58 protein-coding genes (1 of these 58 only partly in view) are annotated in these 56,274 nt (G+C 68.2%); 28 read left to right on the top strand and 30 right to left on the bottom strand.

The annotated features are described in order from the left end of the window. Positions 1 to 573, top strand: the 3' portion of a protein-coding gene (locus tag FEK34_RS16230; RefSeq protein WP_138448666.1) for a hypothetical protein. Its footprint begins 111 nt before the window's first position; 573 of the gene's 684 nt are visible here — the last part of the coding sequence; the start codon falls outside the window, past its left edge; the stop codon is at positions 571 to 573. Between the two features lie 66 nt (positions 574 to 639). Here FEK34_RS16230 and FEK34_RS16225 read toward each other — a convergent pair whose 3' ends face one another. The 8 genes from FEK34_RS16225 to FEK34_RS16190 all read right to left on the bottom strand — a co-directional run bounded on the left by FEK34_RS16225 (position 640) and on the right by FEK34_RS16190 (position 9,096). Then, entirely contained in the window at positions 640 to 1,890 is a 1,251-nt protein-coding gene (locus tag FEK34_RS16225) for a cytochrome P450 (RefSeq protein WP_138449063.1), read from the bottom strand. Between the two features lie 435 nt (positions 1,891 to 2,325). Continuing rightward, complete coding sequence (locus FEK34_RS16220) at positions 2,326 to 3,594, bottom strand: cytochrome P450 (protein ID WP_171048248.1); 1,269 nt, start codon at positions 3,592 to 3,594, stop codon at positions 2,326 to 2,328. Positions 3,595 to 3,605: 11 nt separating this feature from the next. Continuing rightward, the gene (locus FEK34_RS16215) at positions 3,606 to 4,838 is read right to left on the bottom strand and encodes a cytochrome P450 family protein (protein ID WP_138448665.1); all 1,233 of its coding nucleotides are present in this window, start codon (positions 4,836 to 4,838) and stop codon (positions 3,606 to 3,608) included. 12 nt (positions 4,839 to 4,850) lie between these two features. Then, positions 4,851 to 6,119 carry a cytochrome P450 gene (locus FEK34_RS16210; RefSeq protein WP_138448664.1) on the bottom strand — a complete coding sequence of 423 codons (1,269 nt, stop codon included), beginning with the start codon at positions 6,117 to 6,119 and terminating at the stop codon, positions 4,851 to 4,853. Continuing rightward, on the bottom strand, positions 6,116 to 6,721 hold the full coding sequence (locus FEK34_RS16205) for a GTP-binding protein (protein ID WP_036536192.1): 606 nt from the start codon (positions 6,719 to 6,721) through the stop codon (positions 6,116 to 6,118). The genes FEK34_RS16210 and FEK34_RS16205 overlap by 4 nt, the downstream gene beginning before the upstream one ends. Further along, the gene (locus FEK34_RS16200) at positions 6,696 to 7,043 is read right to left on the bottom strand and encodes a DUF742 domain-containing protein (RefSeq protein ID WP_138448663.1); all 348 of its coding nucleotides are present in this window, start codon (positions 7,041 to 7,043) and stop codon (positions 6,696 to 6,698) included. The genes FEK34_RS16205 and FEK34_RS16200 overlap by 26 nt, the downstream gene beginning before the upstream one ends. Further along, the gene (locus FEK34_RS16195; protein WP_014351637.1) at positions 7,040 to 7,474 is read right to left on the bottom strand and encodes a roadblock/LC7 domain-containing protein; all 435 of its coding nucleotides are present in this window, start codon (positions 7,472 to 7,474) and stop codon (positions 7,040 to 7,042) included. The genes FEK34_RS16200 and FEK34_RS16195 overlap by 4 nt, the downstream gene beginning before the upstream one ends. Further along, positions 7,474 to 9,096, bottom strand: a complete 1,623-nt coding sequence (locus tag FEK34_RS16190; RefSeq protein ID WP_138448662.1) for an ATP-binding protein — start codon at positions 9,094 to 9,096, stop codon at positions 7,474 to 7,476. The genes FEK34_RS16195 and FEK34_RS16190 overlap by 1 nt, the downstream gene beginning before the upstream one ends. Before the next feature lie 572 nt (positions 9,097 to 9,668). Between FEK34_RS16190 and FEK34_RS16185 the strand changes: the two genes are divergently transcribed. Further along, a complete protein-coding gene (locus tag FEK34_RS16185) occupies positions 9,669 to 9,932 on the top strand; it encodes a hypothetical protein (protein WP_138448661.1) in 264 nt (87 codons plus the stop codon). 106 nt (positions 9,933 to 10,038) lie between these two features. On the opposite strand, the gene FEK34_RS16180 is transcribed toward FEK34_RS16185, so the two are convergent. Continuing rightward, positions 10,039 to 11,187 (bottom strand): RNA-guided endonuclease InsQ/TnpB family protein, encoded by a 1,149-nt coding sequence (locus tag FEK34_RS16180; protein WP_138448660.1) that lies wholly within the window; start codon positions 11,185 to 11,187, stop codon positions 10,039 to 10,041. Positions 11,188 to 11,353: 166 nt separating this feature from the next. Between FEK34_RS16180 and FEK34_RS30020 the strand changes: the two genes are divergently transcribed. Beyond that, positions 11,354 to 11,527: a hypothetical protein gene (locus FEK34_RS30020; RefSeq protein WP_171048247.1), complete on the top strand. Its 174-nt coding sequence runs from the start codon at positions 11,354 to 11,356 to the stop codon at positions 11,525 to 11,527. 109 nt (positions 11,528 to 11,636) lie between these two features. Here FEK34_RS30020 and FEK34_RS16175 read toward each other — a convergent pair whose 3' ends face one another. Genes FEK34_RS16175 through FEK34_RS16145 form a run of 7 tightly spaced genes read right to left on the bottom strand, consistent with a single transcriptional unit; the run spans position 11,637 to position 18,040 of the window. Then, entirely contained in the window at positions 11,637 to 12,008 is a 372-nt protein-coding gene (locus FEK34_RS16175) for a metal-sulfur cluster assembly factor (RefSeq protein WP_014351642.1), read from the bottom strand. After that, complete coding sequence (gene sufU, locus FEK34_RS16170) at positions 12,001 to 12,498, bottom strand: Fe-S cluster assembly sulfur transfer protein SufU (protein WP_138448659.1); 498 nt, start codon at positions 12,496 to 12,498, stop codon at positions 12,001 to 12,003. Before sufU ends, FEK34_RS16175 begins: the two co-directional genes overlap by 8 nt. A 3-nt stretch (positions 12,499 to 12,501) precedes the next feature. Next, positions 12,502 to 13,755 (bottom strand): cysteine desulfurase, encoded by a 1,254-nt coding sequence (locus FEK34_RS16165; RefSeq protein WP_138448658.1) that lies wholly within the window; start codon positions 13,753 to 13,755, stop codon positions 12,502 to 12,504. A 1-nt stretch (position 13,756) separates the two neighbouring features. After that, positions 13,757 to 14,530 (bottom strand): Fe-S cluster assembly ATPase SufC, encoded by a 774-nt coding sequence (sufC, locus tag FEK34_RS16160; protein WP_138448657.1) that lies wholly within the window; start codon positions 14,528 to 14,530, stop codon positions 13,757 to 13,759. Positions 14,531 to 14,562: 32 nt separating this feature from the next. Next, on the bottom strand, positions 14,563 to 15,774 hold the full coding sequence (gene sufD, locus FEK34_RS16155; RefSeq protein ID WP_138448656.1) for a Fe-S cluster assembly protein SufD: 1,212 nt from the start codon (positions 15,772 to 15,774) through the stop codon (positions 14,563 to 14,565). Further along, positions 15,774 to 17,210, bottom strand: coding sequence for a Fe-S cluster assembly protein SufB (gene sufB, locus FEK34_RS16150; RefSeq protein ID WP_138448655.1), 1,437 nt, complete (start codon positions 17,208 to 17,210; stop codon positions 15,774 to 15,776). The genes sufD and sufB overlap by 1 nt, the downstream gene beginning before the upstream one ends. Continuing rightward, positions 17,207 to 18,040 (bottom strand): helix-turn-helix transcriptional regulator, encoded by an 834-nt coding sequence (locus tag FEK34_RS16145; RefSeq protein ID WP_138448654.1) that lies wholly within the window; start codon positions 18,038 to 18,040, stop codon positions 17,207 to 17,209. The genes sufB and FEK34_RS16145 overlap by 4 nt, the downstream gene beginning before the upstream one ends. A gap of 426 nt (positions 18,041 to 18,466) precedes the next feature. Between FEK34_RS16145 and mptB the strand changes: the two genes are divergently transcribed. The 4 genes from mptB to FEK34_RS16125 all read left to right on the top strand — a co-directional run bounded on the left by mptB (position 18,467) and on the right by FEK34_RS16125 (position 22,958). Further along, positions 18,467 to 20,149 (top strand): polyprenol phosphomannose-dependent alpha 1,6 mannosyltransferase MptB, encoded by a 1,683-nt coding sequence (gene mptB / locus FEK34_RS16140; protein WP_138448653.1) that lies wholly within the window; start codon positions 18,467 to 18,469, stop codon positions 20,147 to 20,149. Continuing rightward, positions 20,146 to 21,078 (top strand): ABC transporter ATP-binding protein, encoded by a 933-nt coding sequence (locus FEK34_RS16135; protein ID WP_138448652.1) that lies wholly within the window; start codon positions 20,146 to 20,148, stop codon positions 21,076 to 21,078. The genes mptB and FEK34_RS16135 overlap by 4 nt, the downstream gene beginning before the upstream one ends. Beyond that, a complete protein-coding gene (locus FEK34_RS16130; RefSeq protein WP_138448651.1) occupies positions 21,075 to 21,866 on the top strand; it encodes an ABC transporter permease in 792 nt (263 codons plus the stop codon). Before FEK34_RS16135 ends, FEK34_RS16130 begins: the two co-directional genes overlap by 4 nt. 117 nt (positions 21,867 to 21,983) lie before the next feature. Beyond that, positions 21,984 to 22,958, top strand: a complete 975-nt coding sequence (locus FEK34_RS16125; protein ID WP_138448650.1) for a COX15/CtaA family protein — start codon at positions 21,984 to 21,986, stop codon at positions 22,956 to 22,958. Between the two features lie 187 nt (positions 22,959 to 23,145). On the opposite strand, the gene FEK34_RS16120 is transcribed toward FEK34_RS16125, so the two are convergent. From FEK34_RS16120 to FEK34_RS16105, 4 genes are all read right to left on the bottom strand, one after another. Further along, entirely contained in the window at positions 23,146 to 23,562 is a 417-nt protein-coding gene (locus FEK34_RS16120) for an organic hydroperoxide resistance protein (protein WP_138448649.1), read from the bottom strand. Next, entirely contained in the window at positions 23,559 to 24,029 is a 471-nt protein-coding gene (locus FEK34_RS16115) for a MarR family winged helix-turn-helix transcriptional regulator (RefSeq protein ID WP_138448648.1), read from the bottom strand. Before FEK34_RS16115 ends, FEK34_RS16120 begins: the two co-directional genes overlap by 4 nt. Positions 24,030 to 24,166: 137 nt before the next feature. After that, on the bottom strand, positions 24,167 to 25,402 hold the full coding sequence (locus tag FEK34_RS16110; RefSeq protein WP_138448647.1) for a PucR family transcriptional regulator: 1,236 nt from the start codon (positions 25,400 to 25,402) through the stop codon (positions 24,167 to 24,169). Positions 25,403 to 25,549: 147 nt separating this feature from the next. Continuing rightward, on the bottom strand, positions 25,550 to 25,900 hold the full coding sequence (locus FEK34_RS16105; RefSeq protein WP_138448646.1) for a hypothetical protein: 351 nt from the start codon (positions 25,898 to 25,900) through the stop codon (positions 25,550 to 25,552). A gap of 82 nt (positions 25,901 to 25,982) precedes the next feature. On the opposite strand from FEK34_RS16105, the gene FEK34_RS16100 reads away from it, so the two are divergent. Then, positions 25,983 to 26,948 (top strand): quinone oxidoreductase family protein, encoded by a 966-nt coding sequence (locus FEK34_RS16100; protein ID WP_138448645.1) that lies wholly within the window; start codon positions 25,983 to 25,985, stop codon positions 26,946 to 26,948. A 341-nt stretch (positions 26,949 to 27,289) separates the two neighbouring features. Here FEK34_RS16100 and FEK34_RS16090 read toward each other — a convergent pair whose 3' ends face one another. Further along, entirely contained in the window at positions 27,290 to 28,279 is a 990-nt protein-coding gene (locus FEK34_RS16090; RefSeq protein ID WP_171048246.1) for a heme o synthase, read from the bottom strand. A gap of 425 nt (positions 28,280 to 28,704) precedes the next feature. Between FEK34_RS16090 and tkt the strand changes: the two genes are divergently transcribed. The 5 genes from tkt to pgl are packed head-to-tail and all read left to right on the top strand — an operon-like array spanning position 28,705 to position 35,207. Next, a complete protein-coding gene (tkt, locus tag FEK34_RS16085) occupies positions 28,705 to 30,846 on the top strand; it encodes a transketolase (RefSeq protein ID WP_138448643.1) in 2,142 nt (713 codons plus the stop codon). 6 nt (positions 30,847 to 30,852) lie between these two features. Beyond that, entirely contained in the window at positions 30,853 to 31,983 is a 1,131-nt protein-coding gene (gene tal / locus FEK34_RS16080; protein ID WP_138448642.1) for a transaldolase, read from the top strand. Positions 31,984 to 31,988: 5 nt separating this feature from the next. Next, positions 31,989 to 33,554, top strand: coding sequence for a glucose-6-phosphate dehydrogenase (zwf, locus tag FEK34_RS16075; protein ID WP_138448641.1), 1,566 nt, complete (start codon positions 31,989 to 31,991; stop codon positions 33,552 to 33,554). Next, the gene (gene opcA, locus FEK34_RS16070; RefSeq protein ID WP_212748771.1) at positions 33,551 to 34,459 is read left to right on the top strand and encodes a glucose-6-phosphate dehydrogenase assembly protein OpcA; all 909 of its coding nucleotides are present in this window, start codon (positions 33,551 to 33,553) and stop codon (positions 34,457 to 34,459) included. The genes zwf and opcA overlap by 4 nt, the downstream gene beginning before the upstream one ends. After that, entirely contained in the window at positions 34,452 to 35,207 is a 756-nt protein-coding gene (pgl, locus tag FEK34_RS16065; RefSeq protein ID WP_138448639.1) for a 6-phosphogluconolactonase, read from the top strand. The genes opcA and pgl overlap by 8 nt, the downstream gene beginning before the upstream one ends. 264 nt (positions 35,208 to 35,471) lie before the next feature. On the opposite strand, the gene FEK34_RS16060 is transcribed toward pgl, so the two are convergent. Both FEK34_RS16060 and FEK34_RS16055 read right to left on the bottom strand, forming a co-directional pair. Further along, complete coding sequence (locus FEK34_RS16060) at positions 35,472 to 35,936, bottom strand: aminoacyl-tRNA deacylase (RefSeq protein ID WP_138448638.1); 465 nt, start codon at positions 35,934 to 35,936, stop codon at positions 35,472 to 35,474. 190 nt (positions 35,937 to 36,126) lie between these two features. Further along, complete coding sequence (locus tag FEK34_RS16055) at positions 36,127 to 36,741, bottom strand: Uma2 family endonuclease (protein WP_138448637.1); 615 nt, start codon at positions 36,739 to 36,741, stop codon at positions 36,127 to 36,129. A gap of 151 nt (positions 36,742 to 36,892) precedes the next feature. On the opposite strand from FEK34_RS16055, the gene FEK34_RS16050 reads away from it, so the two are divergent. Then, positions 36,893 to 39,295: a thiamine pyrophosphate-dependent enzyme gene (locus FEK34_RS16050; protein ID WP_138448636.1), complete on the top strand. Its 2,403-nt coding sequence runs from the start codon at positions 36,893 to 36,895 to the stop codon at positions 39,293 to 39,295. Between the two features lie 273 nt (positions 39,296 to 39,568). Continuing rightward, positions 39,569 to 40,045: a hypothetical protein gene (locus FEK34_RS16045; RefSeq protein ID WP_138448635.1), complete on the top strand. Its 477-nt coding sequence runs from the start codon at positions 39,569 to 39,571 to the stop codon at positions 40,043 to 40,045. A 20-nt stretch (positions 40,046 to 40,065) separates the two neighbouring features. Here the strand turns inward: FEK34_RS16045 and FEK34_RS16040 are convergent, their stop codons facing one another. The 4 genes from FEK34_RS16040 to FEK34_RS16025 all read right to left on the bottom strand — a co-directional run bounded on the left by FEK34_RS16040 (position 40,066) and on the right by FEK34_RS16025 (position 43,096). Further along, positions 40,066 to 40,470 (bottom strand): hypothetical protein, encoded by a 405-nt coding sequence (locus FEK34_RS16040; protein WP_138448634.1) that lies wholly within the window; start codon positions 40,468 to 40,470, stop codon positions 40,066 to 40,068. Positions 40,471 to 40,584: 114 nt separating this feature from the next. Next, positions 40,585 to 40,782 carry a hypothetical protein gene (locus tag FEK34_RS16035; protein WP_138448633.1) on the bottom strand — a complete coding sequence of 66 codons (198 nt, stop codon included), beginning with the start codon at positions 40,780 to 40,782 and terminating at the stop codon, positions 40,585 to 40,587. A gap of 117 nt (positions 40,783 to 40,899) precedes the next feature. After that, the gene (locus FEK34_RS16030; protein ID WP_171048245.1) at positions 40,900 to 41,910 is read right to left on the bottom strand and encodes an Rpn family recombination-promoting nuclease/putative transposase; all 1,011 of its coding nucleotides are present in this window, start codon (positions 41,908 to 41,910) and stop codon (positions 40,900 to 40,902) included. Positions 41,911 to 42,187: 277 nt separating this feature from the next. After that, on the bottom strand, positions 42,188 to 43,096 hold the full coding sequence (locus FEK34_RS16025; protein ID WP_138448631.1) for a helix-turn-helix transcriptional regulator: 909 nt from the start codon (positions 43,094 to 43,096) through the stop codon (positions 42,188 to 42,190). Between the two features lie 168 nt (positions 43,097 to 43,264). On the opposite strand from FEK34_RS16025, the gene FEK34_RS16020 reads away from it, so the two are divergent. Together FEK34_RS16020 and FEK34_RS16015 are read left to right on the top strand one after the other, a co-directional pair. Continuing rightward, positions 43,265 to 44,917, top strand: a complete 1,653-nt coding sequence (locus FEK34_RS16020; protein ID WP_138448630.1) for an MFS transporter — start codon at positions 43,265 to 43,267, stop codon at positions 44,915 to 44,917. Between the two features lie 285 nt (positions 44,918 to 45,202). Then, complete coding sequence (locus tag FEK34_RS16015; protein ID WP_138448629.1) at positions 45,203 to 46,228, top strand: zinc-dependent alcohol dehydrogenase family protein; 1,026 nt, start codon at positions 45,203 to 45,205, stop codon at positions 46,226 to 46,228. A 203-nt stretch (positions 46,229 to 46,431) separates the two neighbouring features. On the opposite strand, the gene FEK34_RS16010 is transcribed toward FEK34_RS16015, so the two are convergent. The 3 genes from FEK34_RS16010 to FEK34_RS16000 all read right to left on the bottom strand — a co-directional run bounded on the left by FEK34_RS16010 (position 46,432) and on the right by FEK34_RS16000 (position 49,468). Then, positions 46,432 to 47,838, bottom strand: a complete 1,407-nt coding sequence (locus FEK34_RS16010) for a glycoside hydrolase domain-containing protein (RefSeq protein WP_138448628.1) — start codon at positions 47,836 to 47,838, stop codon at positions 46,432 to 46,434. Positions 47,839 to 48,377: 539 nt separating this feature from the next. Beyond that, positions 48,378 to 48,587: a DUF397 domain-containing protein gene (locus FEK34_RS16005; protein WP_138448627.1), complete on the bottom strand. Its 210-nt coding sequence runs from the start codon at positions 48,585 to 48,587 to the stop codon at positions 48,378 to 48,380. Then, entirely contained in the window at positions 48,584 to 49,468 is an 885-nt protein-coding gene (locus FEK34_RS16000) for a helix-turn-helix domain-containing protein (RefSeq protein WP_138448626.1), read from the bottom strand. Before FEK34_RS16000 ends, FEK34_RS16005 begins: the two co-directional genes overlap by 4 nt. Positions 49,469 to 49,759: 291 nt before the next feature. Between FEK34_RS16000 and FEK34_RS15995 the strand changes: the two genes are divergently transcribed. From FEK34_RS15995 to FEK34_RS15950, 11 genes are all read left to right on the top strand, one after another. After that, entirely contained in the window at positions 49,760 to 49,945 is a 186-nt protein-coding gene (locus tag FEK34_RS15995; RefSeq protein WP_138448625.1) for a hypothetical protein, read from the top strand. A gap of 16 nt (positions 49,946 to 49,961) precedes the next feature. Then, a complete protein-coding gene (locus FEK34_RS30015) occupies positions 49,962 to 50,126 on the top strand; it encodes a hypothetical protein (RefSeq protein ID WP_171048244.1) in 165 nt (54 codons plus the stop codon). Beyond that, positions 50,123 to 50,317, top strand: coding sequence for a hypothetical protein (locus FEK34_RS15990; RefSeq protein WP_138448624.1), 195 nt, complete (start codon positions 50,123 to 50,125; stop codon positions 50,315 to 50,317). The genes FEK34_RS30015 and FEK34_RS15990 overlap by 4 nt, the downstream gene beginning before the upstream one ends. Positions 50,318 to 50,554: 237 nt before the next feature. Beyond that, positions 50,555 to 50,899: a hypothetical protein gene (locus FEK34_RS15985; protein WP_138448623.1), complete on the top strand. Its 345-nt coding sequence runs from the start codon at positions 50,555 to 50,557 to the stop codon at positions 50,897 to 50,899. A 217-nt stretch (positions 50,900 to 51,116) separates the two neighbouring features. Next, positions 51,117 to 51,680 carry a DUF3558 domain-containing protein gene (locus tag FEK34_RS15980; protein WP_171048243.1) on the top strand — a complete coding sequence of 188 codons (564 nt, stop codon included), beginning with the start codon at positions 51,117 to 51,119 and terminating at the stop codon, positions 51,678 to 51,680. A 45-nt stretch (positions 51,681 to 51,725) separates the two neighbouring features. Continuing rightward, positions 51,726 to 52,130: a hypothetical protein gene (locus FEK34_RS15975; RefSeq protein WP_138448621.1), complete on the top strand. Its 405-nt coding sequence runs from the start codon at positions 51,726 to 51,728 to the stop codon at positions 52,128 to 52,130. Next, positions 52,130 to 53,503, top strand: a complete 1,374-nt coding sequence (locus tag FEK34_RS15970) for a PPE domain-containing protein (RefSeq protein ID WP_138448620.1) — start codon at positions 52,130 to 52,132, stop codon at positions 53,501 to 53,503. Before FEK34_RS15975 ends, FEK34_RS15970 begins: the two co-directional genes overlap by 1 nt. After that, a complete protein-coding gene (locus FEK34_RS15965) occupies positions 53,500 to 54,333 on the top strand; it encodes an ESX secretion-associated protein EspG (protein WP_138448619.1) in 834 nt (277 codons plus the stop codon). The genes FEK34_RS15970 and FEK34_RS15965 overlap by 4 nt, the downstream gene beginning before the upstream one ends. Before the next feature lie 40 nt (positions 54,334 to 54,373). After that, on the top strand, positions 54,374 to 55,099 hold the full coding sequence (locus FEK34_RS15960; protein WP_138448618.1) for a hypothetical protein: 726 nt from the start codon (positions 54,374 to 54,376) through the stop codon (positions 55,097 to 55,099). 422 nt (positions 55,100 to 55,521) lie between these two features. Then, positions 55,522 to 55,851 (top strand): type VII secretion target, encoded by a 330-nt coding sequence (locus FEK34_RS15955; RefSeq protein WP_138448617.1) that lies wholly within the window; start codon positions 55,522 to 55,524, stop codon positions 55,849 to 55,851. Between the two features lie 68 nt (positions 55,852 to 55,919). Continuing rightward, positions 55,920 to 56,274: hypothetical protein (locus FEK34_RS15950; RefSeq protein WP_212748770.1), on the top strand; the 355-nt coding region annotated here is incomplete at its 3' end.

Genomic DNA, 56,274 nt, shown 5'->3' with positions numbered 1-56,274 from the left:
GCCTTCTACGCCATGTCGGCGGGCCTGCTGGCCTTGATCGGTTCGGCCTACACCATCTCCTCGGGCCTGCGCCCGCGCGCCGAGGAGGCGGCCGGGCGGGTGGAGCCGCTGCTGTCCACCGATCTGCCGCGGCTGCGCTGGCTGGCCGGGCATCTGGTCATCATGCTGGCCGGGTCGGCGGTGGTGCTGGCACTCGGCGGGTTCGGCATGGGGCTGATGTACGGGGTGATGACCGGCGATATGTCGCAGCTGCTGCCGCTGCTCGGCGCGTCGCTGACCTACCTGCCCGCGGTGTGGGTGCTGGGCGGAATCACCGTGGTGCTGTTCGGATTTCTGCCGCTGGCCACGGTGGGAGCCTGGATCGCGCTGGCGTTCTGCTTCGTGGTGCTGATGTTCGGGGCGACGCTGAAGTTCCCGGACTGGCTGATGAGCGTCTCCCCCTTCGACAACATCCCGCTGGTCCCGGCCGTGGATTTCGCGCTGGGGCCGGTGTTGATCACCGCGGTCGTCGCGGTGGTGCTGTGCGCGGTGGGCGCGCTGGGGTTCCGGCACCGCGATATCGAAACCAATTGAGCTGTCCCCGTATACGTTCCCATGAGCCGGGCCGCTTCCCGGACCGGCGGGAAGCGGCCCGGATCGTCACCGCACGGTCAACGGCGGCGACGGCGGGAACACCACCGGCATCGCGGCAAGCGCACGGTGGAAAGGACCGGGACGCCAGCTCAGCTGATCCGCTGGCACCGCCAACCGCATCTCGGGCAGCACATCCAGCAGCTGGTCGATCGCGTCCTGCACCACCAGGTAGGCCACCGATTTGGCCGGGCAGGCGTGCGGGCCCGCGCTCCACGACAGATGCGACCGGTTGTCGACGTATCGCCCGACGCTGACCTCCGGGTCGTTGTTGCAGCCGGTCATGCTGATCACGACCGGCTGATGCGCGGGCAGCCACACCCCGTCGATGAGGATCGGCTGGCGTGGGTAGCTGACGCAGAAATTCGCCATCGGCGGGTCGGTGAACAACACCTCGTCGAGCGCGTCGCGTGTGGATAGGCTGCCGCCGAGCACGCTGCCGGCGAAGCGATCATCGGTCAGCATCAACAGAACGGTGTTGACGATCAGGTTCTGCTGTGGCTCGATGCCCGCCCCGTAGAGGGTGACCAGCTGGTGGATCATCTCTTCTTCGGTCAGCGCCGCCGGATGATTCAGCAGCCGGGTGGCGATATCGTCGCCGGGGTTCGCGCGCTTGTCGGCGACCAATTCCATGACCGCCTCGGTGATCATCGCGTTGCCGCGTTCGGCGTCGATGCCGTCGAAGATCGCCTGCATGCCGGTGGCCACCCGCTGCCCGAGTTCGGCCGGGAAACCGAGGATTTCGTTCAGCACCGCGAACGTGAGCGGGAACGCGTACTGGCTGATCAGCTCCGCGGAGCCGGACTCGCAGAAGGTATTGATCAACGGGATGGCGATCTTCTCGACCGTGCTGTGCAGGGTGTGCAGATCCACGCCGTTGATGGCCTCGGTGTAGGCCTGCCGGTACCGGGCGTGCTCGGCGCCGGTGCTGCGCAACGCCTGCGGCCGCCACTCCAGCAGCGGCAGTACCGGGCAATCGGACGGGATGTCCTTCTGCCACACCCGCGGATCGGCCGGGAAATGGTCCGGATCGTTGAGGATGCGCACCGCGGTGCGATAGCCGATCACCAGGGTGGCGGGGACGCCGGGCGCCAGTTCCACCGGGACGAGGGCGCCGTAGCGATCCCGCATCTCCCGATAGGCACGATGCGGATCGGCGGCGAATTCGGCCGCGTAGAGCGAGATACGAGGCCCGTCGGTATCCATCGGCATGGCGTGCGCGACGGGACAGGAACGGCCGGTGCCGGCGAGTTGGTGCATGGTCACGATACGAACTCCAGGTCTGACCTCGGCGAGAAGCGACCGGACGGCGCCGGGTCACCGTCGGTCGTCGCCGTAGGGGCCGGCCCGGGCGCGCCGCTGAGCCCGTATGCCCTGCCCACGAGAAAACGATCGGCGAGTGCGGCGGCTCCGGCCGGCTGTGCGCACAGCCGATTCGAAGCCCACAGCCTCGCGGTCTGCTCCCCGATCACGATCGGAGCAGCAGTCTCACATACCCTCCGCCCCCTTCTTGCGGGCAACTCCCGGTGCCCGATGTACAGCTCGAGGCCCGACTGTACCGCTGAGTAGCATGCTCCCGCGAGGGAACAGAAATACTCGTATTTCGTTGTGAGACTTCACCAATCGACGAGGCACCAGCCGGCAACCGCCGCGCGGCAGCGCCTTGGTCCCGCCGGCCGTGCCGGGCCGGCGTCGTCAGTGCGTCGGCAAGGGCGGCGACTTCGGGAACACCGCGGGCAGCGCCGACAGCGCCCGATGGAACGGTCCCGGCCGCCAGGTGAGCTGTTCGGCGGGAATCGCCAGCGCCAATTCCGGCAGCGCGTCGAGCAATTCATCGATCGCATCGCACGCGACCAGATAGGCCACCGACCTGGCCGGGCACGCGTGCGGTCCGGCGCTGAAGGCCAGATGCGAACGATTGTCGGCGTATTGGCCGTTGTTGATCGCCGGGTCGTTGTTGCAGCCGGTCATGCTGATCACCACCGGCTGATGCGCGGGCAGCCACACGCCGTCGATCATGATGGGCTGACGGGGATAGGTGCTACAGAAGTTGGCCATCGGCGGATCGGTGAACAGCACCTCGTCGAGCGCGTCGCGGGTGGACAGGCTGCCGTCGAGCACACTGCCGGCGAACCGGTCGTCGGTGAGCATCAGCCGCAGCGTGTTGACGATCAGGTTCTGCAACGGCTCGATGCCCGCCCCGTAGAGCACCACCAGCTGCTGCACCATTTCCGCGTCCGAGAGCCGGGTCTCGTGACGCAACAGCCGGGTGGTCAGGTCGTCGCCGGGCTCGCGGCGTTTGCGCTCGGTCAGCTCGGCCAGCGCCTGCTCCAGCATCGCATTGCCCTGCTCGGCGTCGATGCCTTCGAAGATCGCCGCCATCCCGGTGGCGACCCGCTGACCGATATCGGGCGGGCAGCCGAGCAGCTCGTTGAGCACCGCGAACGTCAACGGAAACGCGTACTGGCCGATCAGATCGACGCTGCCGTCCGCGCAGAACGAGTTGATCAGCGACACCGCGATCCGCGCCACGGTGGCATGCAGGCCGTGCAGGTCGACCTGATTCAGTGCCCAGGTGTTGGCCGAGCGGTACCGCAGATGCTCGGCGCCGGTGGTGCGCAGCGCGGTGGTCCGGAACTCCAGCATCGGCAGCACGGGGCAGTCGGGCGGAATGTTCTTCTGCCACATGCGCGGATCGGCCGGGAAATGCTCGGGATCGTTGAGGATCCGCACGGCCGTGTGATAGCCGATCACCAGGGTCGCGTGGATACCGGGTGACAGCTCCACTGGGACCAGCGGCCCGAAGCGTTCGCGCATCTCCCGATAGGCGCTGTGCGGGTCGGCCGCGAATTCCGCCGAATACAGCGAAACCCGCGGCCCCTCGGCATCATGCGGTGATACGTGCCGAACCGGGCACGAACCGGTGGACGCGTTCGAATGGTGCGTTGCCCAGTTGAGACTCATCAAGAAACTTGTTACCGCTCCGCGCTCAGATAAACCGGTAGGTGCTGATGGCCGTTGGAGACGAAGCTGACCACCGGCTGCAATTCGGACACATCGACGGCCAGGCGCAGATCCGGGAACCGGGCGAACAACGCGGGCAGCGCGAGCTCACCTTCCATCCGCGCCAGCGGCGAGCCCAGGCAGTGGTGGGCGCCGTAGCCGAAGGCGAGATGGTCCTTGTTCTTCCGGTCCAGATCGAAGACGTCGGCGCTGTCGCCGTGCACCTTCGGATCACGGCTGGCCGCGGCGTAGGAGGCCAGGATCGCCTCGCCCTTGGCGATGTGCACCCCGCCGTCGAGGTCGATGTCGTCCACGGCGTAGCGCAACGGCAGATGCGCGACCGGCGCCTCGAACCGCAACGTCTCCTCGACGACCTCGGTCCACGGCACCCGGCCCGATTCCACCGCCGCGCGCTGCTCGGGATGGGTCAGCAGCGCGACGATGGCCTGGTCGAGCAGGTTGACCGTGGTCTCGTGGCCGGCGTTGATGACCAGCATCAGCGTGTCGACGAGTTCCTTCTCGGTCAGCTGCGAGCCGTCTTCCTCGTCTCGTGCGGCGATCAGCGCGCTGGTCAGGTCGTCGCCGGGATTCACCCGCCGATAGGTGACCAATTCGGTGACCAGCCCGTACATCTCGACGTAGTTGGCACCCGCGGCTTCCTGGCTGATCGTGGTGTCGAAATACCGGTCGACGCACGTACGCAGGCCGGCATTGAGCGCCTCTGGCACGCCGAGCATCTCGGTGATGACCCGGATCGGCACCGGATAGGCGTAGTGCGCCCGCAGATCGACCACCTCACCGGCGGGCATGGCCGCGAGCGCATCCAGCAGTTCGGTGGTGATCTGCTCGATGCGCGGACGCAGCGCGGCGGTGCGGCGCGCGGTGAACGCCCGCGCCACCAGCCTGCGCAGCCGCCGATGTTCGCTGCCGTAGGCGGTGAACATATTGTCCACCGCGATCCACGGGAACAGCGGCCACTCCTGGGTGATCTCGCCGTTGATGAACGCCGTCCAATGCTGGCGGGGATCCTTGGACACCCGCGGATCGGCCAGCAGGCTCTTCAGCGCGGCAGCGTCGGTCACCGACCACGCGGGCACCCCGTTCGGCAGCTCCACCAGCGCCGCGGGCCCACGCTCACGCAGCCGTGCGGCCTCGCCGTGGGTATCGGCTCCCGCCATGTCGAGGACGATCGTTTCGCGCTCCATCACTGCAAATCCTTACCCTATGTTCAACGGTGGGGATTCCGGGAAGACCACGGGCAGCGCCGAGAGCGCCCGGTGGAAAGGCCCTGGGCGCCAGGACAATTCCTCCGGCGGCCCGGCCAGCTCCATCTCCGGCAGCGCGTCGAGCAGCTGGTCGATGGCCTCCTGCACCACCACCAGCGCCACCGACTGCGCCGGGCAGGCGTGCGGCCCGATGCTCCACGCCAGATGCGAGCGGTTGCCCGCCAGCTCGCCCCCGCGGATCGCCGGATCGGTATTGCAGCCGGCCAGGCTGATCAGCACCGGCTGGTGCGCCGGCAGCCACGCGTTGTCGATCAGGATCGGCTGACGCGGATAGGTCGTGCAGAAATTCGCCATCGGCGGGTCGTTGAACAACACCTCGTCGAGCGCGTCGCGGGTCGACAGGCTGCCGCCCAGCATGTCGCCACCGAACCGGTCGTCGGTGAGCATCAGCAGCAGGGTGTTGAGGATCAGGTTCTGCTGCGGTTCGAGTCCGGCGCCGTAGAAGCTGATCAGATTCGACAGCAGCTCCTCGTCATCCAGATTCGCCGGATGCGACACCAGCACCGAGGTGACGTCGTCGCCCGGCTGGGACCGTTTGAGCTGGATGAGTTCCATCAGCGCCTCGCTGAGGTAGTTCATCCCCCATTCGGCGTTGACGGTGTCGAACAGCGCGGCCATACCGGTGGCCACGCGCTGGCCCAGTTCCGGTGAGCAGCCGACCATCCGGTTCAGCACCTCGAACACCAGCGGAAACGCGTAATCGGTGACGAGATCGGCCGAGCCCTTCTCACAGAAGGTGTTGATCAGCGGGATGGCGATCTTCTCGACCGTCGCGTTGAGCGCGTTCAGATCGATCTTGTCGATCCCGGCGACGTAGGCCTCCCGGTACCGCGCATGCGCCGTACCGCTGTTGCGCAACGCGTTGGGGTACCACTCCATCATCGGCTTGACCGGCGAGTCCGGTGGGATGCTCGTCTGCCAGGTGCGCGGGTCGGCCGGGAAGTGGTCGGGGTCGTTGAGGATCCGCACCGCCTCCTGATAGCCGATCACCAGGGTCGCGGGCACATCGGGAGCCAGATCGATCGGCACCAGCGAACCGAAACGCTTGCGCATCTCCCGGTAGGCGCGGTGCGGATCGTCGGAGAACTCCTCGGTGTACAGCGAGACCCGGGGGCCATCGGAATCGATCGGGGATCCGTGCGCGACAGGGCAACCGCTCAACGGTGCGCGCGCCGCGGTGACGGGGTTATGGGTTGTCAAAGACGAGACTCCAGTCGATGGAACAGGAATTCGACGAGCATGATCAGCGAGCGCAGGCACGTGCCTCGGTCACGTGCGTCCAGAGCGGTCAACGGCGTGTCCGGGGTGAGGTCGAGCGCGTCCCGGATCTCGGCGAGCGGGAAGCGGTTGGCGCCCTCGAACTCGTTGACGCCCACCGCATACGGCACACCGCGTTCCTCGAGCACCGACAACACCTCGTCGGACTTCTCGATCCGGCGGGTGTCGACCAGGACCAGCGCCCCGAGCGCACCGCGGGCCAGCTCTTCCCACAGCGGCACGAAACGCTGCTGGCCCGGCGTGCCGAACAGGTACAGCGCCAGTTCGGGATTGAGCGTGATGCGCCCGAAATCCATCGCCACCGTGGTCTGAAGTTTGCCGGGCAGACCGGCCATATCGTCGATGCCGACGCTGGCCTGGGTGATGGTTTCCTCCGTGCGAAGCGGCTTGATCTCGGAAACACTGCTGACGAAGGTGGTCTTGCCGACGCCGAAATTCCCGGCGACGAGCAGTTTCACCGATCGGGTCACGGTCTCCGGCACATAGTCGACGGTGCGGTCAGGCCGGGAGAGCACGGAGCCCATTGAGAACCTCCTGGAGCAAAGCTATCTCCGGCAGTGATTCGGCCGGTGTGGGTATGGCGAGGTGTTCGGTGTCGAGGAGGTCGGCGGCGAGGATCTTGACCACCGAGGGCGGCAGGTCCAGGTAGGCGGCTATCTCGGCGATCGACAGCGCACCGTGGGCACAGACGTCGGCCACTCGCCGCGCGTCGGGGCTCGTTCCCGGCCCCGGTTTCTGTACGGCGACGACGAGGGTGACCAGGTCCAATTCACGCGTCGGACGCGAGCGTCCCCTGGTCCGCACGTAGGCGCGGACCAGGTCGGGATCACGCCGCGGCCCGCTCATGACATTTCGCCGCCGTCAACGCTCCCGCGCGGCTGGCTGCCGAGTTCGTGGCCGACGCGGTCGGCCAGCTCGTTCATCCGGTGCGCGATGAGGCCCACGTCGATGTCGGTGGTGGTGGACACCCCCAGCAGGGCGCCCTCGCCGGCCGCGGTGATGAGGATCATCCCCTGGTCGTACTCGGTCATGTTCTGCCGCACGCCGTTACCGGCGCCGCCGCAGAACTCACCGAGCGCCTTGCCGAGCGAACGCAGACCCGACGCCGCGGCGGCGAAACGCTCCGCGTCGTCTTTGGCGACTCCGCTGGAGTGCGCGATCCGCAGCCCGTCGTCGGACAGCAGGACCGCGAAGCGGACGCCGGGAATCTCGAGGTCCTCGAGTAACCAGCCGAGCTTGTTGGTGCTGTCGGTGACAACAGTTCTCGGTGAGCCCATCAGGATGTCATCCCTTCGGTGTCGTCGGTTGCGGCGGCGCGGCCGCTCTTGGAGCCGCTCTGCCAAGCGGCGGCGATCTCGGGCCGGGGCTTGCCCGGTTCGGTGCTCGGGCTGTGCGAAGCGACCGGCGGAACCACCGCGACGGCGCGGCGGCGGCGCTTGGGCAGCCCGCCCGTGGTGACGTCGGTCATCGTGGGCCGGTCGTCGGTGTCCGGAAGGTCGGACAGCCCGGTCATCGCATTGCCCCCCGTCATCGTGGAACGCATCGGCGACTCGGTCGTGCCGCTCCCCGCGGCCGATCCGAGGGTGGTCGAACGCACCGCAGGCGACTGCCCGGTGGTGGTGGGGGCGGGCATGCTGGTGACGGCGGCCAGCGGCGCCGATTCCCGGACCCGGGCTCCCGCGGGCGCCGATTCCCCGTGCAGCACAGCGGCAGCCGGACCCGACGGCAGCGCGGCAGGCGCCGACGACAGGCCCGCCGGGGCGGGCGCGGACTCACCCGCCTGCGGTGCGCGCGGGCTCACCAGCAGCGATTCGGGGATGTACACCATGGCGCGCATACCGCCGTAGGCGTTGGGGCCGTCGATGTAGACGGTGAAGCCGTAGCGGCGGGCCAGTGCGGCGATACCGGGGAAGCCCACCTTGGGGGCCGGGCCGAGCTGGTGGATGTCGACCGAGCGCTCGTGCGCGAGCACCTGCCTGGCCTCCTCCATCTGCTCGGCGTTCATCCGCACACCGGCGTCGTCGACGATCACGGTGACGCCGTGATGGCCTTCCTGGAAGCTCACGTCGACGTAGGAGGTGGGCGGCGAGTAGCGCAGCGCGTTGTCGATCAGCGCGGCCAGGGTGTGCACCAGCGGTTCCACCGAACGGCTGATCACCACCCGGTCCAGCTGGCCCGAACGCACCCGCAGGAAGTCGCGCACACGGCCGATCGCGCCACCGACGACGTCGGTGAGCGACTGCGCGGGCCAGCGGCGGCCGGGCAGACCACCGCAGACGATCACGTAGGACTGCGCCTGGCGGATCATCTGCTGCACGGTGTGGTCGATGCGGATGAGGGTTTCGTAGACGTCGTCGTCGCGGTGTTCGCGTAGCGCGGCGCTGACCACCTGGCTCACGTCGGCGCCGAGGCTGACCACCGAGGTGCCGAACGAGCGCACCGCGGCGCTGGTGGCCTCTCGGGCGGCGGTTTCGGCCTTCTCGCGCTTGGCGGCCTCTTCGGCGCGCACGCTCGCCTCGGCCGCGGTGACCGCGCGATGGGTCTGCTCTTCGGCCTCACGGACCGTGTTTTCCCTGGTTTCGCTCTGGATCCCGCGCATGTCCTCGGCGATGCGTTCCGACACCCAGCGCATGATCTGCGCGAATCGCGAATCCTCCAGACCCTCGGGGACTTCGACGATGCTCGCGGGCTGCTCATGCCTGCGCACGGATTCGGTGAGCGACGGCAGCGTGGTGGTGGCGAACCGCTCGAGGATCTCTTCGCGGATGCCGAGGTCTCGCTCCAGCGCGTCGGCGCGGGTCTTCTGCTCCCGTACCGCCCGCACCGCGTACCAGGCCACCGCGAGGACGAGAGCAGGAGCCAAGATCCACGGAACCAGCACGGCGATATTCAGATTCATCAGCTCTCTCGTTGACGGGGCTCGAGGGAGCGCCACAAGATGCCACAGCCTGCTGCCACAGCGCTTCGTTTCGCCTTCCTCGTGACGCCCGACCATGACTGCACCCCTGGCCGGATGAGGTTTGACGTCGGGCACCCGGCAGAGCATCGAACACCCCCGACGGCTGCCCGAAAGCAACCGCCGGACAAGCACTTCGATCGACCGCCGAGCCAACGGAACGCACCGGCCCGACAGCCCGGAACCCGACGACTCGCCCACCCTAGCAGCATTGCCGCGAACTCTCCGCCGAACTGGCAAGGCGGACTCACAGAACGCGATCCGTTGTGGCGGTGGGGATCCCGTTATCGCACGTCAGCGGTGGTGACGGCAGTTTCGGACCGCCCGGTCGGTGTGTTCGAGGACAGCCGGATTCCAGCCCGGGCGCCGACTACGCGGCGATGTCGGGCGAATGCCGCCGACGAGTCCGGCCGTCTGCCAGACTTTGCTCAGCCGTCCCGTCGGCGCGATGACCGGGTACACGACAACACGGGGTGCGGGAAAGACAGGAGGGGCTGGGCGTGGATATGGAGGCCGTGCTCGACCTGCTGATCGCCTATGCCGTGGGCCCGGAGAAGCGCGCCGGGATACAGGTGGGCGAGTTGAGCGGGCGGGCGCTGGAAACCGTGGCGAATCTGGTCGGGGACGTCGTAGTGGCGGAACTCGGCGACGACCCGACCATCGGCCTGCTGATCCGCGAAGCCCGGTCCGGCACCGCGCCCTCGGAAGCGACTCGCACTGCGGCGCGTGCGGTCCTGGGAACGCCCGCGCGAACGGATCTGTCGTTTCGGAATCCGTAACAGATCACCGGAAAGTTGACGTCCTCCTCGGCCTGAAGGCCGGGGATTCCTACCAGCGCCGTGGCGCTCTCGGTGGGTTCCTGTTTCACAGAGTCGTGCTGCCCACTCACGCGGGGAGGCTGACCGTCTCTCCGCAGGCGTTTCGTCTCTCCGCCCGTCCGGCGGCGAGAATGTTGATGGCGGCGTTGAGATCCCGGTCGTGGACCACCCCACACGGGCACGTCCAGGTGCGCACCTGCAGGGGTTTCGGTCCATCGACCCGGCCGCACGTCGAGCAGATCTGCGACGACGGGAACCAGCGGTTGACCTTCACGACGGTGCGTCCGTACCGGGCGGCTTTCTCCCTTATCAGGCGCAGGAACAAGCCCCAGCCGGCATCGTGCACCGACTTCGCCAGGCGGGTTCGGGCCAGCCCGGACACACACAAGTCCTCGACATAGACCGCTTGATTCTCGCGGATCACTGCCATGGCCTGCTGGTGCGCGAAATCCAGCCGCGCGTCCCGCACCCGGGCATGCGCCCGGGCGACCTTCACCCGAGCCTTGGCCCGGTTTTTCGAGCCCTCTTCTTTTCGGGACAGATTCCGCTGGGCCTTCCGGAGCCGACGTTCGGCCTGCCGGAAGAACTTCGGAGACCGGATGGTCTTGCCGTTCGACAACACCGCGAATACGGCCAACCCGAGGTCGATACCCACCTCCGCATCGACCTCGGGCATTGGCTCGGGGTCCACCTCGACGACGAAGCTGGCGAAATACCGGCCTGCCGCGTCCTTGATGACCGTCACCGACGACGGCGGGGCCGGTAGCTGCCTCGACCACCGGACCGGGACGTCCCCGATCTTCGGCAGCCGCAGCTTCCCGCTCGCCGTCACCGCGAAGCGGGCGTTGCGGGTGAACCGGATCGTTTGCCGGTTGTCGCGGCGGGACCGGAACCTGGGCGGGCCGAGTCGCGGGCCTTGACGTTTTCCGGTGACCGACGCGAAGAAGTTGCGGTAGGCGGTGTTCGCGTCGGCGAGCGCCTGCTGCAACACCACCGACGACACCTCACCCAGCCACGCTCGTTCGGGCGTGGCCTTTGCCGCTGTGAGAGCTTTCGACAGCTCCCCATCCTTCGGCAACGGCAGACCGGCCCGTCGGGCTGCCTCCCGTGCTGCGACGGCGTCGTTGAACACGACCCGAGCGCACCCGAACGCCCGCGCCAGTGCCACCCGATGCCCCGGGGTGGGGTTGAGGCGGTACCGGTAACGGAGCTGCACCCCGCAAATCTATCGCGGTCAACGCCTCTGGTCCGGCTCCTACTTCGCCGGACCGTGGACGGAGCCCCCACCTCGATGCTGCAGCAGTACATCGAGCAGCAGAACCCGCCCGACTAAGGCACGCTCGAACCCTCGTGGACCGCCCGCGTGCGCCTTCACCTCCGTCGTGAACGACGGAGCACTAGCGCACATCCCGGTAGTGGGGCATGCCGGAGGATTTCTGCTCGACGAGGACAGCCGCGCGACCGCAGCCGCGGTGCACCGGCGGGCGAGTCTGCGGACGCCGAGCCTGGCCGGGTGGGCCACCGTGCACGCGGCGGCAGGGTTGCGCTCCGGGTGACATGCCCACGTGCCGCCACCGCCGCGCGGTGCGCATCGAACACAGCGCGGAAACGACCGTGACCACCGTGCTCGGGCACGGTGGTCACGGGAGAACGAAAGGGTTCCGGCTAGACGGTGAACCCGAGGGCACGCAGCTGTTCGCGCCCGTCGTCGGTGATCTTGTCCGGACCCCACGGCGGCATCCAGACCCAGTTGATCTTCAGGTCCTCGACCAGACCGCTGCGCACCAGGGCGTTGCGGGACTGGTCCTCGATGACGTCGGTCAGCGGGCAGGCGGCGGAGGTGAGGGTCATGTCGAGGGTGGCGACATTGTCCTGATCCACCTGCATGCCGTAGACCAACCCGAGGTCGACGACATTGATGCCGAGTTCGGGGTCGACGACGTCACGCATCGCCTCCTCGATGTCTTCGAGGTGCTTGATCTCCTCGGCCGACAGTTCGGCCGGCGCGGCGGCTTCGGTGGTCTCTGTTTCACTCATGACGTTCCCCATTCGTGGACGGATCACTGCCCATTGTCCGCTTGGCGTCCTCGGCGGAGGTGATGCGGACCACCGCGTCCTTGAACGCCATCCAGCCGAGCAGCGCGCATTTGACCCGCGCCGGGTATTTGGCGACGCCCGCCAGCGCGATGCCGTCGCCGATCATGTCCTCATCGCCCTCGACGGTGCCGCGGCTGGAGATCATCTCGTTGTAGGAGTCGACCACCTTCAGCGCCTGCTGCACCGGTAGTCCGATCACCTGATCGGTGAGGATCGAGGTGGCGGCCTGGCTGATCGAACAGCCCTGCCCCTCGTAGGACACATCGGCGACGTCGCCGTTGTCGTCCAGCTGGACGCGCAGGGTCACCTCGTCGCCGCAGGTCGGGTTCACGTGGTGCACCTCGGCACCGTACGGCTCCCGAAGCCCGCGGTGATGCGGGTGTTTGTAGTGGTCCAGGATCACTTCCTGGTACATCTGCTCCATGCGCATGACTTATCCAACTCCGAAGAAGCTCTGCGCCTTCCGCACGGCGGCGACCAGCTGCTCGACCTCGTCCACGGTGTTGTAGACCGCGAAGGAGGCCCGGGCGGTGGCGGCGATGCCGAACCGGCGGTGCAGCGGCCACGCGCAGTGGTGGCCCACCCGGATCGCCACACCCTGATCGTCGAGGATCTGGCCGACGTCGTGGGCGTGCACACCGTCGACCAGGAACGCCACCGCGCCGCCGCGGTCGACGTTCTCGGTGGGTCCGATGATCCGCACGCCGTCGATCTCGCCCAGCCCGGCGAGCGCGGCGTCGACGAGGGTGTGCTCGTGCGCGGCGACGGCTTCCATGCCGATGGCGTCCAGGTACCGCACGGCCGCGGCCAGGCCGATCACCTGCGAGGTCATCGGTACACCGGCCTCGAACCGCTGCGGCGGCGGCGCGTAGGTGCTGCGTTCCATGGTGACGGTCTCGATCATCGAACCGCCGGTGAGGAACGGCGGGGTTTCCTCGAGCAGTGCCCGCTTGCCGAACAGCACACCGACACCGGACGGGCCGAGCATCTTGTGCCCGGAGAACGCGGCGAAGTCGACGTCGAGATCCCGGAAGTCGACCGGCATATGCGGCACCGACTGGCAGGCGTCGAGCACCACGAGGGCGCCGACGGCGCGCGCGCGGCGCACCAGTTCGGCGACGGGCGCGATCGCACCGGTCACGTTGGACTGGTGGGTGAAGGCCACGACCCTGGTCGCCGGTGTCAGTTCCAGCGAATCGAGGTCGATGCGCCCGTCCTCGGTGACGCCGTACCACTTCAGCGTCGCCCCGGTGCGGCGCGACAACTCCTGCCACGGCACCAGATTCGCGTGGTGTTCGAGCTCGGTGATGACGATCTCGTCGCCGGGGCCCACGTGGTACGGGAAGCGGTCGTCGCCGAAGGCGTTGGTGACCAGGTTCAGCGATTCGGTCGCGTTCTTGGTGAACACGATCTCGCCCGCGTCGACGCCGACGAACCGCGCGATATCGGAGCGCGCGGCCTCGTAGGCGTCGGTGGCCTCTTCGGAGAGCTGATGCGCGCCGCGATGCACCGCGGAATTGCTCTCCATGATGTAGGCGCGTTCGGCGTCGAGCACCGCCAGCGGGCGCTGCGAGGTGGCGCCGGAGTCCAGGTACACCAACGGTTTTCCGTCCCGGACCGTGCGGTTCAGGATCGGGAAATCGGCCCGGACCCGGGCCACGTCGACGGTGCGGACCGTAGCGGTCATATCAGGCTCCAGCGGTGGCGGAGGTGAAGCGGACGTAGCCGTTGGCGTCGAGTTCCTCGGCCAGTTCGGCGCCGCCCTCGGCGACGATGCGGCCGCCGACGAACACGTGCACGAACTCGGGCTGGATGTAGCGCAGGATGCGGGTGTAGTGGGTGATCAGCAGCACGCCACCGTTTTCGCGCTCCTTGTAGCGGTTCACGCCCTCGGACACGATGCGCAGCGCGTCGACGTCGAGGCCGGAGTCGGTCTCGTCCAGGATGGCGATCTTCGGCTTGAGCAGGCCCAGCTGCAGGATCTCGTGGCGCTTCTTCTCACCGCCGGAGAACCCCTCGTTGACGCTGCGGTCGGCGAAGGCGGCGTCGATCTCGAGCTCGCTCATCGACTCCTTCACCTCCTTGACCCAGTGCCGCAGCTTGGGGGCCTCGCCGCGCACGGCGGTGGCGGCGGTGCGCAGGAAGTTCGACATCGACACACCCGGCACCTCGACGGGGTACTGCATGGCCAGGAACAGGCCGGCCCGCGCGCGCTCGTCGACCGACATCTCCAGCACGTCTTCGCCGTCGAGGGTGATCGAGCCGGAGGTCACCGTGTACTTGGGGTGGCCGGCGATCGCGTAGGACAGCGTGGACTTGCCGGAACCGTTGGGGCCCATGATGGCGTGCGTCTCGCCGGAGCGCACCGTGAGGTTCACGCCCTTGAGGATCTTGATGGGCTCGCCGGACTCGTCGGGGTTGGCGACCTCGGCGTGCAGGTCCTTGATTTCCAGGGTGGTCATGGAGTTCCTTTACGAAAGTGTGGGGGCTGGTATCAGGCGCCGATCGCGGCGAGCTCGGCCTCGATGGCCGCCTCGAGCCGCTCCCGGACCTCGGGGACCGCGATTTTCTGGATGATCTCGTGGAAGAAGCCGCGCACCACCAGGCGGCGGGCGACGTCCTCGGGGATGCCGCGAGCGCGCAGGTAGAACAGCTGCTCGTCGTCGAATCGCCCGGTGGCGCTGGCGTGGCCGGCGCCGGCGATCTCGCCGGTTTCGATCTCCAGGTTCGGCACCGAGTCGGCGCGGGCGCCGTCGGTGAGCACCAGGTTGCGGTTGACCTCGAAGGTGTCGGTGCCTTCGGCGGCCGCGCGGATCAGCACGTCGCCGACCCAGACCGTCCTGGCATCGCCCTTGGGCGAGTGCGGGTCACCCTGCAACGCACCCTTGTACAGCACGTTCGACTTGCAGTTGGGCTGCGAGTGATCCACCAGCAGACGCTGCTCGAAGTGCTGGCCCGCGTCGGCGAAGTAGAGGCCGAGCAGTTCGGCGTCGCCGCCGGGGCCGTCGTACTTCACGGTGCCGGTGAGCCGGACCAGATCGCCGCCGAGGGTGACCGCGATGTGGCGCAGCGTCGCGTCGCGGCCGAGTTTGGCGTGGTGCGCGGTCGCGTTGACGGCGTCGTCGGCCCAGTCCTGCACTGCGACGACGGTGAGCTTGGCGCTGTCGGCGAGCACGAATTCCACGTTCTCGGCGTAGGTTCCGCTGCCGCGCTGGTCGATGACCACGGTGGCGACGGCGAAGGCATCCAGCCGGATCTGCAGATGACCGTAGGCGGTCTTGCCCTCGCCCGGGCCGGTGACGGTGACGACGACGGGTTCGGCGACCTCGGTCTCCGCGCCGACCGACACCACGGTCGCCGAGTCGAAGCCGGAGTAGGCCTGCGCCGCGACCCGATCGGCGGGCACACCGGCCTGGCCGAGGCGGGCATCGTCGCGGCCGACGGTTTCCACCCGCACGCCCTCGACCGAGCCGACCTCGATCGTGGCCGCGCCGTCACGCACCGCGGTGCCGTCGTGCAGCCCGCGCAGGCGGCGCAGCGGGGTGAACCGCCACTCCTCGTCGCGGCCCGAGGGGATCTCGAAGGCGTTGACGTCGTAGGAGGTGAAGACCTCGCCCTTGTTGACCGCGGCCGTAGCACCCGGGTTCTGAATCGGTTTGGTCGTGGGGTTCTCGCCCTCGACCGCACCCACCACACCAGTTGCCATCAGCCGACGGCTCCTTCCATCTGCAGCTCGATGAGCCGGTTCAGTTCCAATGCGTATTCCATCGGCAGTTCCTTGGCGATGGGCTCGACGAACCCGCGCACCACCATGGCCATGGCCTCGTCCTCGGTGAGGCCGCGGCTCATCAGGTAGAACAGCTGGTCCTCGGAGACCTTCGAGACCGTGGCCTCATGGCCCATGGTCACGTCGTCCTCGCGGATGTCGACGTAGGGGTAGGTGTCGGAGCGGCTGATCGTGTCGACCAGCAGCGCGTCACACTTGACCGTCGACTTCGAGCCGTGGGCGCCCTTGTTGACCTGCACCAGGCCGCGGTAGGAGGCCCGGCCGCCGCCGCGCGCCACCGACTTCGACACGATGGTCGAGGAGGTGTGCGGCGCCAGGTGCAGCATCTTCGCGCCGGTGTCCTGGTGCTGGCCCTCGCCGGCGAAGGCCACCGAGAGCACCTCGCCCTTGGCGTGCTCGCCGGTCATCCAGACCGCCGGGTACTTCATGGTGACCTTGGAGCCGATATTGCCGTCGATCCATTCCATGGTCGCGCCCGCCTCGGCCTTGGCCCGCTTGGTGACCAGGTTGTAGACGTTGTTGGACCAGTTCTGGATGGTGGTGTAGCGGCAGCGGCCGCCCTTCTTCACGATGATCTCCACGACCGCCGAGTGCAGCGAGTCGGACTTGTAGATCGGCGCGGTGCAGCCCTCGACGTAGTGCACGTAGGCGCCCTCGTCGACGATGATCAGGGTGCGCTCGAACTGGCCCATGTTCTCGGTGTTGATCCGGAAGTAGGCCTGCAGCGGGATGTCGACGTGCACGCCCGGCGGCACGTAGATGAAGGAACCACCCGACCACACCGCGGTGTTCAGCGCGGAGAACTTGTTGTCACCGGCGGGGATGACCGAGCCGAAGTACTGCTCGAAGATCTCCGGGTGCTCGCGCAGACCGGTGTCGGTGTCGAGGAAGATGACGCCCTGCTTCTCCAGGTCCTCACGGATGGAGTGGTAGACGACCTCGGACTCGTACTGCGCGGCGACACCGGCGACCAGGCGCTGCTTCTCCGCCTCCGGGATGCCGAGCTTGTCGTAGGTGTTCTTGATGTCCTCGGGCAGGTCCTCCCAGCTCTCGGCCTGCTTCTCCGAGGAGCGCACGAAGTACTTGATGTTGTCGAAGTCGATGCCGTCGAGGTTGGAGCCCCAGTTCGGCATGGGCTTGCGATCGAAGATGCGCAGCGCCTTGAGCCGCTGCTCGAGCATCCAGGGCTGCTCGTTCTTCTTGGCCGAGATGTCGCGGACGACAGCCTCGGACAGGCCTCGTTGCGCACTGGCACCGGCCACATCCGAATCGGCCCAGCCGTAACCGTATTTGCCCAGCGAAGCGATGGTCTCTTCCTGGGTGAGCGGTTGCACCTGGTCGGTGGTCGTCGTCATTCGGCACTCCTTCCGGAGTCGATCGTTGCTTCCGTTGCGGGCTGTGCAACGGCTGATGGAGAGGCTGTATTCGGTTCGGTCGTCGGTTCGTGGTTCGCCTGGCCGGGCGTGAGCACCAGCAGGGGCACGTGGGTGGTGCAGGCGCAGTCGCCGTTGGCGATGGTGGCCAGCCGCTGCACGTGCGTGCCGAGCAGCTCCCGGAACGCCTCGAGCTCGGCCTGGCACAGCTGCGGGAACTCCTCGGCCACGTGCGAGACCGGGCAGTGATGCTGGCAGATCTGCACGCCCGTGCCCACCTTGCGGGTGGTCGCGGCGAAGCCGGCGTCGGTGAACGCCTCGGCGATCTCCTCGGCCTTGGCCTCGGTGTCGGCCTGGGTGTGCTCACGCACCGGATCGATCCCGGCCACGATAGTCCTGGCGCGTTTGCGGGCGAACTCGGTGATGGCCTTCTCGCCGCCGATCTCGCCGAGCTGGCGGATCGCGGCGCCGGCCAGATCGTCGTAGGCGTGACCCAGACGGCCCCGTCCGGCGGCGGTGAGCTGGTATTGCTTGGCGGGACGGCCGCGGCCCTTCTGCTGCCACGGCGCCGACCGGCTCGCGCGCGCCTGCCCGGAGTCGATGAGCGCGTCGAGGTGGCGGCGCACGCCGGCGGGCGTGAGCCCGAGCCTGGCGCCGATCGCGGTCGCGGTGATCGGGCCCTCCTCCAGCAGCAGCTGAACGATGGCCGCGCGGGTATGACCCTCACCGGACGTCGCGGGCGCAGCACTCGATGCGGTACCGGCCCGGTGACCAGCCCTTTCATCGGTGTTCGGCAAACCCACGGTTTTCACAACATCAGTGTGGCGGAATTCGTTCCCGAAATCTAATAAGGGTCCCCTGACCTCGGACGTCGACGTTCGGCCAGACCGTCGGCCGCAACCGCCTCACCTCCGGTTTCGCGATGAACTCGCAGGTCACGAGCTACCGGCCGAGCCGGAAAGGTGAAGCAAATCACTCCCACGGCGTTCCGGGGAACGGCACGTCAGCACCGGTGCACCGCAGGACACCCCGTCCTCGCGATCTCCAGCATGGCGACCGCGCCCGCAGACCTCGCACCCGGGGCACCCTCGCAAAGGGATGAATGCTGGAGGTTTGCCACTCCGGCCGGGGCCGGCACCGGTGCCGCGGCGCGCCTCGGCACAGCGGCGTTCCGTTCGCTCATGCGCCCAGGCTGTCGCCGGGTGACACCCGCCCTCGTCCCATTACGCTTGCCTCTCGTGGCGGTACTGGAAGGCGCGCGGCGCAAGACATCGACGCTGGGGCGCAGGGCCCTGGGTCTGGACGCACCGGCGGCGGATCACACCATCGCGGTGCTGCACCGTGACGAATCCGAGGTGCCAGGCCTCGACCGCAAAGAAACGGTGCAGCTGAACCGGATCCGGCTGCTCGGCGCCACCGGCACCGTCCTCATGGCCATCAGCGCGCTCGGCATCGGCGCCCAGCCGGTGCACCAGAACCCCACCTCCGGGGTGCGGGTGCTGGGAATTTTCGCTCGCGCGCATACCGGCTCGTTGGCGATGTGCATGGTCGGCACGGTCATCGTGGTGCTGGCCTGGCTGTTGCTGGGCCGCTTCGCCGTCGGCGGTCTCGGCGGCTCCCCCATTCACCGGCTGACCCGCTCGCAGATGGAACGCACCCTGCTGCTGTGGATCATCCCGCTCAGCGTCGCGCCGCCGCTGTTCAGCAACGACGTCTACTCCTATCTCGCGCAGAGCGAGATCGCCGCCCGCGGAATCGACCCCTATAAAGAAGGACCGGTCGCCGGGCTCGGCATCGACAACGTCCTCACCAACAATGTGCCGACGATCTGGCGCGACACCCCCGCTCCATATGGTCCGCTGTTCCTCTGGATGGGCCGGGGCATCGCCACCGTCACCGGCGACAACATCATCGCCGGGGTGTGGGTGCATCGCCTGCTCGCCCTCGCCGGTGTCGCGTTGATCGTGTGGGCGCTGCCCCGGTTGTCGGTGCGCTGCGGTGTGGCGCCGGTGAGCGCGCTGTGGCTCGGCGCGGCCAACCCGCTGGTGCTGTTCCACCTGGTCGGCGGCGTGCACAACGACGCGCTGATGCTCGGGCTGATGCTGGCCGGCGTCGAACTGACCCTGCGCGCCATCGAGGACACCCATCCGTTCGACCGGCGGGCCTATGCCCTGCTCATCGCGGGCGCCGTGGTCGTCTCGCTGTCGTCGTCGGTGAAGATCACCTCCCTGATAGCGCTCGGGTTCGTCGGGATGGCCCTGGCCAGACGCTGGGGCGGCGGGTTCAAACAGCTGGTCTGCGCCGCCGCGCTACTCGGGGTGATAGCCCTGGCGACGACCTTGTTCGTCAGCCTCGCCAGCGGCCTCGGATTCGGCTGGACGCAGACCTTGAGCGTGGCCAACGCCGTGCGCAGCTGGATGTCGCTGCCCACCGCGCTCGGCATCATCACCGGCTTCGGCGGAGTACTCCTCGGACTCGGCGATCACACCACCGCCCTGCTGAGCATCACCCGCCCGATCGCCGCGGTGGCCGCCGGATTCGTCACCGTGCGCATGCTGGTGGCCACCGGCACCGGCCGCCTGCACCCGGTCGGCGCGCTCGGCGTCTCGATGGGCGCGATCGTGCTGCTGTTCCCGGTGGTGCAACCGTGGTATCTGCTGTGGGCGATCGTGCCGCTGGCGGCGTGGGCGACCCGGCCCATCTTCCGCGTGCCCGCGGTCGCGCTGTCGGCGGTGGTCAGCGTGTTGCAGATGCCGCGCGGGGCCGATATGGAGGTCTTCCAGATCGTCGGCGCGGCCATCGCCACCACCATCGTGTGCGTGCTGTTCATTGTGGTGACGCGCAACGCGCTGCCGTGGCGGGCGCAGACAGGGGTGTCTGCCCGGTCACAGCCGGCCACGGCTTACGGTGTGAGATCGTGACCGCAGCCTCCGGACCCGCCGTGCGCGTCGACGGCGTCGTCAAGCGCTACGGCGAGACCACGGCGGTCGACGGGATCGGATTCGATGTCGAACGCGCCCAGGTGCTCGCCCTCCTCGGACCCAATGGCGCGGGCAAGACCACTACCGTCGAGATGTGCGAGGGTTTCGTCACCCCCGACGCCGGTACGGTGCGCGTGCTCGGTCTCGACCCGATCGCCGACTCCGATCAACTGCGCCCGCGTATCGGCGTGATGTTGCAGGGCGGCGGCGCCTACCCCGGCGCCAAGGCCGGGGAGATGCTCGATCTGGTCGCCTCCTACTCGGCCGACCCGCTCGACCCCGACTGGCTGTTGCGCACGCTCGGCCTCGACGACAATCGCCGCACCCCCTACCGCCGGTTGTCCGGCGGTCAGCAGCAGCGGCTGTCGCTGGCCTGCGCGCTGGTGGGACGCCCGGAGATCGTGTTCCTCGACGAACCGACCGCGGGCCTGGACGCCCAGGCCCGGATCATGGTGTGGGAGTTGATCGATGCGCTGCGCCGCGACGGCGTCACCGTCGTGCTCACCACGCACATGATGGACGAGGCCGAGGAGCTGGCCGATCAGCTGGTGATCATCGACCACGGCCGCATCGTCGCCGCGGGCACGCCCGCCGAGGTGACCGCGCACGGCGCCGCGGGCCAGCTGCGCTTCACCGCGCCACCCAAGCTCGATCTGGAACTGCTGAAATCGGCGCTGCCGGAAGGTTTCTCGCCGCGCGAGACCAGCCCCGGCTCCTACCTGGTGGAGGGCGAGATCGATCCGCAGGTGCTGGCCACGGTGACGGCGTGGTGCGCGCGGGTGAACGTGCTCGCCACCGATATCCGCATCGATCAGCGCCGACTCGAGGACGTCTTCCTGGAACTCACCGGACGGGATCTGCGCGGATGACCAAACCCGACCTCAGCACCAACCGCTTCCCCGCGGGCACCTTCGCGCCGGCCCCGCACCCGAACAAGCGCGCCACCATGCTGGCCGCGCAGACCCGGCTCGAACTGATCCTGCTGCTGCGCAACGGCGAGCAACTGCTGCTCACCATGCTGATTCCGATCACCCTGCTGATCGGGCTCACCCTGCTGCCGTTCGGCGATCTGGGCACCGACCGGGTCGATCAGATCGTGCCGGCGGTGATGATGGTCGCGGTGATGTCGACCGCGTTCACCGGGCAGGCGATCGCGGTCGGTTTCGATCGTCGCTACGGCGCCCTGAAACGGATCGGCGCGACCGCGCTGCCGAAATGGGGCATCGTGGCCGGTAAGAGTGCCGCGGTGCTCATCGTGGTGGTGTTGCAGGCGGTGCTGCTCGGCCTGATCGGCGCGGCGCTGGGCTGGCGGCCGGAACCCGCGGGACTGCTGCTCGGCGCGGTGGTGATCGCCCTCGGCACCGCCACCTTCGCCACCATGGGCCTGCTGCTGGGCGGCACGCTCAAGGCCGAAGTGGTGCTGGCGCTGGCGAATGTGCTGTGGTTCGTCATGCTCGGCGTGGCCACCGTGGTGTTCGCCTCCGACGATCTGCCGACCGCGGTGAGCGTGCTGGCCCGGTTGATTCCCTCGGGTGCGATGGCGGTGGCGCTGGAGGACGCACTGCGCAACAGCATCGACTGGTTCGGCGTCGCCGTACTGGTGGCGTGGGGCTTGATCTGCGGGTTCCTGGCCACGCGGTTCTTCCGCTTCCACTGATCCTGATCGGTCTCCACCAGGCCGACGGCTGAACGCTCGACCCTCACCTGACCGTCAAACGACGTCTTGTAGTAGTCCGCCTGCGGGGCGCAGGATCGCGGCGGCTACCATCGTGACGTGCTGTATCGCGCGTTCCTGCGTCTCGTCGACCGCCTGCCGCTGCTGTCCCAGCGTGGCCAGCTGCTGATCGCCGCCGGGGTGATCGCCTCGCAGGCCGGCATCTCGGTGACGGGCGCGATCGTGCGCGTCACCGCCTCCGGCCTCGGCTGCCCCACCTGGCCGCAATGCTTCCCCGGCAGCTTCACGCCGGTGGGCGTGTCCGAGGTGCCGGTGTTGCATCAGACCGTCGAGTTCGGCAACCGGCTGCTCACCTTCGTGGTGACGCTGTTCGCCGCGCTCATCGTGCTCGCGGTGACCAGGGCCCGGCGCAGGCGCGAGGTACTGATCTACGCGTGGCTGATGCCCGGCGGCACCGTCGTGCAGGCCATCATCGGCGGTATCACCGTCCGCACCGGCCTGCTCTGGTGGACCGTGGCGGTGCATCTGCTGGCGTCGATGGTGATGGTGTGGCTGGCGGTGGTCATGTACGCCAAGATCAGCGAACCCGACGACGGCGTGGAGACCGTGCGCGCACCCGCTCCCCTGCGCTGGCTGACGGTGCTGAGCGGCGTCGCCCTCGCGGGCACCCTTATCGCGGGCACCCTCGTGACCGCGGCCGGTCCGCACGCCGGCGACAAGAGCATCGACCGCCCGGTCGAACGGCTCGAAGTCGAGATCGTGACGCTGGTGCACCTGCATTCGCAGCTGCTGGTCGCCTACCTCGCCCTGCTCATCGGCCTGGCCCTCGGCCTGCTGGCCATCGGCGCGGCGAAACCGGTGCGGACCCGGATGTGGGTGCTGCTCGGTCTGGTGCTCGCGCAGGGGCTCATCGGCGTCGTCCAGTACTTCACCGACGTACCCGCCGCGCTGGTGGTGCTGCACGTGGGCGGCGCCGCGGCGTGCACCGCGGCCACCGCCGCACTGTGGGCATCACTGCGGACCAGAGAACGGGTCCCGGCACCGGCAGCAGATCCGGCCGTCTCGGCTGCCTGACCCGAACGACCCTTCGGCACCCCGCCCGGAGCCTCGGCCGAGTGCACTGAGGAGCCGGCGCGGCCGACCTTCACGAACGGCTCCTGGCCGACCCGCCCCGTCGACTGCCCGATGATGCGGGCGCTCGGGTCTCCGCGGGCACTATCGACTCGGTTGGCCGGACTTCACCAAACGTGTCGGCTAGCGATCAGACCAGGGTGAGCTGAACGTCGATATTGCCGCGGGTGGCGTTGGAGTACGGGCATACGTGATGCGCGGCGGCAATGAGCGCCTCTCCCTTTTCCCGCTCGATGCCCGGCAGATCGACGGTCAACGCCACCGTGAGCCCGTAACCCGTCCCGTCCGGCCCGATGCCGACCGCGCCGGTCACCGAGGTGCCGTCGAGCGCGACCTTCTCCCGCCGCGCCACCACCTGCAACGCGCTGTGGAAGCAGGCCGCGAAACCGGCGGCGAACAGCTGTTCGGGGTTGGTGCCCGTGCCGCCCGCGCCGCCGAGTTCCTTCGGGATGCTCAGGTCCAGATCCAGCGCGGCGTCGGTGGAGCGGACGTGGCCGCCGCGGCCCGCGCCGGTCGCGGTGGCTTCAGCGGTGTACAGGATGGTCATGGGTTCTCCTCGGTGTCGTCCAGCACCAGCTGCTGGTTGTCGATGAATGCGGTGACCGCGCGCAGTTGCGCCCGGAACCCGGCGAGTTCGGAGGCGGTCAGCCCGGTCGCGCAGCCGATCCGCCGCGGCACGGTCTTGGCGCGTTCGCGCAGCGCCCTGCCCTCGGTCGTGGCCTCGACCACGACCGAGCGCTCATCGTCCGCGGCGCGCCTGCGCTGCACCATGCCGGTCGATTCGAGACGCTTGAGCAGCGGCGACAGCGTGCCGGAGTCCAGTTCCAGCGCCGCGCCGAGCTCCTTGACGCTCACCTCGCCGCGCTCCCACAGCACCAGCATCACCAGGTACTGCGGATAGGTCAGGCCGAGCTCGTCCAGCAGCGGCCGGTACAGCCGGATCATCGCCCGCGACGCGGAGTACAGCGCGAAACACACCTGGTTGTCGAGTGCGAGCTCATCGGTGTTCGTCATCGGTCACCACCTCCACCACGAAATGGTAGTGGGCAATTCAGTTGTGCACAACCGAACTGGCTGTGATGCGCGACTCGTTCACCACGGAGACGGAAAAGCTACGGCCCCCTGGACTTCCAGGGGGCCGAGCGAACAGATCAGGCGGAGTCGGCCGTAGCGCCGCGATAACTGCGCGCCACCAGCGCCGAGGTGAGATACCACAACCCCGAGGGCTGAGTCGGATCGAAGCCGGTCAGCATGCGGACCCGTTTGAGGCGGTAGTCGAGGGTGTTGGTGTGCATATGCATCAACCGCGCGGTGCGCTGCCGGTTGAAGTTGTTGGCGATGTGCTGGCGCAGCGTCTCCAGCAGTTCCGGATGCTCGTCCAGCGGATCGAGGATGCCGCTGAGGTATTCGCGCGCCGGGCCGGGCCGGGTGATCTGGAATTCGAGCGCCAGATCGTTGAATCGGTGCAGCCCGCCGAGCCCGGAGATCCGCTGCACGGTGTCGAGCAGCTCGTGCGCCTGGTCGGAGGCCGCCGGAATCTCCGCGGGCGCGGCCGCGACGACGGTCGCGGTGATCGGCACCCGGGCAGCGGCCGACAGCTGGGCGATCAGCTCGTCCAGGGTCTCGTCGTCGACGTCGACCGATGGCAGCAGCAGCGTCCCACCGTCCACGCTCAGCAGCGACAACGCGCGATCACCGCAGCGCGTGGCCAGTTCGGCCTGCACGCGACGCAGTTTGCGGCGCGCGACGATCTTGCCGTCGACCGCCGGCACCGACTCGTCCGGGTGCGGCGGAATCGCCAGCGCCAGTACCGCATAGGAGGCGGCGATCTCGATCCCGCATTCCCTGGCCATGGTCGAGGTGCTGTGCCCGCCGAGCAGCGCCGAGGTGAGCGTGTGCACCGCGGTGTGGTGTTCACTGACCACGGACCGGTATTCGCGCACGTACGCCATCGAGACCGTGGTGGTGATGGTGTCCAGGATTTCCAGCAGCCGACGCGCCGTGGTCACCAGATCGGCGTAGTCGGCCGGCGTGGCATTGCTCAGCAGGGCGTCGAGGCCGAGCTTGAAGCCCTCGTGGATGGCATGATTGATGGTGTCGATGGGTACGCCCTCGCGGGCCCATTCGGCGGCGGCCTCGCCCACTTGGTCGATCTGCTCGGGCAGGCTGCGGCCATCGAGCAGATTCAGTGCCAGCTCCAGGCAGACCCGGGTCACGGCAGTGACGTCGCCCTGGAGCGCGTCGCCCGGCAAAGTACCGCAGGGCGCCACGTTCTCGATGAAGTGGCCGACCATCCGGCGCGACAGCGTGGACACATCGCGCAGCTGACTGGTGATCGGGTGACCGGCAACGGTCAGGCGCGGGCGAGTCGAGTCGACGACCGTCATATCGATTCCTTCTGGCCCGAGGTTGATCGCGGAGTGATCACGGTAACGCGAATAGTTACCGGCCAGTAGGGGTTGGCGGCCGACTTGTGACATCAGCCAATGGTCCGGCCGTGCGCCTGTGACGGCGCACAAGCCGAAGTCGTCGAGCTATCGCTCGTTGCGCGCCTTGGGGAATCGGGTCTGCCGGGCGACCCAGCCCGCCATCTTGGCCCAGTGGCCGGTGCGCGGGGTGACGATCGAGGTCAGCTCGCGGTCCCATTCGTCGGTCTCACTGAGCCCGTCCACCCGCTCCACCAGCGCTTTGGCGGTGGCGAGGTCGGCGACCACCCGGTCGCCGAGGATGCCGTCGGAACCGACGAGGGTGACCCGCACGCCCATCCGGCCGATCGGCTGCAAAACGGCGGTGGCGGAGCCGCCGTGCTCGGCGACGAACTTCTTCACCGAGTCCACGACGGAACTCGGGACCTGCGCGGTCACGGTGGCGACATCTGCACTCATGCCCGCAGTTTACCGACGGGTAAGAAATGCTCCACCCCCGCGGTCGGCCGGATCCGGGTGCTCGCGGTGTAGAACTGAGTCCATGCGCGCCATCCAGGTTTCCGAGCACGGCGGTCCCGAGGTCCTCACCTACACCGAGGTGCCGGACCCGACGATCGGCCCCGGTCAGCTGCTGGTCCACACCGACGCGATCGGCGTCAACTTCATCGACACCTATATCCGCACCGGCACCTACAAGCAGCCGGTCCCCTACATTCCCGGCGCCGAGGGCACCGGTGTGGTGGCCGAGGTCGGCGCCGAGGTCACCGAGTTCCGGCCGGGCGACCGGGTCGCTTGGGCGGCGGCACCCGGCAGTTACGCCCCGCTGGTGGCCGTCGACGAGGCCGTCGCGGTCGCCGTGCCCGATGACGTCGCCCCGCCCGTCGCGGCCTCGGCGCTGCTGCAAGGCATGACCGCGCACTACCTGCTCGAATCGATCTACCGGCCCGAACCCGGCGAGTCGGTGCTCGTGCACGCCGGCGCGGGCGGCGTCGGCCTGCTGCTCACCCAGATGGCGGCCGCGCGCGGCGTGCGCGTGATCACCACGGTGTCCTCCGATGAGAAGGAGACCCTCTCGCGGGCGGCGGGCGCGGCCGAAGTGCTGCGTTACGGCGACGATCTGGCCGAGCAGGTGCGCGCGCTGACCGACGGCGTCGGCGTGGCCGCGGTCTACGACGGTGTCGGGGCCGCGACCTTCGAGGCGAGCCTGGCGTCCTTGCGGATTCGGGGGATGCTCGCACTGTTCGGCGCCGCCAGCGGGCCGGTGCCACCGTTCGATCTGCAACGTCTCAACGCGGCGGGTTCGCTGTTCGTCACCCGGCCGACGCTGGCGCACTACACCCGCGACCGGGCCGAATTGCTGTGGCGGGCCGGCGATGTGCTCGAAGCGATCGCCGAGGGCGCCTTGGCGATTCGCGTCGGCGCCACCTATCCGCTGGCCGAGGCGGCGCAGGCGCACCGCGATCTGGAGGGCCGTAAGACCACCGGCTCCATCGTGCTGCTGCCCTGAGCCGGAGTAGCGCGATTCAGTAGTCGTGGCCGGTGAGCCCGCGGTAGATGAACCTGGTCAGGCCCGCCGAGCGGCGCACGGTCGCCGCGCGTGTGCTCGGCCTCAGCATCGAACTGCTCGACACGCTGAGCGAAGGCGACGAGGACGCCACGCACCGCGGCGAGCAGACCCGCCGGATCGACCGCACGTACCGCGATCCTGCCGACACCGGCGTGCGTCGTCGTCGGTTATCGGGAGCCAGACGCCTCACTCGTAGACGGATCGGGCGGCGCTCGGGCAGATGTCCGGCGTCCCAGCCGACCTCGGCACCGCAGCGGCCGGACGACGCCGACCTCCCCGGCTCAGCCGAACAGCACGTCACCGATGGTGGTCCACCCCAGCACCGAGTCGATGGCCAGGCCGCAGAACACCACCGCGAGGTAGTTGTTGGACTGTAGGAACAGCCGCAGCGGCTTCACCGATTCGCCGCGGCGCACCCCGGCGTAGAGCTGGTGGGCCATCAGCAGGAACCAGGCGCCGGCGACCAGGGCGACGGCCGCGTAGATGACGCCGGTGGCCGGGACGAGGGCCAGCGTGGTGAGCACGGTCAGCCAGGTGTAGATGACGATCTGCTTGGTCACGGTCTGCTCGGTGGCGACCACCGGCAGCATCGGCACGCCGGCCGCGCGGTAGTCCTCCTTGTAGCGCATGGCCAGCGCCCAGGTGTGCGGCGGTGTCCAGAAGAAGATGACGCCGAACAGCGCGATCGCGGGCCAGCCGATGCTGCCGGTGACCGCCGACCAGCCGACGAGGGCGGGCATACAGCCCGCGGCGCCGCCCCACACCACGTTCTGCGAGGTGCGGCGCTTGAGGCCGAGGGTGTAGACGAAGACGTAGAACAGGATCGTCGCGACCACCAGCACGCCGCTGAGCAGGTTGGCCTGCCACCACAGCCAGGCGAACGAGCCGATGCCGAGCACCACGCCGAAGACGAACGCGTGCGAGGTGGGCACCGCGTCGCGGGCCAGCGGGCGCTTGGCGGTCCGCTTCATCACCTTGTCGATATCGGCGTCGGCGACGCAGTTGAGGGTGTTCGCGCTCGCCGCGCCCATCCAGCCGCCGAACAGGGTGGCCAGGATGAGGCGGATGTCGACGTGGCCGCGGTCGGCCAGCAGCATGGTCGGGATGGTGGCGACCAGCAGGAGTTCGATGACGCGCGGTTTGGTGAGCGCGATGTAGGCCAGCGGGCGGCGCAGGAGCTTCGACAACGGGCCGTCACCGGTGACCCGATCCGCGAGCGCCGGTGCGGAATCGTGCGCGCCGCCGACCCCCGGCTGTTGACCGATCCGCACTTCTTCTCCTCGCACGCTGTGCATCGCATCCGGCTGTGGAACGAGCAGCGCGCAGCTGCGGCGCGGCCACTACTACAGACGATGGTAGACCCACACCCCCTGCGCCCCGACCCGCGCCCCCTGCCCCGGCGGCGTGCCGTTCACCCGCGGGTAACCGCCCGCACCCGGCGTGAACAGCGGTGGTTCACGCACTTCCACGCGCTTTCGTGGCAAGCACCACATTCGGCGGGCCGTATGCCATCGTCGGCGCACGCGCGTCCGCCACGCCGCCGAGCGGCGGATTTCCCCCGGGTTCGTGCGCGGCCGGTCGCGGGCACATCTAGGGTGGTAGGTACATCCGGCACGCGCATTTCGGCGTTGCCGTACGTCATGCCACCGCCCACCCCGCCATCGTCGACGAAACCAATGTCAGGAGAACCTCGGTCGTGTCAGTGACAGACGACATCCGCGCCCTCACCCAGCCGAACCATCCGGCCGACTGGACGGACCTGGACACCAAGGCGGTCGACACGATCCGGGTACTGGCCGCCGACGCGGTCCAGAACGCGGGCAACGGTCACCCCGGTACCGCGATGAGCCTCGCGCCGCTGGCCTACGTGCTCTACCAGCGCGTCATGCGCCACGACCCCACCGATCCGAGCTGGGTCGGCCGCGACCGCTTCGTGCTCTCCTGCGGTCACTCCAGCCTCACCCAGTACATCCAGCTGTACCTGGCCGGTTTCGGGCTCGAGCTCGACGATCTGAAGAACCTGCGCAAGTGGGGCTCGCTGACCCCGGGCCACCCGGAGTTCCGGCACACCGACGGCGTCGAGATCACCACCGGCCCGCTCGGCCAGGGCCTGGCCTCCGCGGTCGGCATGGCGATGGCGGCCCGCCGCGAGCGCGGCCTGTTCGATCCGGATGCCGCCCCCGGCACCAGCCCGTTCGATCACTACATCTACGTCGTCGCCTCCGACGGTGACCTGGAGGAGGGCGTCACCTCCGAGGCGTCCTCGCTGGCGGGCACCCAGCAGCTGGGCAACCTGGTGGTGATCTACGACGACAACAAGATCTCCATCGAGGACGACACCACCATCGCCTTCACCGAGGACGTCGCCGCCCGCTACGCCGCCTACGGCTGGCATGTGCAGACCGTCGAGGGCGGCGAGGACGTCGTCGCGATCGAGGCCGCGATCGAGGCCGCCAAGGCCGAGACCGGCAAGCCGTCGATCATCGTGCTGCGCACCGTCATCGGCTACCCGGCGCCCACCAAGATGAACACCGGCGCCTCGCACGGTGCCGCGCTCGGCGGCGACGAGGTGGCCGCCACCAAGAAGATCCTCGGCTTCGATCCGGAGCAGAGCTTCCAGGTCGACGACGCCGTCATCGCGCACACCCGCAAGGCCATCGAGCGCGGTCAGCAGGCGCACAAGCAGTGGCAGCAGAGCTTCGACGCGTGGGCGCAGGCCAACCCGGAGAACAAGAAGCTGTTCGATCGGCTCGCCAACCGTGATCTGCCCGCGGGCTGGGCCGCGAATCTGCCCACCTACGAGCCGGATCCGGCCGGCATGGCCACCCGTAAGGCCTCGGGCAAGGTGCTGGCCGCGCTGGCGCCGGTGCTGCCGGAGCTGTGGGGCGGTTCGGCCGACCTCGCCGAGTCCAACAACACCACGATGCCCGATGTGCCGAGCTTCGGCCCGGAGTCGATCTCCACCGGCATGTGGAAGGCCAACCCGTACGGCCGCACGCTGCACTTCGGTGTGCGCGAGCACGCGATGGGCTCGATCCTCAACGGCATCGCGCTGCACGGCCCCACCCGCCCCTACGGCGGCACCTTCCTGGTGTTCAGCGATTACATGCGCCCGGCGGTGCGCCTGGCCGCGCTGATGCGCATTCCGGTCACCTACGTCTGGACCCACGACTCCATCGGTCTCGGTGAGGACGGCCCGACCCACCAGCCGATCGAGCACCTGGCCGCGCTGCGCGCCATCCCGGGCCTGAACGTGGTCCGCCCCGGTGACGCCAACGAGACCACCTACGCCTGGCGCACCATCCTCGAGCGCGACAGCAGCGAGCACAGCTCGCACTTCTCGGTCTCGGAGCTGCCGCATCAGGACGGCCCGTCCGCGCTGGCGCTGACCCGGCAGAACCTGCCGATCCTGGAGGGCACCAGCTACGAGGGCGTGTCCAAGGGCGGCTACATCCTGGCCGAGGCCTCCACCGGCACCCCGCAGGTGATCTTGATCGCCACCGGTTCGGAGCTCCAGCTCGCCGTCGAGGCGCGCACTACGCTGGAGGCGCAGGGTATCGGCACCCGCGTGGTCTCGATGCCGTGCGTGGAGTGGTTCGACGCGCAGGACAAGGCCTACCGCGACGAGGTGCTGCCGCCGTCGGTCGCCGCCAGGGTGACCGTCGAGGCCGGTATCGCGATGCCGTGGCACCGGTTCGCCGGTGACGCGGGCGAGATCGTCTCCATCGAGCACTTCGGCGCCTCCGCCGATTACAAGACCCTGTTCCGCGAGTTCGGCTTCACGCCCGAGGCCGTGGTGGCAGCCGCCCAGCGCACGCTCAGCAACGTGAAGGGATAAGTGCTCATGGCACAGAACGAGAACATCGCCGCCCTCGGTGCGGCGGGAGTGTCGGTCTGGCTCGACGATCTGTCCCGCGACCGGATCAACTCCGGCAACCTCGCGGAACTGGTCGCGACCCGCGGTGTGGTCGGCGTGACCACCAACCCGACCATCTTCCAGGGCGCACTGAGCAAGGGCCACGCCTACGACGCTCAGGTGGCGGCCTTGGCCGCGCAGGGCGCCGACGCCGACGCGGCCATCCGCACCATCACCACCGACGACGTCCGCGCGGCCTGCGATGTGCTGGCCCCGGTGTTCGAGCAGACCGGCGGTGTGGACGGCCGGGTCTCCATCGAGGTCGATCCGCGGCTGGCCTTCGACGCCGACAAGACCGTCGCGCAGGCGGTGGAGCTGTGGAAGATCGTCGACCGGCCCAACCTGTTCATCAAGATCCCGGCCACCGAAGCGGGCCTGCCCGCGATCACCGCGGTGATCGCGGAGGGCATCAGCGTCAACGTCACGCTGATCTTCTCCGTCGCCCGCTACCGCTCGGTGATGGGCGCCTACCTCGACGGTCTGCGCAAGGCGCGCACCGCCGGCCACGACCTGGCCTACATCCATTCGGTCGCCTCGTTCTTCGTGTCGCGGGTCGACACCGAGATCGATAAGCGGCTCGAGGCGATCGGCTCGCCGGAGGCGCTGGCGCTGCGCGGCAAGGCCGGTGTGGCGAACGCGCGCCTGGCCTACGCCGAGTACCAGGACGTCTTCGACGGCGGCGCACACACCTCCACCTACAAGCACCTCGCGGCCATGGGCGCCAACCGTCAGCGTCCGCTGTGGGCCTCGACCGGGGTGAAGAACCCGGAATACTCGGACACCATGTACGTGACCGAACTGGTGGCGCCCAATACGGTCAACACTCTCCCGGAGAAGACCCTCGAAGCGGTCGCCGACCACGGCGAGATCCGCGGCGACACTGTCTCCGGCACCGCCGCGGCGGCGCAGGAGGTGTTCGACCAGCTGACGGCCGTCGGCATCGACCTCGACGATGTGTTCGCGGTGCTCGAACGCGAAGGCGTCGACAAATTCGAGAAGTCGTGGGAGGAACTGCTTTCGGCCACCGCACAGGAGCTGTCCGCGGCCGGGGGTAACTGACCCAGATGGCCGGTACCGGGCACGCAGCGACCACGGCCGGGTGGCGTAACCCACTGCGCGACGGACGGGACAAGCGGGTACCGCGGATCGCGGGACCGTGCAGCATGGTGATCTTCGGGGTCACCGGCGATCTGTCCCGGAAGAAGCTCATGCCGGCCATCTACGATCTGGCGAACCGGGGGCTGCTGCCCCCGGGTTTCGCGCTGGTGGGTTTCGCCCGCCGCGATATGGGCGACGCCGATTTCGCCGATATCGTGCTGCAATCGGTGAAAGCGCACGCGCGCACGCCGTTTCGGCAGCAGGTATGGGATCACCTGTCCGAAGGCATCCGTTTCGTCCAGGGCACCTTCGAGGACGACGCCGCCTTCGCGCAGCTGGCGGCGACGCTGGCGCGGTTGGACGCCGAACGCGGCACCGGCGGCAATCACGCCTTCTACCTGTCGATTCCGCCGGATATGTTCCCGGTGGTGCTCGATCAGCTCTCCGAGCACGGGCTGGCCAAGCCCACCCAGGTGCACGGGCGCACGCCGTGGCGGCGGGTGGTGATCGAGAAGCCGTTCGGGCACGACCTCGAGAGCGCGCGCGAACTGAACGCGCTGGTCAACCGGGTGTTCCCGGAGGAGACGGTGTTCCGCATCGACCACTATCTCGGCAAGGAGACGGTGCAGAACATCCTGGCGTTGCGTTTCGCCAACCAGTTGTTCGATCCGATCTGGAACGCCAACTACGTCGACCACGTGCAGATCACCATGGCCGAGGACATCGGGCTCGGCGGACGCGCGGGGTACTACGACGGCATCGGCGCGGCGCGCGACGTCATCCAGAACCATCTGCTGCAACTGCTCGCTCTCACCGCGATGGAGGAGCCGATCAGCTTCGCGCCCAACCAGTTGCAGATGGAGAAGATCAAGGTCCTCTCGGCGACCACCCTGGTCGAACCGCTGGACGAGACCACCGCGCGCGGTCAGTACGCGGCGGGCTGGCAGGGCGGTGAGCAGGTGGTCGGGCTGCTCGACGAGGAGGGCTTCGATCCGGATTCGCGCACCGAGACCTATGCCGCGCTGACCCTCGAGGTCAACACCCGGCGCTGGGCGGGGGTGCCGTTCTATCTGCGCACCGGCAAACGCCTCGGCCGGCGCGTCACCGAGATCGCGGTGGTGTTCAAACGGGCGCCGCATCTGCCGTTCGACCAGACCATGACCGAGGAACTCGGGCAGAACGCGCTGGTCATGCGGATTCAGCCGGATGAGGGCATCACCATGCGGTTCGGGTCCAAGGTGCCGGGGACCGGGATGGAGGTGCGCGATGTCAACATGGACTTCAGCTACGGCGAGGCGTTCACCGAGTCCTCCCCCGAGGCCTACGAGCGGCTCATCCTGGATGTGCTGCTCGGGGTGCCGTCGCTGTTCCCGGTGAACGCGGAGGTCGAATTGTCCTGGAGCATCCTCGACCCGGTGCTGGAACACTGGGCCGCGAACGGCAAACCCGAACAGTACGAGGCCGGCACCTGGGGCCCCGAATCGGCCGATGAGATGCTGGCCCGCACCGGCCGGGAATGGCGGCGCCCGTGATCGTCGACATGCCCGACACCACCACCGGCGAAGTCACGAAACGGCTGGTGAAGCTGCGCGAGAGCAACGGTGTCATCACCATGGGTCGTGTGCTCACCCTGGTGGTGTGCACCTTGGACAGCTCCGAGGCCGAGGACGCGATCGACGCCGCCAACGACGCCAGCCGCGAACACCCCTGCCGCGTGGTCGTTTTGGCGCGCGGCGACCGGGACGCCGAGACCCGGTTGGACGCCCAGATCCGCGTCGGCGGGGACGCGGGCGCCGCCGAGGTGATCGTGCTGCGGTTGCAGGGGCAGCTGATCAATCACGAGAGCAGCGTCGTCATCCCGTTCCTGCTGCCCGACACGCCCGTGGTGGCGTGGTGGCCGCGTGGGGCGCCGGAATTCCCGTCCAAGGATTCGGTGGGCCGGTTGGCCGCCCGGCGGATCACCGACGCCACCTTCGCCGCCGATCCGCAGGCCACCATCAAGAAGCGCCGCCACTCCTACGCCTCCGGCGATACCGACCTGGCGTGGAGCCGGATCACCTATTGGCGCGCGCTGCTGGCGGCGGCGATGGACGAACCGCCGTTCGAGCCGGTCGAATCGGTGACGGTGTCGGGTCTGCGCGACGAACCGGCCCTCGACATCCTGGCCGGTTGGCTGGCCGGGCGCCTGGACTGCCCGGTGTATCGACGCACCGGGGAACTGCGGGTGGAGCTGCATCGGCCGACGGTGTCGATCGGCATCACCCGCCCGCAGACCGGTGTCACCGCCACGCTCACCCGCACCGGGGAACCGGATCAGCGGATCGCGTTGGCGCGCAGGGAGGCTCGGGACTGCCTCGCCGAGGAGTTGCGCCGGCTCGACGCCGACGACATCTACGCCGAGGCGCTGGCCGGCATCGAAAGGGTGACCTATGTCTAGCAGCACCGATTCGGATTTCCCCGGCGATACCGTCGAGGTCCATCCCGACGCCGACGCGCTGGTGACGGCGGCGGCGAAACGATTCGTCGGGGTCGTGGTTGCGGCCCAAGCCGAGCGCGGTTCGGCGTCGGTGGTGCTCACCGGCGGCGGCACCGGCATCGGCCTGTTGCGGAAAGTCCGCGAGAATCCGGGCGACATCGACTGGTCCCGCCTGGATGTGTTCTGGGGCGATGAGCGTTTCGTCCCGGCAGGCGATGCGGAACGCAACGACCGGCAGGCCCGCGAAGCGCTGCTCGATCATGTGCCGGTCGACCCGCATCGCGTGCACCCGGTGGCGACCTCCGACGGCGAATACCCCGACCCGGTGGCCGCCGCGGCCGAATACTCCGCCGCCGTGCACGCCCACCTCGCCGAGTACGGCGCCTTCGACCTGCATCTGCTCGGTATGGGCGGCGAAGGGCACATCAACTCGCTGTTCCCCGACACCGACGCGGTGCGCGAGGAACACGAACTGGTCGTCGCGGTGACCGACTCCCCCAAACCGCCCCCGGTCCGCGTCACCCTGACCTTGCCCGCGATCCGGCACGCCCGGCACGTGGTGCTCGTGGTCGCCGGCGGGGCGAAGGCCGATGCCGTCGCGGCCGCGCTCTCCGGCGCCGAACCGGTCGACATCCCCGCCGCCGGGGCCTCCGGTTCGGAGTCGACCACCTGGATGCTCGACCGGGCCGCAGCGGCCTCCCTGCGATAGCGTTCACGCGCTACCCGGCCGTCCGGGAGACCATCGACGGCTGGCACGGCCGACGCGGCTCGGCCCAAGGCGGCTCGGCCCGCCCGACCGCTCGTCTGGACGCGGCTCCGTCGGCCCAGCCCAACCGCCCGTCGGCCCGTCTCGTCGTGGCCCGGCCCAACGTTCCTCGGCCAACGCGGCTCGGCTGGGCTCGTCGCAGCCCGGCCCAATGCCGCTCAGCTCGAGGCGGCGCGGCCAGGGCCGACGCGGCCCGGGACGCCGAGTTCAGATGGTGATGTGCCCGTGCGGGTAGCTCGACGTCAGCCGGGCGAAGTCGGATCCCGAGACGTGCACGAGGGTGCTGTGGTCGCCGCCGTCGAAGTAGACGTCCTCGCGCTGGTCGAGCTGGTCGTCGACCACGCATGGCACGTGGTAGGGCTCGGCGACCACCGGGATGGCGCCGGTCTCGCAGTCCGGGAACAGCGCCGAGGCCTCCTCCTCGGAGGCCAGCCGCACCGATTCGCCGACCATCGCACCGGTCTCGGCCAGATCGATGAGGCGGTTCGACGGCAGCACGGCGACCATGTACCCGCCGTTCTTCTTCAGCACGACCCCTTTGGCCAGTTGCCGGCCGGGGATGTGCCCGGCCTGCGCGGTCCGCGCCGAGGTCGATGTCTTGTCATGCGTGGTCACGTCGTAGTGGACGTGCAGCCCGTCGAGATACTCCCGCATGCTCGTGGCGATTCCCATGATCGTTGCCTCCGTAGGTGATGGCTCTTCGACGACCACTGCGGCGGAACCGGCCGACGGAGGATTCCCTGCCCTCCGGCAGGTCACTTCCGCGCCGTGGGGCGGGTTGAACAGGGAAAATAATACTCCCGCCGTGCCGCGGCGCGGACGTCGAAAACCGCGGTACTGCCAGCGGAGGAATACGTTCGGTTCACCTGCGGCGAGGAAGTCTGCTCTGGAGCTCGGCGAACGTCACAGCGAGAGTCACCGGCGTGGTCAGCACCAGCGCGTCGGTATGCGTGTGCCGGGTGACGTATCGGCGTCCTGACCAATCGAGCCGGCATTCCTCGATCTCGGTGATCTGCTGCCAGTCCTTGTCGAAGTGGACGATCAGGTAGACGGGAATTCCGGCACGCGCGTAGAGCTCGCGCTTGATACCGATGTCGGCATCAACCGTGCCTTCCGAGGTGATTTCGGCGACCAGCAATGCTTGCTGCGCAACCGTCTGCACGTCGTAGCCGCCGTCGCTGCAATCCCGCAACAGCACATCCGGGTACCGGGCACGCAGACGCCGGTTGGCGTCGGAGGTTTCCGCGTCGGCCAGGCGCACCGGCGTATCGCTGTGTACCTCACGGCATGGCCCTGAGGGGTCGATGGCGTATTCGAGCGCTGCCACCAGCCGACGCACCACAAGATCGTGCTCGGGTGATTGCGCCATACATTCGACGAGCACACCGTCGTGGATCTCGCCGAAGTTCTCCGGTGGGCCCGCGAGGAATTCCTCGACGGTGACGATGCGCTCCGGCTCATTGCGCGGTGCAGACATGCTTACACCCTAGCTCCGTGCAGCTGGCGAGAGTGCCGCGCGGCGCGGGCAGACGGGGGCCGGGCGGTCGTAGGCTGGCGGTTATGACCTGGGGCATCGGGCGGTCGCGGCGCTTGGTGACGAGCGCGCGGGTAGTCGGCGGGGTGCGGGGATGAGCGAGCAGGAGCTCGAGCAGCAGTTCCGGGCGGCTGTGCGGGCTGCCGTGCCGGGGGTGAAGCGGGCGGCCGAGGAGATGGTGGCTCCGGGGATCAGTGCGGGTTTGTGCGTCGAGCTGTTCGATTCGCAGGTGACGAGCCGGCAGCTGGATCTCGCGGCTCGGCGGTTGGGGCGGGCGGGGCGCGGCTACTACAGCATCGGCTCCTCGGGGCATGAGGGCAATGCGGCGCTGGCGATCGCCACGCGAGTCGATGATCCGGCGTTGCTGCATTACCGGTCGGGTGCGTTCTTCGTGCAGCGGGCTCGGCGGGTGCCGGGGCTGGATCCGATCCGGGATGTGCTGCTGGGTGTTGTTGCGGCGGCGGCCGATCCGATCTCCGGCGGCAGGCACAAGGTGTTCGGAAGCAAGCCCGCGGCGGTGATACCGCAGACCTCGACCATCGCCTCGCATCTGCCGCGCGCGGTGGGCTTGGCGTTCGCGCTCGAGCGTGGTGTGCGGCTCGATGTGGCCCGGGAATGGCCGCAGGATGCGGTGGTGCTGTGCACCTTCGGCGACGCGTCGGCCAATCATTCGACGGCGGCGGGCGCCATCAACGCCGCGGTCCACACCGCGCATCTCGGTGTCGGCCTGCCGATCCTGTTCGTCTGCGAAGACAACGGCATCGGCATCAGCGTCCCGACACCGCCCGACTGGATCGCCACCGCCTACGGGCAGCGCCGGGGCCTGCGGTATTTCGACGCCGACGGCTGCGATCTGCTCGACGCCCTCACCGCCGCGACCGAAGCCGTGCACTGGGTGCGCACCCACCGCGCCCCGGCCTTCCTGCGTCTGCGCACGGTGCGGCTGCTCGGCCACGCCGGTTCCGATGTCGAAACCGCCTACCGGGCGTCGTCCGCGATCGCCGCCGACGCCGCCTGCGACCCGGTCACCGCCACCGCGCGCATGCTGATCACCGTCGGAATCAGCACCCCGGACGAGGTGCTGGCCCGGTACGACGCGATCGCCGAGCAGGTCGCCGCGGTAGCGGAGGAACTAAGTGACGCACCGAAACTCACCTCCGCAGCGCAGGTGATGGCACCGCTCGCACCAGCACATCCCGACCTGGTGCGGGCCGACGTCCAGCGCGGCACCGCCCACCCGCATGCAGCGCCCGGCGACGCTGAAACCCCCGCCCCAGCCGCGGAACCCGGCAGAGCCGAAACACCCGGCCCAGCGAGCCCGACTTCTTCGGAGGGTCCGTCCGAGCCCGGGGTGCCCGGGCAGGCGACCGCCTCCGCACCGGGCCTTGGCCCACAACACGACTCAATGCCGGATGGCGAAAACTCCGATGCCTTGCTAACGAGTTCACATCCGCAAACCTCGACCGAACCCTCTGCCGCCGAACACATTCCGCTGACTCTCGCGCAGGGCATCAACCACACCCTGCGCGCGCTGCTGGCCCGCGATAACGACCTGCTGGTGTTCGGGGAGGATGTCGCGCGCAAGGGTGGGGTGTACGGGGTGACGAAGGGCTTGCGTAAGGAGTTCGGCGCGCGGCGCGTGTTCGACACGCTGCTGGATGAGCAGAGTGTGCTCGGCAGCGCACTCGGCGCCGGGCTGGCCGGATTCGTGCCGATCCCGGAGATCCAGTACCTGGCGTATGTGCACAATGCGCTCGATCAGTTGCGCGGCGAGGCGGCGACCTTGCAGTTCTTCTCCGGGGGCCGCTACCGCAATCCGATGGTGGTGCGGGTCGCCGGGCTGGCGTATCAGCGGGGTTTCGGCGGGCATTTCCACAACGACAATTCCGTGGCCGCGCTGCGCGATATTCCCGGGCTCGTGGTCGCGGTGCCCGCCCGTGCCGATGACGCGGCGGCGTTGCTGCGCACCTGCGTGTCGGCGGCGCGGGTGGACGGACGGGTGTGCGTCATCGTGGAGCCGATCGCTCTCTATCACCGCCGTGACCTGTACGAATCCGGCGACGACGGCTGGCTCGCCCCGGCGGCCGCGCCCTGGCATGTGCCGATCGGCCGGACCAGGACCTACGGCGACGGCACCGACCTGACCATCGTCACCTTCGGCAACGGGGTACCGATGAGCCTGCGGGTCGCGCGTCGGCTCGCCGCGCGCGGTCTCGACGCCCGCGTCCTCGATCTGCGCTGGCTGGCTCCGCTCCCGCACGACGATCTGCTCCACCACGCCGAGATCACCGGCCGGGTGCTGGTCGCCGATGAGACCCGGCGCAGCGGCGGCGTCTCGGAATCGGTGTACGCGGTCCTGCTCGACGCCGGGTTCACCGGTCGCCTGGCCCGCGTGACCAGCGCCGACAGTTTCGTTCCCCTCGGCCCGGCCGCGGCGACGGTTCTGCTCGACGAATCCGCCATCGAGTCCGCCGCCGTCGAACTCGTTGCCCGATGACATGTGGGCGAGCATCGGCCGACGTACGCCATCGAGTCCGCCCAAATACCTCGCCGCCCGCATGCGCCAGCGAAGTCGTCAGCGTGACCGCGACCGCCGGCGCGCCGCGGCTGGGCGAGGCTATCGCGGTGGTGGTGGATCTGACCACCGAACTGATACCGGTGCCGCTGTGGCCGACGCGCCGGCCTGTAAGCGATTGCACCGAATCACGATTCGCGAGCGGCCCACGGGAAATACTCTCGACAGCGACAGCGAACCGCGGGAGGTACACCGATGACGACGATGTCGATGCTCGGCGAAGTGCGACCGGAACACGATTGCCCCGATGACCTGGTCCTGCTGCACTATCTACGTTCGTTCCGGCATCCGGTCCTGGAGGTATGGGCCGCTTGCACCGAGCTCCGCCAGCTCGTGCGCTGGTTCGGCGCGGTCTCCGGCACCGGCACCGATCTCGTCATCGAACCCGACGACGGCCCCGTCCCCGGCCCCCTCACCGTCCACGTCGACCACTGCTCGGCCCCCAACGACCTCCACGCCCGAATCGACGGCGACGGCGCCCTCGAACTGCGCCTGAGCCAGGTCGGCGTCGTCACCAACCTCGAGCTGGTCCGCCGCCACGTCCACCCCGAGCAGGCCGCGACGATCGGCCCCCGCTGGCAATACCTGCTCGACCGTTTCACCGCCTACCTGAACACCCAGCCGATGCCCCAGTGGCGCGATTACAGCGACCTGGCCACCGAATACCGATGAGGGCGGTGGACTGCGCCCGATCAGGCGAAGACATCCTCGATCGTCGACTCGGTAAGAATTCGCCGCCCCCACATCCTCAGCTGGTCCGAGTCTGCCGCCTGGACCATCGATTCGAACTCGATCGGTAGCTCACCGAACCTAGTCTTCAGCAATCCGGTAACTGCCGAGCGGGCCCCGCGCATCTCCCCCTCGTCCCAGCTGGACCAGCTGAAGACATCACCGAGCGTCCACGCCATCACAACCCGCCGCGCCCACACCCACTGCTCAGCCGGATCAGCCGTTCGAACAGCCGCCACGACACCTGGCGGTAGAAGACCGAACTTCGCCTCCAACAATAGGAGCAGCACCTCACGCTGACCACGCATCTCCCCCTCAGCCATGCCCTCAGCACGCCCCTGCGCCATCAGCCGTTCAGCCGTAGTCACGATCGCCTCCTTCGAGCGCGGACCGAGTTGCTCGATCACCTAGTCCAGATCGGCCGCTCAACTTACGACGTAGCATCAGATCGCCGGACCAGACCGCGGGCAGGTTGGGCCGGATCAGGCGAAAATCTCGTCCAGCGTCGACGCCGTGAGAACTCGCAGCGCCCACAGCCGCAGCTCGGCCGGATCGGCCGCTCGAACAGCCTCCACGACCCCCAGCGGCAGCTGACCGAACTTGAACTCCAGCTGCCTGAGCAGCGCCGAACACATCCCACGCACCTCCCCCTTGGCCATGAGCCGTTCAGCCGTAGTCACGATCGCCTCCTTCGCGCGCGGACCGAGTTGCTCGATCACCTGGTCCAGATCGGCCCGCTCAACTTACGACCGGCCATCAGATCGCCGGACCCACCCCGCGACACAGATCGAGCCAGTTCAGCCGAAAACATCCTCAATCGTCGACGCGGTGACAACCCGCCGCGTCCACACCCGCATCTGAGCCGGATCAGCCGCACGGACAGCCTCCACAACCCCCGATGGCAGCTCACCGAACTTGATATTCAGTAGATCGAGCAGCGTCAGACAGAGCTCTTCGGCGCGCCCCCGGGCCATCAACCGCTCAGCCGTAGTCACGATCGCCTCCTTCGCGCGCGGACCGAGTTGCTCGATCACCTGGTCCAGATCGGTTTCTGGAGTGTCTCCGACTATCAGCAGATAGTGGAAGTGCACTTTCAGGTCGGTGGACGGGTGCAGGTCCGATTCCAGGATCCGCAGGTCATCGACCAGTATCAGCATATCGTGGCCGAGGTTGGTATTGCCTGGTGCGATCTTGTGCAGCATCAGCATCACCCTGGTCTCCGGGGTGAGTTCGCGGGCTCGGAGGGCTTCGATGTCCAGGGCGGCGACGTCGTCGAGGAGGAATTGGAAGCGCGGGAGGTACCGGCGCAGATCGTCCGCGGCACCAGGGTCGAGGTCGATCAGTTCGGCCAGGTCGGTGGGCGCTGCCCAGCTGCGCGGCTCACCGCTGTGCACGACCAGCGGGATCACCGGCGGCAGCTGCTCGCTGTCGGCCGCCGAACTGCGCGTCTTCCCGCGCCGCTCGTGGCGACGGCGTTCCTGCACTTCCCTGCGGTGCTGATTCCAGATCTGCACCACATACTCGAGCATGCGAAGCGCCATGAAACGGTCGTTGCTGGATTGGTGCTCGATCAGCAGGTAGATGTAGGCGTCGCGGCCGTCGAAGCGAGCCCGGTAGAGCAGGTCGCTGTAGCGGGATCGCAGTTCCTCGGACACGAAGGTCCCCGGCTGCAACGCCAATGTGGCCCAATCGATCCGGGCCGTGATCGTCGCCGGTAGCGCGGCCCGCAACTCGGACTCCGCGTTTTCCGGGCGCGCCAAGACCTGGCGGAAGTACGCGTCGTGCGGGTTCGACGGCGGTGTGGTCACAGCGCGCGAAATTACGCGACCGCACCGACAGATCACGAATCGGTTACGGCGTTTCGCCGACACGACGGGACCCGTGACGCGGACTTGGCGTTCGACTCCGCTGAGCGACGTTCCCGGCTCATCCCACTCCGACCGGTTCCGGCAGCCTCCAGAGGAAACGAGCAGGCGCACAAACGAATCCCGTGTCCACCTCCTGTGAGTGGTCACAGCGGCCCCGACAGCGCACCGGCTGCCAGCATCCGTGCGCCCTACGCCGGCGTCGAAGCGGAACCGCCGTCTAGCTGCCGCGAACTGCCCGATCGTCGGAACCGGCCCCGAGTTCGGTTGCCGCCCAACCAGCAAGCAGGGTCAACGCGTCAGCGGACGGGGTACCGGGTTCGGCGGTGTAGAAGGTGAGAAACAGACCGGGATCGGCAGGCAGCGGCATCGACTCCCAGTCGAGGGTGAGATCACCGACGACCGGATGGTGGAAGCGTTTGGTGCCCGTATGATGCAGCCGCACATTGTGTTTGGCCCAGCGCACCCGGAATTCGTCGCTGCGCGTGGACAGTTCGCCGACGAGGTCGGAGATGCCGCGGTCGTAGGGGTCGCGGCCGGCGTCGGTGCGCAGCAGGTTGACGATGCCGTCGGCCACCTGATCCCATTCGGGGAAGAATTCGCGGGCGCGCGGGTCGAGGAAACAGAACCGGGGGATGTTGACCTGGCGGCTCGGGTCGGGACGCAGCGGGTCCGGGTAGAGCGGCGAGTGCAGCGCGTAGCCGACCTGGTTCGCGCCGACGAGGTCTTGCCGGGTGTTGCGCACGAATGCGGGCGCCGTCGACGCGTCGAGCATGCGCTGGACGACGGGCCGGATGGTTTTGGTGCGGCGCGGACGGGACCGCTGCGGGCTGATGATGGCGTTGCGGTGCAGGTCGAACAGGTGCGAGCGTTCGGCTTCGTCGAGATGCAGGGCGCGCGCGATGGCGTCGAGCACCGACTCGGAGACGCCGGTGACCTTCCCGCGTTCGATTTGGGTGTAGTAGTCGACCGACAGCCCGGCCAGGGTGGCGACCTCTTGCCGCCGCAGCCCGGGGACGCGGCGTTTGGCGGCGTCGTATACCGGCAGTCCGACCTGGTCGGGGGTGATTTTCGCCCTCCGCGACGCCAGGAATTGGCCGATCTCGGCGGCTCGGTTGCTGGACTCCATACCTGTGAGGCTACGACCGCCACCCACCGGTCACCAGGTGCTGCGAAGGGGGTACTGCCGGCACCCCTCTGAGCTACGCCTCCCACATGCACGGTCCGCGGCGTTGCATGGAGGCCGGAGCGAGGTCGTGCTCCGAGTTCCTGGAACGTGCCGAGATCGAGAGGTGATATGAGCGCGCAACCCTCCCGGACCGCGCCCCGGCTGCCTGCGCTGGTGTACGTGCTGGCGGCGGGGATCTTCCTGATGGGCACGACCGAGTTCATGATCGCCGGGCTGTTGCCCGAGGTGGCCGCGGATCTGGGCGTCGATATCGCGCGTGCGGGATTGCTGGTCACCGCGTTCGCCGTCGGCATGATCGTCGGCCCGCCGGTGATGGCCCTGCTGACGCTGCGCCTGCCCGCGCGGGCCACGCTGCTCGGTGCGCTGCTGGTGTTCGCCGCCGGGCATCTCGTCGCCGCGGTGAGCGATTCCTTCACTGTGGTGACCGTCTCCCGCGTGGTGACCGCGCTGGCCACCGGCACCTTCTGGGCCACCGGCGCCGTGCTGGCGACCTCCGTCGCCGGGCCCGGCGCGAGTGCGCGAGCGCTGGCGGTGATGTCGGGCGGTCTGAGCCTCGCGGTCGTCGCCGGGGTGCCGTTGGGCACGTTCGCCGGTCAACTCACCGGTTGGCGGGGGCCGTTCTGGATGCTCGCCGCGCTGTCGGTGCCCGCGCTGCTTGCGGTGCGGCGATGCGCACCGGCGGACGTCGACTCGGCGGCGCCCCCGCAGCTACCTGCCTCGGCCGCAGCCGGTGGGCCTCCGACACCCACACCGATCGTCTCAGGGCAGGCCCCGACACCAGCACCGACGGCAGCGGCTACGCCCCGGACGCCCGCGTCGGCCACCACAGGCAAGCCTCCGATACTCCCGTCAGCGGCAGCAGCCGAGCCCTCGATGTACACACGAGCGGCAGCAGCCGATCCCGCACCGCCAGCGACAGCCAAGCCCCGGATACCCGCGTCGGCCACCACAGGCGAACCGCCAAGGCTCGCATCGGCGCCGGCTGTCGCGCCGTCGATGTCCACGCGGGCAACAGCAGCCGAGGCTCTGAAATCCGCACCGCGCGACCCCCAGCTATCCGCGCGGGCGGCTGAGTCCGGGGCCGGGTCGGCTGTGCGACACGCGAACCCCCGGGTGTCGGTGAGTGCGGAATTGTCGGCCGTGCGGCCGTGGCGAGTCTGGATGACGCTCGCGGCGATCGTGCTCGCGCAGGCCGGTTTCCTCGGCGCCTACAGTTTCCTCACCCCGCTGCTGACCGACCGCGCCGGTATTTCTGCCGCAGCGGTGCCGTTGGTGCTGGTCGGTTTCGGGGTCGGCGCGCTGGGCGGTACCGCGCTCGGCGGCCGCCTCGGCGATCGGTGGCCGTTGACGACCATCGCGGGCGCGGTCGCACTGACTTCCGCCATGCTGCTCGTGTTGGCGGCGACCGCGAGCCACTCGCTGGTCGTGGTGGTGCTCGTCGTCTTGCTCGGTGCGTCCGGGCTCGGCGTCAATCCGATCCTCATCGCCCAGACCATGGGTTTCGCCGGTCCCGGCTCGCGGCTGGCGTCGTCGCTGGCGACGGCGGCGTTCAACCTCGGCACCGCGGTCGGTTCGGCCCTGGCCGCGACGACTCTGTCGACTTCGCTGGGCGTCACCGGCCCGCCTGTGCTCGGCGCCGTCATCACCGCGTCGGCGCTGATCCCGGTGGCGTGGCTGGCGGCCGCCCGTCCGCGTCGGCCGCGCGAAACACCGAGCCGACCGGCTCACGAACCCGCGCGGGAACTCGTTGGGGTGAGCTGAGCTGTGGCGACCACCCTGAATGTCCGATTCTTCGACCTCCCTGCGGGTACCGCCCGGGTGTCGGCTGGTGTGCACCGCTCGGCTCGAACCGGAGTTTTCGGCTGCCGGCGGCTCGCCGCAGGCACGCGGCGCGGACGCGGCGACGGGACCGGTTCGATGCCTGCCGCGCGAAGGCAGGACCGGCGCAGCGCTCGACGCGCCGACCGCCGCCGAACCCGAGTCGATCTCGGACCACCAACCACCATGTTCCGCCCGTTGACCAACCGATGAGAAAGGACCACGACGATGCGTGGAGTAGTGATGCAGTCCCCCGGTGACGTGCAGGTCGTCGACCGGGAGGACCCGACGATCATCGAGCCGACCGATGCGATCATCCGGATCACCGCGACCTGTATCTGCGGGTCGGATCTGTGGCCGTATCGGGGTGTCGAGGCGGTCGACCACACCCCCATGGGTCACGAGTACGTCGGTGTCGTGGAGGAGATCGGCGACGCGGTGCGGACGCTGAAGGTCGGCGATTTCGTCGTCGGCTCGTTCTGCATTTCCGACAACACCTGTGAGATCTGCCGCGCCGGGTACCAATCCCGTTGTGTGCATGGTTCGTTCGTCGCCGGGAGCATCGGCACTCAGGCCGAGCGGGCGCGTATCCCGCACGCCGACGGCACCCTCGTCCCCACACCGGGGCACCCGGATCCCGAGCTGGTTCCCTCGCTGCTGGCCGCCTCCGATGTGCTCGGCACCGGTTGGTTCGCCGCCGTCGCCGCCGAGGTCGGCCCGGGCAAGACGGTGGCCGTCGTCGGTGACGGCGCTGTCGGACTGATGGGTGTGCTGGCGGCGAAGCAGCTCGGCGCCGAGCAGATCATCGCCATGAGCCGCCACGCCGACCGTCAGGCACTGGCCCGCGAGTTCGGCGCCACCGACATCGTGGAAACCCGTGGTGACGAGGGTGTTTCGGCGATCAAGGAGCTCACCGGCGGGCTCGGCGCGCACAGCGTCATCGAGGCGGTCGGCACCCAGGAGTCGATGATGCAGGCTATCCGCGCCACCCGCCCCGGCGGGCATATCGGTTTCGTCGGCGTCGCGCACGAAGGCGTCGCGCTGCCCGCCGATGAGCTGTTCTTCTCCGAGGTCCACCTGCACGGCGGCCCCGCCCCCGTGCGCCGCTTCCTCCCAGAGCTCATCGACCTGATCTGGCGGCGGGACATCAATCCCGGCAAGGTTTTCGACCTCACCCTGCCGCTCGACCGGGCGGCCGAAGGCTACAAGGCCATGGACGAACGCCGCGCCATCAAAACCCTGCTCACCCTCTGACCTGACGACGGTAGGCGCTGCCGAGCCTTCGATCGGGTCGCGTGGGATCGGCTGACTTCGCGCGGCCGGGCGATCCGGTCGGCATCGTTTGCCGACGTCATATCCGACGCGAGCACGCAACGGATCACCCGAGCTGCCGCAATAGCGACGAGGGGTACAGGAGACTGCCGACGCTCCGATGGCACCGGTACCCCTCGTCGGGGTCAGGTGCGGTTGCCGAAGCCTTCGATGCCGAGTTTTTCGCCGATGGCGGCGAGGGCTTCGACGACGGTGCGGCCGCCGAGGGATTCCCAGCCGGGGAAGTCGGCGCCTCGGGAGGTGTCCGGGCCCGCGACCTGGTCGAGGGTGAGGCCGACGTGTTTGTCGAGGTAGTGCAGCAGGGTGCCGACGGTGACGGTGTCGCCTCGGTAGTTGGTGAGGGTTTCTTCGAGGAAGGACATGTCAGCTCCATTCGCGTACTTGGTGATTGCCGCCGAGAAGACGTCCCAGGGGAAGTTCGGGCCGACATCGGTGTGTGAGCCGACGCCGAGCCCTTCGGTGACCGCGTAGTGGTCGGCGATGCCGGGCCGTCCGGCACCGAGTTCCGCGGGTGTGATGATGCGCGCCGGGAAGCCGTAGCGGCGGCTGTCCTGCACCGCGAGGTAGGCGGCGACGTCGATTCCGCGACCCATGTTGTCGAGCCACTGCTGCCGCGACCAGGCCGCGCGGCTGCCGGCGAAGCACAGGTTGATCGAGCGGTTGTTGGCGTCGAGCACCGACCAGGACGCGACATCGGTGTCGATGACGTCCACGACGGTGACCGAGTTGTCGACGGTGTAGTGGTAGGAGACGCCGCTCTTCGGGTTCTGTAGGTAGTTCGCCAGCGATTCGGCGGTGCCGTTGCCTTCCTGGGTGTGCAGCAGCCACCAGAGCACGGGCGCGCCCTCGCGGGAATGCCAGTTCGGGGATACTCCGATCTCGTTGATCTCACGGTAGTCGGGCTTGGGCGCGGCGCCCGCCAGCGACCACTGCCCGTAGTCCGGCTCGAGCACGGTGTTCACATCGACGGTGACCCCGCCGACCTGGCGGGCGTCGATCTCGATCTGATGCATATGCGCCGCCGGGTGGTCGACGTTGAGGGCCGGGTCGCCTGACCAGTTGTGTTGCCAGAACCACCGCGCGACATCGTCTTCCAGCGCCCATTCGATGCAGCGGGCGTTGCCGTACATGCCGGTCCATTCGAGCCCGACCACGCTGGCCCAGCCGCGCAGGAACGGCGCGATGAGGTCGTTCCACTGCTGAAGGGTGGGGTTGGCGTCGACCGGTGCGTAGATGGGTCGCCGCGGCGGCCCGCCGGCCTCGGTGTGGTAGCGCACCGCGATCTGGGCGTGGTGGACTCCGGCGTCGTAGCCGCCGAGCCAGTCGGAGGTTTCGCCCTTGCCGTACTGGTAGTTGGAGACGATTTCCAGGCCGTGCGCGCGCAGCGCGTCGCAGTAGTCGCGCCGGAGGGGTTTGGCGCCGAAGTTGGTGCCCGGCCGGGATTCCGAGAAGTAGCCGATCACGCCGGCGTACCCGGCGTCCACGATCGCCTGCGGGTCGATCAGGCTCGCTGAGAAGTCCAGCAGTTGCATAACCGTCTCCTTGCTTCTCGTCGAACCGAACCTCTGCTGACTGTGGAGCTGGGGTGGACGCCACTCGACGGCCGGGACGAGCAGCCGAGCAGCGCCGGGCGGAGCTCTCCGGCATAACCGCAGGTGAAACTCATTCACGGCCCGCTGCCGCGCCTACGGGTCCCTCGGCATCGCCCCGCCCTGCCACCGGAGTAACCCGTGGAGATACCGGCAAAACACGTGACGCTGGGGATACGCTGGGCCCGAACAGTTTTCCTGGCGGCGGGTCGCACCCTCAACGATACGAGGTGAGCGCCGATCGCGGCCGGGATTTGCCACATCGTATCCAGATGGCATTCCGGCCGTTCCGGCCACGAGACCAACGGGTTGCGGCGGTGCTGCCGGTGCGGTGCCAGGCCGGTCGGATCACCGCCCGTGCCGATGCACGGCAGGTCGCCGCACCGGCCCGTTCGGGCGCAACCTATACCGGCTGTGTGTGCAGTAGCCGGGCGCCACCGTTCGACCGGGCGCCGCCCAGCTTGTCACCGCCGCAGTGGGTTTCAGGAGAGCGGGTTGAACTTGCCCGCGGTTACCCCCGTCAAGAACGCATCCCAGCCGTCCGGGCCGAAGAGCAATGCCGGGCCGGTCGGGTTCTTCGAGTCACGCAGACCGACCATGCCGGACTCGAGATGCGCAACCTCGACGCAGTCGTTGCCGGTGGTGCTACGGCTACTCTTGAACCAAACGGCCCGGGACAAGTCGATATTCACGGCTTGTACTCCTTAGCTCTCGCCTCGATGAGGCTTCGGGTGTCTCGCTCGTCCAACGCTACCTGCGCGATCGAGGCACATGCTGCTTGATACGGCGTGATCTCGTTCAGCTTGTCCAAATAGAGATTGCCTGTGAAGCCCTCGACGTAGACCACAGGTGGCTCGTTCAGTACGGGATTCAGGTGCTCAGGGAACTCGAGATAGACGAAGTCCTTGGTCATCAAGCCAAGGTGGTTCGGAGCTGAGAACTCGACGACACGGATCGACACGTTCGGCCGCTCGCTGACTCGGAGCAGATGGTCGAGCTGCTCGCCCATGCACTCGCGGCTTCCGATGCAATGACGAAGTACGGACTCGCACAGCATGACCTCCAAAGTGAAGTTCTCGACATCATCAAGCCTGGCCTGGCGCTTGGCGACGAGATCGATCTCCCGTTCGCGGTCGACGGCGCGCCATTCTGCTCCGAACACATCTCCCATCGCCCGGCGATAGCCGGGGGTCTGCACCAGGCCGGGAAGAGTGGTCCGCTGCCACGAGAAGACACGCTTTGCAGCCTGTTCGAGCCCGAGAAACACCTCGACCTCGGGCACCATCGCATCGGTGTAGGACTGCCACCAGCCCTCTTTCCGCGACTCCTCCGCCAACCACAGCAGTTCGCGCCGGTCGCTCTCCTCCGACTCGTACAGATCGCAGAGCGCGTTGATCACCATCCGCTTGACTTCGCTGCCGCGCCCGGATTCCAGCCTCCACAGCGTCTGCGCGCCCATCTGCACCTGCTGCGCCGCGCGTGCACGGCTCAGTTCGCGTGCTTCGCGCAATTCACGCAGTCGTCGCCCGAGGACCCGTCGCGGCAGGGTCGTTGGGCTCGATTCCGTCTGCACGGATACCGCCTTTCGTTAGCTTCGCTCACCGTCATGTCAGATTGAATGGAACGGTCAGTTAGTTTGTAGAAACCGTTCCAGGTGGATCAATTTCATTGTGCGCCAATCGCATCCAGACACGCCAGAAACACACAATTTCGGTGTTTACTTACTGCGTGTCCGGCGGTGAACAGGACAGCGCGCCGCGGCCGATGCCCCTCCGCACGGCGCGCCGCCTCCGCACCGCGTGCATTCGGTGGCGCCGCCGGGCACATTCATTCGTTCGTGATTCGAAAGTACGAGGTGCAAACCATGTTCGGAGTCCCCGTGATCGATCACCAGCGGGTGCCGTCCATGACGGTGGGCGACGCGCACCGGGTGATGCAGGTGCATATCGACTGCCTGGTGTCGGTCTGCCCGATCAAGCAGCAGGCCAAGGCCCGGTTGGTGGCCGATCGCCGCATGGTGCCGGCCGACCGCCCGCATATGGGTTTCTGAACCACCGGAGGCATTCGTGAGTAAGGCATTGCCGCGACGCGTCCCCGGCGAGTCCGGGGTCCCGTCGCCGAAACACCCGCTGAACTGCCCGATCATCACCGATACTCGATCTCTGACCCGGTTCGCCGATGCCCTGCGCAACTGGCAGCCCGACGCCGAGAACAGGAGCCGAGCCCAGTGACCGAGCACCCGCACACCGACCCGGCGACCACCGCGCGACTGCGTTTCCTCACCCCGCGCGCCCGCCGCGCCGGTTACCAGCTCATCGCCGTCCCGGACGAGGGACAGTGGGCGCTGCTCGACGCGACCGACGGCGTCGAGCTGTTCCGGGCCGAGCACCTGGACGGCATCGAAAAGTACTTGAACGAATAACCGAAGCGGCGCAATCCAGTCGTTCGCGCCGATTATTCCGCGCGGAATATTCCCCGCGGTATTCACGCCGATCTCCACGACGGCAACACTTTTCGCGGATGCCGCACTAATTCCGTTCCGGCGATTCCGCCATTGAACAACTCCCTCCACCACCCGCGGCCGTGCACTCACCTCGTCCCCGCCTGCACTGACGAACGGCGACTTTCCATGATCCACAGTCAAACCGAATTTTTCACTGTGCAAACTCGGCCCAATTCCGCGCCGAGAGCATCTTTTCCCGCCCGCCCGCACGCCGTCGGCTACCTCCGCGCCGACCTCACCACCAACCCCGGCTTCGACCACGCCCGCCTGCGCCTGCTGGCCATCGCCAACGGCTACCACCTCACCCGCATCCTCACCGTCCCCGGCGACGACCCCACCACCGACCTGCTCCGCCTCCTCCGCACCCTCGACCCCGCCACCGACGTGGTCCTCACCCCACAGCCCGGCCACCTCACCGACCGCCAAACCCACGTCCTGCGCATGTTCTGCGCCCTCCACACGGGCGAAGTCGTCCACCCGCGCATACCCATCGACCGATGAGCCATCCCGCCCGGTAGCCACACACCCCGCCGGGCGGGACACCGCGCGCGAGCCTCGCGCGACCACGCCGAACTCCCATCTCCCAGGTCCCTGACCTGCCGTTTCGCCGGATCGCCGCCCGATATCACCCGATCTCGAAATAGATGGAACCGAGGCCGGGTCGCCTGCGTCTATATTCATGACCGGGGAAATCCGACGCCGACGCCCAGGGAGAGCTATGCGAACCGACGTCCTACGCGCCACCATGGCCGCAGCAGCCGTGGCGCTGCTCGCCGCCGGATGCGGATCGACCACGGAGGGGGAGCCGACGGCCGCAGGCTCGAACACCGCGTCGACCACCAGGAATCTGGATGAGATCGAGATCTTCAACCCGTGTTCGGAGTTGAGTGACGAAGCACTTCATGCAGCAGGCCTGGACCCTTCAACGAAGGATGTCCTGACCGATCCGCCAGAAGGTCCGTCGACCTGGCGGGTATGCAACTGGAAACCAGCGGATCGCGGCTACAGGATCGGCGTCTTCTCGACAAGCCACACCATCGACGAGACCCGTGCACGAGACGACCTGACCGACCTCAAGGAAGTTGTCGTCGGTCCGCGGAATGGGCTGACCTATTTCGATAGCAGCGATACCGAGCGAGAGATCTGCTACGTCGCCTTCCCTGCCGAGCAGGGCATGTTCAACATCAGCGCGTCCTGGACCCGCCTCGGTAAGCGCGATCTCGATGTCTGCGCATTAGCACTCGAACGCGCAGTAGACCTGGAGCCTTACCTGCCTAAATGACAGGCGCGGCAAGCAGATGTCGGACACTGTGCAGGGGACCATGTAATGAGCGATGACACCCAGGGACAAATTCAGAAGTGGCAGCAACTCAAGCAGCAGGCGATCGACGGCGACTTGAGGATGGAAGAGGGTATCGGTGAGGCGCTCCGCGGTGCCTGCGCGGACTACATCCTCAAGCTGGACGACCTCAAAGCCAAAGCAAAGCAGCTCGAGCACCTGTCCGGATACGGCGGACTCCCATCTGCCCTGCACCTCCGCGACAAGTTCCAAGCCAAGGCCGTAGCCGGCAGAGCTGACGACCCCGACGACTCCGCGGTCAAACGCCTCGAGAAGCACATCGAGATCGCCCAACTCATGCATGACACCTACGCTGCCGCGATCGGGCAACTCCAGAACACCGACCAGGCCGTCGGTTCGAACGTCACAACAGCCGGGGAGGGGATTCGCTGATGGTTGTTCCACTAGTAGCCGCGGTCGTGGTCGTCGGCGCCATTGCCGGTGGCGCGCAGGTCGGCCGCAACTACAACGAGTCTCAGGAAAACTCCGATATCGCCGAGGGCCTGCGCAACGCCGGCGCGCAGAAGTGGGACCCCGACCGGCAGATCATCAACAGCGAACGGGATCGGCTCAGTAAGGATTACGAGGGAGACTGGGCTCCGGCCAACGGCCCGAAAGAGGCGTTCAGGACATGGGATCACAAGAAGATCTACGACGCACTCAACGGTGACGGTAAGAATCCGGCGGTAGCCGAAGGTGAGATCAACGCCGGTGCCGACGGCTGGCGGCGGCTCACCGAGGGCACGACCAACGCGATCGAGGAGTTCCGCAAGGCAGTCGACACCGCGATCAACGACAAGTGGTCGGGTAAGACCGCCAATGCCGCGATGAACGGCACCCGTGCCTACACCGACGCGGCCAAGAAGCTGCCGAACACTTTCCAATTGGTCGCCAACAGCATCGACCTGATCCAGGGCTATCTGGGTCAGGCCAAGATGTCGGTGGCGCCGCCCGTCGAGGTCTCCGGATTCGACGAGTTCGTCGGCCATATTCCCGGCAATGGCCTACTCAAGACGAACAAGCATCGCGCCAACGAGGCCGAAGCGCTGGCCGAAGACGTGATGGTCAACGTGTATCAGCCGGGCGCGGTGGCGGTCGACGAACGCACGCCCATCCTCGCGAAACCGCAGAGCCCCATCGACGACGGCGACGGCAAACCGCCCATCGTTCTGCCGCCCGACCCGCCGGGCGTCAGACCGCCAGGCGGCGGCGTGGACCCGGGCATCGAAGAACCCGTCGAGCCGAAACCCGGCGACGACGACGGCACCGACGACCCCGGAACCGACACCGGCACCGATCCCGAGTCCACGACCCCGAGCTCCGCCCCGTCCACCACAGCGGCGTCCGCGCTCGATTCGGCGACCCCGAAGACCTCCCTCGACGACCCGCTCGCCCGCACCGGCCAGCCGGGTTCGAGCACCAGCGGATTCCCCGGCGGCGCATTCCCCGGCGGAACCGGCGGCGCCGGTGGCTCACGCGGCGGCACCGGCGGCACTGGTGTGCCGGGCGCCGGCCGCAGCCTGCCCGGTGGCGGTGCGGGCCAGTCCGGCGGTGCGGGTGGCGCGAACGCGGCGGCCGCGCGGGCCGCGGGCATGGGCCGTGGCGGTATGCCGATGGGCATGATGCCGCCCGGCGGCGCGCGCGGTAAGGGCGGCGACGACGAGGACGAGCACAAGACCCCCGACTATCTGGTGCAGGACCGCACCACCGAGCTGCTCGGTGAGCAGCCGCGCGTGCTACCACCGGGTGGAGTCATCGGCGCATGAGTGAGAACCGTTGGCAGCTCGATGGTCTCGCGTTCACCATCGCGCTGGAGGCGCTCGGCCGCGACCGTCTGCCGTACCCGCTGAGCTACAAGCCCGATTTCGTCGAGCATCTCGACGATTACGAACGCATGCGCATGCAGGCGGCGCAGCGGTTGCAGCAGGTGTTCGACGAACGGCTCTACAACGCGCTCGCCATCCTGCTGGAACCGCAGGTGCGGGTGGAGATCGAAGGGTTCTACGGCCCGCAGCAGTCGCAGGTCGTGCGCGTGCACGCCGGGGTGGTCGACCAGGTCGCCACCATCGCCACCCAGCAGCCCGGCCCCACCCGCGCGCACGGCCGCGACATCATCATCACCCAGTGCCGGTCCCAGTCGCTGGCCGCGGAAATCATCGGGCGCCTCCCCCGCTACCAGGGCGGCTCCCATCGTGCGTTCCGCGCCCGCCGCTCCGACCTGAATCAGCCCGTCTACTCCCATCATCCGACCCGCCTGTCCCCCGCCGAGGAGATGAACCGCTTCTTCCGCCGCCCCCGCATCGGCACCGGCGAGATCACCGTCTACCCCGGCTACACCCTCGACGCCCGCCCCACCGACGACGGCCGCGCCTTTATCTGGCTCGACTATCCCGACGACGGCCGCTACCTGCTGCACCACCACAACCACGACGACCTCACCGTCACCCCCGGCCCACCCGACGAACTCGTCCGCCAACTCCAAGACCGCCTCCGAGCCACCGCCGCCGCCCGCCGCCCCCAACGCGTCCCCGACCCGGTCGAGGAGGACGACGACCTGTACTACCAGCAGCGCAATGAGCGGGGGTGGTTGGTGTAGACCCGGTTCCCAGCCAGTGAAGACGAGAAGTGCAGGCCGAATGCGCGATCATGAGTTGTGTAGGCAGTTGAGACCACAGCGCGAATCCGAAGTGATCGTGATCGGTCGGCACCCGTGGGGAGTCGACGTCGAGTTCGGCGATGGTACGCCCGGATTCATGGATAACCTGAAAGCACCGTCGTGGGTTGACGATGGTGTCCAGCCGGAGCCCGGCGAGGTGTTGACCGTGGTCGTGGTCGACGATCTGCGCACACCCATGCGCGTGAGCGCCCTGGCATCCGACAAAGCAGTGGCTGCCAGTGCCCCTGACGAGAAGACCGTCGAACTGCGAAAGCATCACGCCCAGTACCACTTTCGATGGAGCCGACGCCTCGGCGAAAGCCCGCCATGGAACGTTCGCCCGGGTGAGATGCAAGACTTTCTGGAGCAATCCACCTCGACCAGGCGAGTCGACGTGTCGCTCCCGTGGGGCGCATCGCTCGCCCTCTATCTGCACTGGAGCGACGGCACCGACCTGGACCGATTGGATTTCAAGATCTCTGCGGGCCTTCCCTACCGCTCGGAGTTCGATCGAACGATCGTGACCACCGATATGCCGTTCACGTGCCGGAGCTGCCACACAAGGTTCTTGGTCCTGGCACTCGAGCCGGCAGTGTCGCTCTCCGACGACATGGTCCCCCGATACCGAGCCCACCGTTTCATCGACCACTGCCCGGGCTGCGGCACCCGGTGGAACGCAGGCGTGGTCGAGATAATTCAGAGATAGAAGGCGTCACGAGACATTGTTCGGGCAACTCTCCGCGCACTAAGCCTGCGAATCGGCCCGATCAGCGACCGGTCGATGGGCCGCGCCACGCGCCCGGACAGGACAGCGACCTATCGCGTGGGCCTGCCGGAGTTCGGCAGATCATCGCCGCAGCAGTCGGCATAACGTTCGGCAGATCGACGCCGCTGGCACCCCCCGGTCCGTGTCCAACGAAATCGCCGCTCACCAACCCCATGTCGTCGAGCACTGAATGACCGCCCGCGAGGGAGTCGTGAGGCAGGCGACACGCCGCGAAGGTCTGCGTGATGTCTCCCTCGTCGTGGCGGTGAGCGGGGTGGGTTCGGGGTGGCCCGGTAACATCAGACAATCACGCCGACGCCAGCCGCCGTGCGTTAGAGGAATGCTCGATTGGGGGGAAGACGATGACCGATGCTCTGCCGGTGCAGGTGGATCCGGAGGAACTGCGGACTCATGCCGCGACTGTCGAGGGCTTGAATGCCCCGATGGGTCAGGCGTTGGAGGCGGCGAGGGCGGTGTCGGCGCCGACGGATGCGTTCGGGAAGTTGTGTGCGTTTCTGCCTCCGTTGTTTGTGGATTCGGTCGAGACCGATGGGATCACGGCGTTGGAGACGGCGTTGACCGCGTTGTCGGAGGATGCCACCAAGTTGCGTTCGGCGGCGGATTCGTTCGCGGCCGCGGACGGTTCGAATGCGGCGGCGGTGAAGGCGGCTGGTAGCGGGGTTTCGCGGTGACGGATACGGCGTCGAATCCGCTGATCGCCGCGCGTGAGGATTCCACCGAGTGGTATTCCGGTGTCACGTTGTTCGAGTCGGTCGCTGATGTCAAGGATGCGATTTCGTCGGGGTCGTGGATCGAGGCGGGGGTGGGGATCGCGGCCGCGGGGATGGAGGTCGCGGCGATGGTCGTCGACCCGATCGGCACGCTGGCGGGGTTCGGTGTCAGTTTCCTGATCGAGCATGTGCAGCCGTTGTCGGATGCGTTGGATTGGGTTGCGGGGGATCCTGATCAGATCACTGCGTATGCGAAGACGTGGGAAAACGTTGCCACGCAGGTCAGTTCGGCGGTCGATACGCACAAGCAGGCCGTCTCGGCGGATATCGCGAATTGGTCGGGGGCGTCGGCGTCGGCGTATCGGGCGCGGGCGGCGGAGACTT

The sequence above is a fragment of the Nocardia cyriacigeorgica genome, assembly GCF_005863245.1.
In the GTDB taxonomy this organism is placed as follows: domain Bacteria; phylum Actinomycetota; class Actinomycetes; order Mycobacteriales; family Mycobacteriaceae; genus Nocardia; species Nocardia cyriacigeorgica_C.
Note: the sequence above shows the minus strand (reverse complement) of the source record. Positions and strands in the feature narration are given on the sequence as shown.

Bases quoted from the DNA above. Each gene is read 5' to 3' on its own strand.
- FEK34_RS15975 (WP_138448621.1), top strand. From the start codon at position 51,726: ATGAGCGATGACACCCAGGGACAAATTCAGAAGTGGCAGCAACTCAAG.
- FEK34_RS15965 (WP_138448619.1), top strand. From the start codon at position 53,500: ATGAGTGAGAACCGTTGGCAGCTCGATGGTCTCGCGTTCACCATCGCG.
- FEK34_RS16020 (WP_138448630.1), top strand. From the start codon at position 43,265: ATGAGCGCGCAACCCTCCCGGACCGCGCCCCGGCTGCCTGCGCTGGTG.
- pgl (WP_138448639.1), top strand. From the start codon at position 34,452: ATGTCTAGCAGCACCGATTCGGATTTCCCCGGCGATACCGTCGAGGTC.
- FEK34_RS16190 (WP_138448662.1), bottom strand. From the start codon at position 9,096: ATGAATCTGAATATCGCCGTGCTGGTTCCGTGGATCTTGGCTCCTGCT.
- FEK34_RS16055 (WP_138448637.1), bottom strand. From the start codon at position 36,741: ATGTCTGCACCGCGCAATGAGCCGGAGCGCATCGTCACCGTCGAGGAA.
- sufU (WP_138448659.1), bottom strand. From the start codon at position 12,498: ATGCGCATGGAGCAGATGTACCAGGAAGTGATCCTGGACCACTACAAA.
- FEK34_RS16195 (WP_014351637.1), bottom strand. From the start codon at position 7,474: ATGGGCTCACCGAGAACTGTTGTCACCGACAGCACCAACAAGCTCGGC.
- FEK34_RS16130 (WP_138448651.1), top strand. From the start codon at position 21,075: ATGACCAAACCCGACCTCAGCACCAACCGCTTCCCCGCGGGCACCTTC.
- FEK34_RS16110 (WP_138448647.1), bottom strand. From the start codon at position 25,402: ATGACGGTCGTCGACTCGACTCGCCCGCGCCTGACCGTTGCCGGTCAC.
- FEK34_RS15970 (WP_138448620.1), top strand. From the start codon at position 52,130: ATGGTTGTTCCACTAGTAGCCGCGGTCGTGGTCGTCGGCGCCATTGCC.
- FEK34_RS15995 (WP_138448625.1), top strand. From the start codon at position 49,760: ATGTTCGGAGTCCCCGTGATCGATCACCAGCGGGTGCCGTCCATGACG.
- FEK34_RS16225 (WP_138449063.1), bottom strand. From the start codon at position 1,890: ATGCACCAACTCGCCGGCACCGGCCGTTCCTGTCCCGTCGCGCACGCC.
- sufB (WP_138448655.1), bottom strand. From the start codon at position 17,210: ATGACGACGACCACCGACCAGGTGCAACCGCTCACCCAGGAAGAGACC.
- FEK34_RS16010 (WP_138448628.1), bottom strand. From the start codon at position 47,838: ATGCAACTGCTGGACTTCTCAGCGAGCCTGATCGACCCGCAGGCGATC.
- FEK34_RS16045 (WP_138448635.1), top strand. From the start codon at position 39,569: ATGACGACGATGTCGATGCTCGGCGAAGTGCGACCGGAACACGATTGC.
- FEK34_RS16205 (WP_036536192.1), bottom strand. From the start codon at position 6,721: ATGGGCTCCGTGCTCTCCCGGCCTGACCGCACCGTCGACTATGTGCCG.
- FEK34_RS16165 (WP_138448658.1), bottom strand. From the start codon at position 13,755: ATGACCGCTACGGTCCGCACCGTCGACGTGGCCCGGGTCCGGGCCGAT.
- FEK34_RS16175 (WP_014351642.1), bottom strand. From the start codon at position 12,008: ATGAGTGAAACAGAGACCACCGAAGCCGCCGCGCCGGCCGAACTGTCG.
- FEK34_RS16215 (WP_138448665.1), bottom strand. From the start codon at position 4,838: ATGGAGCGCGAAACGATCGTCCTCGACATGGCGGGAGCCGATACCCAC.
- FEK34_RS15955 (WP_138448617.1), top strand. From the start codon at position 55,522: ATGACCGATGCTCTGCCGGTGCAGGTGGATCCGGAGGAACTGCGGACT.
- FEK34_RS16025 (WP_138448631.1), bottom strand. From the start codon at position 43,096: ATGGAGTCCAGCAACCGAGCCGCCGAGATCGGCCAATTCCTGGCGTCG.
- FEK34_RS15980 (WP_171048243.1), top strand. From the start codon at position 51,117: ATGCGAACCGACGTCCTACGCGCCACCATGGCCGCAGCAGCCGTGGCG.
- FEK34_RS16200 (WP_138448663.1), bottom strand. From the start codon at position 7,043: ATGAGCGGGCCGCGGCGTGATCCCGACCTGGTCCGCGCCTACGTGCGG.
- zwf (WP_138448641.1), top strand. From the start codon at position 31,989: ATGGCCGGTACCGGGCACGCAGCGACCACGGCCGGGTGGCGTAACCCA.
- FEK34_RS16120 (WP_138448649.1), bottom strand. From the start codon at position 23,562: ATGACCATCCTGTACACCGCTGAAGCCACCGCGACCGGCGCGGGCCGC.
- FEK34_RS16115 (WP_138448648.1), bottom strand. From the start codon at position 24,029: ATGACGAACACCGATGAGCTCGCACTCGACAACCAGGTGTGTTTCGCG.
- FEK34_RS16015 (WP_138448629.1), top strand. From the start codon at position 45,203: ATGCGTGGAGTAGTGATGCAGTCCCCCGGTGACGTGCAGGTCGTCGAC.
- FEK34_RS16060 (WP_138448638.1), bottom strand. From the start codon at position 35,936: ATGGGAATCGCCACGAGCATGCGGGAGTATCTCGACGGGCTGCACGTC.
- FEK34_RS16220 (WP_171048248.1), bottom strand. From the start codon at position 3,594: ATGAGTCTCAACTGGGCAACGCACCATTCGAACGCGTCCACCGGTTCG.
- sufC (WP_138448657.1), bottom strand. From the start codon at position 14,530: ATGACCACCCTGGAAATCAAGGACCTGCACGCCGAGGTCGCCAACCCC.
- FEK34_RS16050 (WP_138448636.1), top strand. From the start codon at position 36,893: ATGAGCGAGCAGGAGCTCGAGCAGCAGTTCCGGGCGGCTGTGCGGGCT.
- FEK34_RS16105 (WP_138448646.1), bottom strand. From the start codon at position 25,900: ATGAGTGCAGATGTCGCCACCGTGACCGCGCAGGTCCCGAGTTCCGTC.
- sufD (WP_138448656.1), bottom strand. From the start codon at position 15,774: ATGGCAACTGGTGTGGTGGGTGCGGTCGAGGGCGAGAACCCCACGACC.
- FEK34_RS15960 (WP_138448618.1), top strand. From the start codon at position 54,374: ATGCGCGATCATGAGTTGTGTAGGCAGTTGAGACCACAGCGCGAATCC.
- tal (WP_138448642.1), top strand. From the start codon at position 30,853: ATGGCACAGAACGAGAACATCGCCGCCCTCGGTGCGGCGGGAGTGTCG.
- FEK34_RS16100 (WP_138448645.1), top strand. From the start codon at position 25,983: ATGCGCGCCATCCAGGTTTCCGAGCACGGCGGTCCCGAGGTCCTCACC.